Genomic DNA, 57,671 nt, shown 5'->3' on the forward strand with positions numbered 1-57,671 from the left:
TCGCCGCCCTTGAGGTATCGCGACGACAGGCACATGAAGGACTTGCCGCCCTCCGACATGCCGGCGCCGCGCACGAACTGCAGTTGCCCGCCTGTCCCCGAACGATGTTTGTAGCCGGAACTCTCCGACGCGACCTGGCCCAGAAGATCGATCTGCATGGCGTTGTTGATCGATACGACATTGCGGTTGCGCGAGATGTTTTCGGTGAGATTGGTCTCGTCGACCGGCAGGCTGAGGCACATCTCGTTGCCGTCGATGAAGTCGTAAGTTTTCCTTGTTCCCAGCGCAAATGTGTAGACGACCTTGCCACGGTATGTGTTCTTTCGCCACCCCGTGATCTTGCCCGCCTCGATCAGGGCGACGAGGCCGTCGACGAACATTTCGGTGTGAATGCCAAGGTCCTTTATCGGCGCGTCTGCCAGCGCCATGCAGACGGCGTTGGGCATGCCGCCGATGCCGATCTGCAGGCAGGCGCCGTGGGCGATGTGCGGCACAATGAACTGCGCGACGCGGCGGTCGATGTCGCTCACCGGCGCGCTGGGCAGTTCCGCCAGCGGCGAATTATCGCCCTCGATGACGGCGTCCAGTTCGGAAATGTGCAGGACGTTTTCAACGCCATAACAGTGCGGCAGGGCCGTGCTGGTCTCCACCACGATGCGCTTGGCGACGTCGCACGCCGCCCGGATGTAGGTGTTGCTGGCGCCAAAATTGAAGAACCCATGCCTGTCCATGGGGGTCGTCTTGATCACCGCCAGATCGACTTCGAGATAGCGCCGGTAAATGCCCGGACCCTCGCCGAAGTTGAATGGAATGTAGCTGGTGACGCCCTTGTCGTGCGCCCGGCGGTCGTAACCGGAAAAATGCCAGTTCTCGACGCTGAAGCAACGCTGGTCGGGATCAGTCTCGACAACCCGTCGCGGCTGCACCGAGAGCGCGGTGCGGATGCGGATTTCCTTCAGTTCGTCCCGACGCGCCGCCAGAGCCGCATCGAAAAGGTCCGGCTGGTTGATGGCAAAGCCGTAATCGACGGACCAGCCGCTCTCGACCAGCGCCGCCACCTCAGCCGCACTGCGAATTTTTTCACGCAACAACTGATTTGGTTTCATGACGTTCCCTCCGCCGGCAAGGCCTTCGGTCGGACGAGGTTCGGCGCTGTGGTTGAAAGTCGCAGTTTCAAGTCAATTCCAGAAAAGAACAATACCTGATTACGCGGTTGCGTCAGCTTGATTTCCGGCCTAGCAGTGCATCGGATATGAGGCGAGGCGTGAGTCCGGGCGCCGGGTGATGACAGGGTTCGCGCGGGTTTGCGGACTCCACCCCGGTCGTAAAAGCGCTACGAAAGGCATTTGAGAGTAGATCGGGAAGGCAATCAACGTATCGCGGTTACCGATCGCTTTTGACCACGCTTTAGCGATGACTGAACACGGGTTGGCGTTTGTCGAGAAAGGCAGTCATGCCTTCACGCGCGTCAACGCTGGCAAAGCGCGCATGCAACTGGCGGCGCTCGAACAGGACACCCTCGCAGAGCGAGGATTCGTAGGCGCGGTTGACTGATTCCTTGATCGCCATCAGCGCGGGCAGCGAGTAGCTGGCGATGCGCGCAGCCAGCGCCATGTTTTCGTCAAGCAGCGCTTCGGCTGCGACCACGCGCGAGACCAGTCCGCTGCGCTCCGCTTCAGCGGAGTCCATCGTGCGCGCGCTCAGGCACATGTCCATCGCCTTGGCCTTACCGATGGCGCGCGGCAGCCGCTGCGTACCGCCCGCGCCCGGCAACATGGCCAGCTTCACTTCGGGCAGCGCAAACCGGGCGCTATCGGCGGCGATGACGATGTCGCAGGCGAGCGCGAGTTCGCAACCGCCGCCCATGACAACGCCCGCGACGGCCGCGATCACGGGCTTGCGCACGCGACGGATGGTTTCCCAGTTACGGGTGATGAAATCGCTTCGGTACACGTCCATGTAGGACCAGCCCGCCATGGCGGCAATATCAGCGCCCGCCGCGAAGGCCTTCGCATTGCCGGTAATGATGATGGTACCAATACCGTCATCGGCATCGAAGCCCAGCAGCGCAACGCCTAATGCGTCCATCAGCGCGTCGTTAAGCGCATTCATCTGTTTTGGCCGGTTCAGCGTGATGACACCGACCCGATCCACCGTTTCAACGACGACCGGTTGTTCCTGCATGGTTCCTGCTCCCTGTTTGATTCAGTCAACAACGATCCTGATGCGCTCGTTCAGCGCGGATGGCCCCGCCTCGCGTTGGGACTTTCAGGCGGCGCTTCGACTTCAATCGCCCGTGTCGCGCAAAGCATCACGCAGCTTGAATTTCTGGATCTTTCCGGATGGCGTGGTGGGCAAACTGTCGCGCACAATCAGGCGTTCGGGCATGTATTGCACGGCGACCCTGTGCGACTTCAGGAAGTCGACGATGGCCGGCAAATCAATATGTGCACCGAGCTTCGCAACGACGACGGCGCAGGCGCGCTCCCCCAGGCGTTCGTCCGGGTAAGCCACGATGGCCGCTGCCGCAATGGCCGGGTGGCGGTACAACAAGGCCTCGATCTCGATCACCGGGATGTTCTCGCCGCCGCGGATGATCACGTCCTTGCTGCGGCCGCTGATGCGGATATAGCCACGCTCGTCGACGTATGCGAGATCGCCGGTATCGAACCAGCCGTCGGCGTCAACGCCATTCAGATGCGGGCGCTTCAGATAGCCGCCGAAGCTCGAACATGAGCGCACCAGCAGGCGGCCGGTCGAGGCAGCCTGCAACGGCGCGTTGTCGTCGTCGGCCACCCGCACCTCGACGCCCGCCAGCGGACAGCCGTCGGTCGCGAAGGAGCGTTCGTCGTCGTCATCGAGTCTCGTCAGCGTGACGGCGCCCATCTCGGTCATGCCCCAGGCCGAGACGATCTTCGCGTCAATCGCCTTGCGTGCCTGTTCGACCAGCGGCCCCGGAATCGGCGCACCGGCACACACAAAAGTCTGCAGCGTAGGCACGGTGGTGCGTGTTTCCGTCACCGTGGCGGCCAGGTCGGTCAGGAACACGGTCGACGCCATCGTGAAGGTCACGCCCTCGGTGCGGATCACCTCGAGCGCTTTCTTCGGTTGCCAGATGTCCTGGAGCACGGCTCTGGCGCGCAGCACGATGGGCATCATCAGGCCGTACATGAATCCAGTCTGGTGCGCCATCGGCGACGCCATCAGCACGACATCGTCCGATTTCAGACACATGGCCGCGGCATAGGGAATGATGTTGGACAGCAACGTGTTGGCCGTATGCATCACGCCCTTAGGCTCGCCAGTCGTGCCCGAAGTGTAGAGCAATTGCGTGACGTCATCGGGGCCGGAGCGATGGCGAGTCAGAATCTCCCGTGCATCGGGCTCGTGCTCCCATTGCGGCCCCGAAAGCAGCGTCTCGAAGCTGTTGGCGCCAGGTTTCCCGTCCGTTTCACCGCCGACCACCACGACATGCTGCAGATGCGGCAGGCTGCTCCGCAAGCCGGTCATCATCTGTTCGAAGTCGAAGCCGCGAAACACCTTCGGCACGATCATGACCTTGCTGCGGCTATGGTTGAGCATGAACGACAGTTCACGCTCGCGGAATATATGCATCAACGGATTCAGCACCGCGCCGATCCGCGAGCAGGCGAGACAGGCCAGGGTGAACTGCCACCAGTTCGGCAATTGTAGCGACACCACGTCATTGGGCTCGACGCCAAGACGTGCAAGACCCACCGCAATGCGGTCCGCCATCGTCGCCATTTCGCGGTAGGTGAAACGCGTCGTCGTGTCATCCTCCACCCGCATCGCGCTGAGCGCGATCTTGTCCGGACACTGCGCCACACATGCATCGAGCTCGTCGTTAATGGTGCGCTCAGGCCACCATCCACGGGCGATGCTCTCCGCGCGGCGCGGTGCAATCAGAACGGCGTCGAACTCCATGTTGTGTCTCCGTCTTTGTTGTGCGCGCAAAGGTTCATGCCGGTACCGCGTTACGTCCCGCATGCGTGCGCGCGATGATCGTCTTCATGATCTGCGCCGTGCCGTCGCCGATCTGGAAGCCCAGCACGTCACGCAGACGCTGCTCGAGCGGGCCGCGATCGTAGCCGCCGTGACCGAACGACAGCAGGCACTGGTGCACCACGTCGTAGGACAGTTTTGGCCCCCACCATTTGCACATCGCCGCCTCGGCGGTGTGCGGCAGGCCGCGATCCTTCAGCCAGAGCGTCTGCAGGCACAACAGACGCGCGGCCTCGACCTGTGTCTCATACTCGGCCAGCGGATGCGAGACGCCCTGAAACGCCGACAGCGGTTTGCCGAATGCCTCACGCTGGGCGACGTATTCCCAGGTCTCGTCCAGGCTGACCCTGGCGACCGCCAGCACCTGCAGGCCGATCAGTGCGCGCGAGAAATCGAAGCCCTGCATTACCTGCACGAAGCCTTTGCCTTCATCCCCTAGCAGGTGGTCGACCGGCACGCGCACGTTCTCGAAGAAGATCGATCCGCGGCCGATGGCCCGCTGGCCATGGCAGTCGAAGCGGTTGCGGGTAATGCCGGGCAGATCCATCGGCACCAGTACCGCCGAGACGCCGCGCGCACCGTCTTCGACGCTGCCAGTGCGGGCGAATACCACGGCCGCATCGGCCTGGTCGGCCGCGGAGATTGAGGTCTTCTCGCCGTTGAGCACGTAATGGTCGCCCACCCGCTCCATGCGCAGCCGCAGATTTGCGGCGTCGGATCCGCCTCGCGGCTCGGTCAGCGCGATCGCGAGCAGCGCGCTGCCCTGTGTCAGGCGCTCGAGCCAAGGCTTCGCAATCTCGGGCGCGGCGTGGTGCGCGAGAATCTGTCCGTTCAGCGAAGCCAGCAGATTGATGTAGGACAGGCTCAGGTCCGCACGGGCGATTTCTTCGTGGATGACGCCGGCGGCAAGGCAACCCATGCCCTGGCCGCCGTACTGCTCGGGCAGCTCCGGCGCGATAAACCCCATCTGACCCATCTCGAGCATGAGGTCCCGATCGAGTGCGCGGGTTTTGTCGCGCTCCTGGAAGCCAGGCGCAACACGCCCCTGCGCAAAGCGCCGGGCGTGTTCCCCAAGTGCAACAAGGTCTTCGTCAAGGTAGGGGTTCACGATGTCTCCTGGATGTGGCGAGCCGGGTACGCTACGACGGCGCACCACGGACCTCTAGGACTTACGCAAAAAGCCGCGCCTGAACGCGGAAACGGATTGTTACAAAACGACGTAAACCCGGAGCGGCGCGGAGTTTCGTAATGTTGAGGGCATGACGAAACATCTGAGCCGCCTGGGCTACTGCCAGTACCTGCTGACGAGCCCGACCAACTGCACGCTGACCAACTTTGCCGACCACGTCGACGATATGAGCCACGATGCCATCAACCGGTTTTTGCGCCGCGAGCACATGACGCCGCGCCTCGTGTGGGACAACGTGCGCGCGCAGATCGTCCCGCATGACGACGGCTGCATCGTGTTCGACGACTCCGTGACCGACAAGGATTTCTCGCACAAGATCGAGCTCGTGCGGCGCCAATACAGCGGCAACGCTCACGGCCTCATCAAGGGCATCGGCGTGGTGAACTGCGTCTACGTGAACCCGCACAGCGGAGAATACTGGGTCATCGATTACCGCATCTACGATCCGGACGGCGATGGCAGGTCCAAGCTCGATCACGTGCGCGACATGCTGACCAATGCGGTTCATCACAAGGGCTTGCCGTTTCGCCGCGTCCTGATGGATACGTGGTACGCCACGAAGGATCTGATGCTGTTCATCGAGTCGCTGGGCAAGACGTACTACTGCCCGTTGCGGAGCAACCGGCTGGTCGACGACTCCGGAGGCAAATCGCCCTACCGGCATGTTGATTCGCTGGAATGGGATGCTGAGACTCTCGCGCACGGCAAGACAATCAAAATCAGGGGCTTTCCGAAACATCACAAGGTGAAGCTGTTCCGGGTCGAGGTGTCCACACACCGCACGGACTGGGTCGTGACCAACGACCTCACTCAGGACTCCTCTCAGGCGACACAAGACGCGTGTGGCCTGCGCTGGAAGATCGAGCAGTTTCACCGCGAGGTCAAGCAACTTACGGGCCTTCAGCGTTGCCCGTGCCGCAAGGCGCGCATCCAGCGAAACCATATCGCCAGCGCCGTGCTGGTGTGGGTCCGCCTGGCCGACATCGCGCGACAGACGAAGCGTACGCTCTACCAGGTCAAACACGAAATGCTCGATGATTTCCTCCGCCGTGAACTCAAAAATCCGTCGGTCCCAATGCGTTTTGCGTAAGTCCTAACCTCTTCTTTGTGGCAGCAGTGTTACCTGGCGTACTTGCGGAACTCAGGCTTGCGCTTTTCCTGGAAAGCCTTGACGCCTTCGCGAGACTCCTCTGTGTCGTAGTACAGCTTCAGTGCATACATGCCCATCCCTGCAATACCGGCCTGGTGTGCGGTGTCCATGTTGAACGAGCGCTTGGCAATCGCGATGGCGGTCGGGCTCTTCTCCATGATCTCGTCGCACCACTTCTGCACCTCGGCGTCGAGCTGGTCGTGCGGCACGACCGCGTTGACTAGCCCCATTGCCAGCGCCTCGGAAGCCGGATAGCGACGGCACAGATACCAGATCTCGCGCGCCTTCTTCTCGCCGACCACGCGGGCCAGGAATGCCGTGCCATAACCCGGATCGACCGAGCCCACCTTTGGACCCGCCTGAGCAAATACGGCTTTCTCGGAGGCGATCGTGAAATCGCAGATCGTGCACAACACGTTGCCGCCGCCGACGGCGAATCCCTGCACGCGCGCGATCACCGGCTTCGGCACGTCGCGGATCGCGTTGTGCAACTCTTCCATCGGCAAGCCGATCGTGCCGCGTCCGTCGTACTGGCCCTCATGGGCCGACTGATCGCCACCGGTACAGAAGGCCCGGTCGCCGGCGCCCGCCAGCACGACGACGCCGACGTCCCGTGAATAGCCAGCCTTGTTGATTGCGTGGATCAGCTCATCGCAGGTCTGGCCGCGAAAGGCGTTCATCTTCTCAGCGCGGTTGATCGTGATCCAGGCCGCGCCGTTGCGTACTTCGTAAAGGATGTCTTCGTAGTTCATGGTTAGTTCCTTGGATGAATTGGGTCAGCCGGCCATCGTCAGGCCGCCGGACACGCTCAGCACTTGGCCCGTGATGAAACTCGCGTCGTCGCTGGCGAAGAACACGATGGCGCCCGGCAGATCGTCGGGCTGGCCGATGCGGCCCAACGGAATCGAGCGCTGGAACGCTTCCATCAGCTTCTCGGGGTTGCCGGCGCCCTCCTTGTACTCGGCGAACAGCGCCGTGTCCGTCGGGCCCGGGCACACGACATTGACCGTGATACCGTGACGGGCGTGCTCGCGTGCGATGGTTTTGGAAAACGACACCAGGCCGCCCTTGCAGGCTGCGTACACCGCCTCGCCGGACGAGCCGACCCGCGCCGCATCGGATGCGATGTTGACGATGCGGCCCGCCTTGCGCTGCGCCATGCCAGGTAGTACCGCGTGATGCATATGCAGCGCACCGGTCAGGTTGATCGCGATGAGGCGCTCCCACTGGGCTGGCTCGGTCTTCGTGAACGGCTTGAACACATCCCAGCCGGCGTTGTTCACCAGCACGTCGATGGGGCCGAGCTTCGCTTCGGTCGCCACCACCGCCGCATCCACGTCGGCGCGGTTCGTGATGTCGCAACGAATCGCTTCGGCGGTGCCGTCCGAAGCGCGAATTTCATCGCGCACTTTTTCGGCCGCTTCCAGCGAAAGATCCAGCACCGCCACGCGTGCGCCTTCTGCCGCGAACCGCCGGCAGGTCGCCCCGCCGATGCCACCACCGCCACCGGTCACGATCACCGTCTTGCCTTCGAGTCTTTGCACAGTCTTCTCCGCCAGTTGTGGGGGTACCATTGCGCTTTTCGAGAGTGTGGCTCGCGCAACGCTAATACGTCAACATATTGACGCATACTAGAGGTGCAGCATGTCGAAGACAAGAACAACCTTATTAGGAGAATCCCTTGGTTTCGCCCAAAAAAGATGAAAAAGTCAAGTTGGAACTGGCCAATCGGCTGTTCTTTCGTCTGTACCAATGCGCGAATCTGTTGCATAAAACAGGAACTCGAGCGGTCGAGGCGGAAGGACTGACGACGCAGCAATGGGCAGTTCTGGGCGCGCTCTCGCGGCCGGAAGCGGAACGTGGAATGAGTATTGGAGACCTAGCCCGCTACCTGATGGTGAGCCGGCAAAACCTGTCCGGACTCGTGAGCCGAATGGAGCGCGACGGACATCTGTCCACTGCTGCTGACGGCCGTGATCGCCGTTCACGACTTGTCACCATGACCGCGCCGGGTCGCAAGCTGTGGATTCATCAAGCTACACCGAAGATTCATGGATACTACGAAGAGGTGTTGGAAGACTTCTCCATCGACGACGTCACGCACACGCTGCACTACCTGCTCAAGCTTCTCGACAACATGAAGCGCCTCGACGACGCAACCCAGGGAACGACCCGGGACGACGAAAGGTAAGGCTTCGGAGACGTACATCGATCGAGACGGCATTGGAGGAGGCCAATGGTGTCCCACATTAGAAGGTGCTGCCGAACAGAATCACGACGCGGTCGTCGAATTTATTTCGCCGGAAAGGCCGACGACTTGACGGAGTTGACCTCTATCCGAATCGCCGATACCTGGTGGGGTATCAGCAACCTCTGGCAGCAGTCGCGCACCGCGCTGGAGTTGTGGATGCAGATTCGCTCGACGGCCTGGACCTTGGCCCAACTGTTGAGTCTGGCGGCGAGCGATGCCTTCCCGATGGAGGCGGTGGCACCCTGGCGCATGAAGCACCCGCTCACCGCCGGTCTGGTGGCGCAATGGCTGCGCATGGAATTTACCGGACTTGCCTTTCGCGACGGCTTCGACCGTAAGTCCCAGAAATTCGTCTTCCCGGAACCGCGCAACGACCCCCGCTTGAGGCTTTAGCCCTGCATCGGTCCGACGCTCTTCACGATTCATCACGGTTTGTCGTTGGTATCGCTTGATCACTGCCACGCATTGGGGCTGGTGAGGGAGCGATGCCAATGTCTAAAGTTGAGAACAAAGTTGTATAGTGGCAAAAATAAAGTTGTATAGCGCCACGAGCCGCGTCATTTCATGCCGTACCATGCGCCGCGCCCACTTCCGTACGACTCCAGGTGCCCTCTTTCGACCAGATCACGGAAGTGTTGCTTCAAGGTGTTGCGACTGCTACCGGTGAGCCTCATAGCCTCGGCCATTGTGATTCGTCCATGCTCGCGGGCGAACTCAACGATTTGTAAAGACAACTCGGGCAGAGACGCCAGCACGATTCTTTCGCGTTCGACTTTCTTCTCAAGTCGTCGCACCTGTTCGGCAAGCGAGCGAAGGAAGAACATCAGCCACGGCTGCCAGTTCGGCTCATCGCTGCGAATTGTCCCTTGTGTCTGGCGCAAGGCCAGATAGTAGCCTTCCTTGTTCGCCTCGATCACGCTTTCCAGCGAGCTATACGGCACATAGGCGTATCCGGCCTGAAGCAGCAGCAAGGTCGTCAGCACGCGACTAAGCCGCCCATTCCCATCCTGGAATGGATGGATTTCTAAAAACACGACCACAAAAATAGCAACGATCAGCAACGGGTGCAACTGCGCTTTTTCGCGCTCATCGCTAACCCACGACACGAGTTCGCTCATCAGGCGGGGCGTATTAAAGGGCGTAGCCGTTTCAAAAACGACGCCGATCTGCCTGCCGTTTTCGTCGAAAGCAGCAACGCTGTTGGAACTCGTCTTGTAGTTGCCCCGGTGCCATTCGTCCTTCTGGCTGTGCTGGAGAAGGACTTGATGAAGTTGCTTGATGTGATTCTCGTTGAACGGAATTTCGTGCCATGAACTGAACATCAAGTCCATGAGCTCGGCATATCCCGCCACTTCCTGTTCGTCTCTCGTTTCGAACTTCTGGATGGCCAAGTTCGACAGCAATCGTTCGACTTCGCGGTCAGATAGCTTGCTACCTTCGATGCGGGTTGATGAGCCGATGCTCTCGATGGTCGCTACCCGTCGCAGGGACGACAACCGGTCTGGCGCAAGCGTGCCCAAGGCACGCCAAGCGCCTTTGAATTCGTCGATCCGGGCGACCAGGCCCAAGACCTCCGGCGTGATTTGAAGGGTTTCGGTTCTGAACATGAACCAATGATACACCCATTTACACCCATTTATGGGAGGGCAAAACGGGTGTAAATGGGTGTGAGAATGGTGCTTAGCATCGTTCAGCTACCGGCGGCTACCCGACACGAACAAAGCCCTCGCAGGTCAGGGTGAGCGCCACGGCGGCGTGGACGCCGGCGATCACGGTCTCGGGGAAGTTCATGGAATGCGTGTTAGTCATGGGTTGGCGTTCTTGTCCAGCGGGCCAGTTGCTCGGCCGCGCTGCGGTAGCCGATGTCGATGATTTCTTCGGCGCGGTCGAACTCCATGAAGCGCACCGCGCCCAGTGGCGGCTGGATCAGGAAGTCGGGTTGGGTGTGCCGCAGGTCGGCTTCGGTGACGCGTGCCTGCATGATGTAGAGCGAGGCCAGCAGCACCTCGAAAATGCCGGGCAGCGGCTCCAGGGGGGGCTTGTGCAGCCAGGCCTCGAACTGCGCCAGCACCGGGCTGTTGATGGCCCGCAGGCTCTCCAGCAGGCGCGCCATGATGGGGGTATGGGCGTTGCCATTGCCGTTGCCATTGACGTGGCCGGCGGGGTGGGACAGCCGGCCCGTCACGATGTCGTGGTTGAGGTCGACCGCGATGACCAGGTCGGCCCCCATGGCGCGCGCCACGCTCACCGGCACCGGATTGACCAGCCCGCCATCGACCAGGATGCGGCCATTGCTGCGCACCGGCGTCACGATGCCGGGCACCGCGATGCTGGCACGCACCGCCTCGGTCAGGTCGCCCGTCGTGGCCACCACTTCTTCGCCTGTCATGAGGTCGGTGGCCACCGCGGCAAAGGGCAGCAACAAGCCCTCGATATGGGCGCTGGGCACATGGGCGCGCACGAATTCCGCGACCCGCTGACCGTCGATCAGCCCCGAGCGGGGGAACACCGGGTCGAGCAGGGCGACGATGCCCGGCCAGTCGAGATTGCGCAGTCTGGCGCTCAGGCCGTCAATCTTGCCCGAGGCAAAGACGGCGCCAATGACCGCCCCCATGCTGGTGCCCGCCACCAGGTCGACCTCGATGTTGGCCTCTTTCAGGGCGCGCAGCACGCCGACGTGCGCCAGGCCGCGCGCCGAGCCGCTGCCCAGCGCCAAGCCGATCCGGGGCCGCCTGGGCGGCGTGGCTTTGTTCGGATGGGGGTATTGCAAAGTGGCCGCAGTTTGTGTAAAAGCGCAACATCATAAAGCCAGTCGAGATCATGCCATACAAAGCCAGGCTGAAACAGGGTGAAGCGCGCAAGCGCAAGAAGCCCGGGTACCGGGTGACGAACGCTCGTGCGTACAACCAGAGTCTGAGAAAGCGCGGCATGATCAGCCTGTATGTTCCCGATGGCGATCTGAAGGCGCAGTTCATTAACGCGAAAGTCCGTACACCGGGCGTGTCGGGGCGCGAGCCGACCTACACCAGCGCGTACATCGAGCTGGTCTATACGTTCTACCGGCTGTTCGGCTGGGGCATGCGGCAGATCACCGGCTACATGGAGGATTACTGGGCGACCCGGGGGCTGGACATTCCGGTGCCCAGTTCCGGCCAGCTGTGCGACCGGTTCGCCGCGCTCAAGGTGAGTGTCACGCAGCGCTGCGAGCAACTGGCCAGACGGCTCGCGCGCGGCGAAGCAGTGAGCATGATCGTCGACAGCACGGGGCTGAGCTTCGGGCGTGCGAGTGAGTGGTACGAACAGAAGTACGGCAGGAAGGCGACGCAAACGCCGTGGCGCAAGATGCATCTGTCGATCGACGAGGCGATGAACATTCACGCGATCAGCATTACCACCACAGAAGTATCGGACAGCGAAGGAATGGACGCGCTCCTGCGCGCGGATCTGCCATTCGACAGGGTGATTGCGGACGGCGCGTACTACAGCATCGAGCGCACCGAAGCGCTCTCAAACGCGGGCGTGACGCCCGTCATTCCACCGCCGGCTCACGCCGTCGTGCATGGCAACGATCAGACCCGCTGGCATGACCAGATCGTCAAATACATCGATGAGAATGGTATCTATGCGTTCCACAAGAAATATGGCTACGGTACGCGCGCTGGTCGAGGCGCAGATCTCACGCATCAAGCGATGCATTGGGGCCACCCTCCTGACGCAGAAGATCGCGTCGCAGGAGAGCGAAGGCGTGATCATCGCCAACATCATTAACCTGTGGAATTCATTTGGGAGGCCCGTTTCCGTCAAAAATCCATAGTTGCGTCCGCAGCATGGGAACTCATACCCATCCGAACAAAGCCGCCACGCGCGGCCCCCCTTAGCCTGCAAACGCTGCCTGTCGATCGCGAATGACATCGCGGGCATTCGTGCTCGCCGGTATCGCGCAATCGATAGTTCATGCGGCAACACGCAAACCGTGCTCTATCGCATATGCATTCCACCGTTGATGGCGAAGTCCGCGCCGGTCACAAAGCTTGCGTCACCGGAACACAGGAATGCCACGAGCCCTGCGACTTCGTCCGGCTGGCCGAGGCGACCAACCGGAATCTGTGGAAGGACCTTCTTCTCCATCACATTCGCGGGTACGGATTCCGTCATTGGGGTCGCCAGGTAGCCGGGCGACACGGTATTGACCGTCACGCCATACTTCGCGACTTCCAGTGCGAGCGCCTTCGTAAAACCGTGGATGCCCGCCTTTGCTGCGGCATAGTTGGTCTGGCCGAACGCACCTCGCGCACCATTCACGGAGCCGATATTGATGACCCGTCCAAAACCCCGGTCAGTCATCCCGCGGATGAATGGTTTGGTCATGTTGAAAAGTGCGTCGAGATCTGTGCGCAGAACGGTATCCCAATCGGCCTTCGTCATTTTGAGGAAAGACGAATCGCGCGTAATGCCCGCATTGTTCACGAGGATATCAACCGCGCCGACCTCCGACAGGACGCGCTGCGCGCATCGCTCACAGGAGTCGAATTCGGCCACGTCGGCTTCGTACGCCCGGAAATTACGCCCGGCATCACGTTCATGCATGAGCCAAGTCGCCACATGATCGTTGCGTGCCGAGTGCGACATAACAACCGTCATACCCGCATCGTGAAGGCGGCGGCTGATGGCGGCGCCCAGGCTTCCCATGCCGCCGGTCACAAACGCGATGCGTTCATGCGGCATGCTGGTCTCCCCGGGTAGCACGTGCTCGCGTACCTGCCCCGGACGAGCCGTTCTGGACCGGTTGAGCCGCAGGATTAAACGCCGTGTAGTTGTCCACCACACCCGAGACCGCACGCCCGAAACTGCTCATCCAGTCGCGCACCGGCGCACCGAGCGGATTCGTCCCGGCGACCTTTTGCCACTGGTCGAACCAGGCGGATTGCCAACCCGGTTGCCAGCCCTTGAGTCCGTCCCGCACGCTCTCGCCCAAGTCCTTCTGGGTCTGTACCGCGATTCCCGCTCCCTGTTGCCAGATGTTCGTCCCTGCGGCAAGATAATCCCGTAGCACGTTCTGGAAGGTGACAGTGAGTTCGTTCCAGTCTTTGGCGGCGGCTACCGATTCACTGGCCTGACGCAGCGCGTCGAGATCGCGCTCGATCCTCAGTTTTTCGAGCGCCCAGGTATGCTGTCGCCACTCATGTGCAGACGCAAGACTGCGCAGCGCGATGCCGAGGTTCGCGCGATAGAGATCGAATGGGGTGTTGAATTCAGTCGCCATGGTAAGGGTCCTATTTTCGTCGCAAAGAGAAAGGGCAACACGTATGCGGAGCATTCCGTGTGGCGGAAACCACGCGTAAAAGCCGTATGGCGAAGACCGTTGTTTTTACTCTATGCGGTGTGGACTCCTGTCAATTGACCTGTATCAACCCAATCAACTGCGCGTGTTGAACACTCTTCCTCGCGCACGGGGCGAATGCCCTTCTGCACGGGAATGCAGGCTTGACCCACGTCAAATGTCACGCTCGCGGACCGCATGGAATCGGAAGTACCGGCAGGTATCCTCTGTCCTGTCTTTCCGGAGCTTGCGTGATGAACTACAGGAGCATCGTTGTCCATCTCGATACGGGCGAAGGCTCGCACCCGCGATTTGAATTCGCCTTGCAGCTTGCGAAAGAATCCGGCGCTCACCTCACTGGCGTCTTTGCCGTATCTGCATCTGGACCTGCGTCTTTCTATGTGCTGGATGGGTCGGCAGAGTATGACCACGCCCACTACCAGGTACGCCGTGAACGCCGCGCCGCGCTTGAACAACTGTTTCGCGCTGGGCTGGAGAATGCGGACGTGGCGGGCGACTGGATCGCCACCGAGGGATACGCCGGGCCGGCCGTGTTGCGCCATGCGCGCTGTGCCGACCTGATCGTCGCAGGTCAGGATGACCCTGACGATCCCGAGTCCCATGTCGCCGGCCATTTCCAGGCGAATCTCATCATGTCTTCCGGGCGCCCCGTGTTGCTACACCCTTACGCCGGCACCTTTTCGCCAGTCAGCGCGCAGGTCATGGTTGCATGGGACGGCAGCCGCGAAGCCACGCGTGCCATCAACGATGCGTTGCCATTGTTGCGGCGTGCAAAGAAAACCACCGTGGTCACAGTGAGGGCACCGGAGACCACACTGGCTGATCACCCCATTGCGGAACAGGACATTGCCGCGATGATCGCCCGACACGGCGTCCAGGTCGACATGGCCGAGTGCGTCCTGGCGGACAGCATGTCGATCGGTGATGCGCTGCTATCCCTCGCGTGCGATCTCAATGCCGGTCTGATCGTGATGGGGGCCTACGGCCATGCCCGCTGGCAGGAACTGATATTGGGCGGCGCGTGACCCGCGCAATTCTGAAATCGATGACCGTGCCTGTACTGATGTCGCGCTGAACGCGTTTTTTTTGAGGTTCGTCAGTAAAAAGTGTGGGTTGTCGGCGGCTCGGGCAAATTGCCAAGTGCATGATATAGCGCGATTTCCGTCGTTCGAAACGTCCGGAAGCCGTACGCTTTTCTCATGGTGACTTTGGCCTTGTTGTTCAAACCCTCGACGATTCCGCTGGAGAACTGCTTGCGCGCATGAAAGTAGTTGAGAATCAGTTCTCGATGGGCGCGCACGGTGCGTGCGAACTTCTTCATTGGTTCGATGCGTGAGCGCATGACCCGGGTGCACCACTGATCGAGGAACTTGCCTGCCCAGACAGGCGAGATGTAATCCCAGATCTGCTGGAACTCCTCCTTGAGAAGATAGGCGCGGACACTGCGCAGGTTGTAGTGCAGCAGATCGCGCAGGCGCAGTCGCTGATTGTCAGTAAGGTTCTCTGGCCGCTTGAGCAAACACCAGCGGGACTTCTTGAGGACTGGCTCATAGCCGTCGCGGGTCATGCGGCGAGCTTCCTCGGCGCGAACCTCGTCGATCGCCTTGTTCATTTTGGCAACGATGTGGAAGCGGTCGAGGATGTTCAGCGCGTTGGGGCAATGTAGTGCGATCATCTCGATGTAGGGCCGCCACATGTCCGAGCAGACGAACTCGACCTGCTCGCACAACCGTTTGCCGATCATGACGAAGAACTTTGCGAAGCTTTCCTTCGTGCGCTCCTGGCCAACCCAAAGCAGGCGCACGCAGCTGGCCTCGATCTGATAGACCAGCGTGAGATAATTGTGCCCTCGGCCATACTGGATTTCATCGACGCCCAAAGCGCGGATGGTGCCGAGTTCGCGATGGGCCAGCCCCCAGTCGACCACCCACTCCACCGCCTGGGCAACCTTCTCCCAACTGGTGCGAAAGCTTTGCGCTGTCTCTTTCCAGGAGAGCTTGCGTGCCCACTGCGCGAGAAACAGCATGTAGGCCTTGGTCAGCGTGTGCTTGCCGATGGCCCACGGCACCGTCTCGACCTTCACGCCGCACTCACGGCAGTCGACGCGGCGCATGGCGTACAGCAAAATCACCGCGAAGCCCCAGATCGGAATAAATTCGAAACTACGCGATGCGAGCGTGTCATAGCCGCTGCCAGGCCGGTTGCAACACGAACAGATCGGCTTCGAACCCTTGCGTGGCCGCACGTCGATCTCGATGGTTTTGGACTGCTCGCACAGTCGGGCACTTTCATAGACGAAGCCGGGAAAATGATGGCAGGCATTGAGCAGGCGGGTCAGCAACATGGTTAGCAAGCGCGCGGGAATCAGTAAAGACGCTATTGTTACCTCAGATCCGCACGCACTGGAGCGCTACGTCCCGGACTTGCAGAACTGGCCTGCCTCATGGCGCTTCGAGGACGAGGACATCCCATTCGGACAGGCGCTCGTGAAGGTCTTCACACCTTTCCTGCAACACCTGCTGACCCACGGCTATGCCCGCAAAACGTTGCACCGCCACCGCGATCACCTTTGGATGCTTGGTGGCCATCTCATCGAAGTCCGTCACGTCGATCCGGACTTAGCCGCCATGGATGCCCGCACACTGCTTCTCAATGAGATCCACGAGTTCGGTGGCCCGCTTTCGAGGCACCTCTCCGAGCACGAGCAGAACGCCTTTGACGCTACCTGCAAGAAACTCTATCGCTTCCTCTGTCCCTCATGAATCGCATCAAACCACCCACAGATTCCGCCGACGAGCCTGATTTTGATTGTCTTGCCGTGCGCGAGAGTCTCAGCATCCCATTCCAGCGAATCAACATGCCGGTAGGGCGATTTGCCTCCGGAGTCGTCGACCAGCCGGTTGCTCCGCAACGGGCAGTAGTACGCCTTGCCCAGCGACTCGATGAACAGCATCAGATCCTTCGTGGCGTACCACGTATCCATCAGGACGCGGCGAAACGGCAAGCCCTTGTGATGAACCGCATTGGTCAGCATGTCGCGCACGTGATCGAGCTTGGACCTGCCATCGCCGTCCGGATCGTAGATGCGGTAATCGATGACCCAGTATTCTCCGCTGTGCGGGTTCACGTAGACGCAGTTCACCACGCCGATGCCCTTGATGAGGCCGTGAGCGTTGCCGCTGTATTGGCGCCGCACGAGCTCGATCTTGTGCGAGAAATCCTTGTCGGTCACGGAGTCGTCGAACACGATGCAGCCGTCGTCATGCGGGACGATCTGCGCGCGCACGTTGTCCCACACGAGGCGCGGCGTCATGTGCTCGCGGCGCAAAAACCGGTTGATGGCATCGTGGCTCATATCGTCGACGTGGTCGGCAAAGTTGGTCAGCGTGCAGTTGGTCGGGCTCGTCAGCAGGTACTGGCAGTAGCCCAGGCGGCTCAGATGTTTCGTCATGCCCTCAACATTACGAAACTCCGCGCCGCTCCGGGTTTACGTCGTTTTGCAACAATTCGTGTCCGCGTTCACGCGCGGCTTTTTGCGTAAGTCCTATTTCATTCTCTAGTTTTTCCAGGTCATTGAATTTACCTGCGCGTCGCGCCAGGAGTGGATTTCTGTGCGGCGGAGCAAGATCGGTTCTGGGGGTCGCTCAAAAACGAACTTGTGCATCACCGCCGGCTCACGACACGCGCCGAGGCCCGGCAGGCCATCACCGAATACATCGAGATCTTCTACAACCGGCAACGCAAGCAGGCCCGTCTGCCCGTCTTGACTATCTGTCGCCTGCTGCCTTCGTGCAGCGATTTTATAAAACGCGACTCGCGGCTTAACCCATTGCTCTCCACTATTGACGACCGACCTCACTGCTTAACCCGTTGGCGTCCACGGATTCCGACCGACCTCAATTCTCACACCACCGGTTTCGGCAGATACCCCCATTCAGCAAGGCTCCCCGATTTGTTTAAGCCCGACTCTTGATGCCGTTCCAGCGAAATACATCGGGGTTGTCAATCCCGAATTGATCCAGCACGCGTCCGGCGATCTGCGTCACCATCTGCTGAAAACTGATCTCGCCAAGATAAAACGACGGCACCGGCGGAAAGACGACCGCGCCAGCCTCGGTGGCGGCGGTCATGTTGCGTAGCTGAATCAGATTCAAGGGCGCCTCGCGCGCCACCAGGACCAGCTTGCGCCGCTCTTTGAGAACTACGTCCGCCGCCCGCGCGATCAGGTTGCTGCTGGCGCCGTGCGCCACCGCCGAAAGGGTGTTCATCGAGCAAGGGACAATCACCATCCCCTCGGTGCGAAACGACCCCGACGCGATGGACGCGCTGATGTCCTTGTGCGCATAGACTCGGTGGGCCAGAGGCTCAAATGCCTCCCGTCCCAGATTCAACTCAATCTGCGCGTTAAGGATCGCGGCGGGCGAGAGAACCAGGTGAACCTCCCAGCCATCCGCTTGCTGCAGCAACTGCAGCAGCCGCAATGCGATCGCCGAACCCGATGCGCCAGTCACGCCGACGATAAGCCGCCTCGCGCTTGTACTCATGGAAGGCTCCTCCGCATCCGTGTCATCATGCGGCCACGCCGTCGGTGAGCGCTGCCGCGACCTTGCCACGCAGCTTGACAAAGCCGGCGTCAGCATAGGTTCCTAGCGCAGCTGCCCGCAGCGCGGGATCGGCTCGAACCACGCCGATGCCTTCCAGCGCCCAGGCCTGGATCAGCCGCTCGGCACAATCCCGCTGCTTCCTATTGTCGCCGTCGGGGGCGACGAGCAGGATCTCGGCCAGCAGGGCACGCCACGAAGTGCCTTGCTCGATCACGAGATCGCAGCCGCTTTCCCTAGCCAACTCGCGGCTGCGCGCGACAAAACGCAGCGCCTTGTCGCCTTCGATCGGCAGGGCAAACACCAGCCGCAGGTAACGCCCCTGGTGACGTTCGTGAAACGCGCGCCACGCGGCGCTCGCCTCGCCGCGCATCAGGGCCGCATGCGCGCCACCCGGGCCGCTAGAAACCTGACCGAGGTCTTCGAGACGCCCGCCGAGCTTCCCGGCCAAGCCGTGCAGCGTCGTCCACAAAAAATCCAAATTCTTGGGCAGTCCATACACGGCGCCATACAGGTTCCAGGGCGATGCCCCCGGCCCATATAGCGCTTCGTCGCTCGCCTTGTCGATCAGGACCATGTTATTGGGCACTACCATATTGATGCGCAAATCGCGCGCCGCCTCGGTCGCCGCGACGAAGGCCTTTTCATCATCCATGCGCAAGGCAAAAGGCCGATATGCCGGGGGCTGGGGTGAAATCCAGAAACCAACCTTGGTGGGCACGGCCCAGTCGCCTTGTTGATACAAGCCATCGGTGTAAGGCCCGAATCCATACTTGAACAGTTGCCAGGCACGCCCATCGTCCGTGCCAAACGCCCCCATCCCTGTACGCACTAGGGTGCCATCGCGCATCACCAATTCCAGGCCGCACTGCATCATCGCATGGTCGCCATAGGCCGTATAACCGAAGGCCCGATCCAGAATGCCGCCCATTATCGACGCATCGTCATCCCGCCCCGCGTCGACCCACATGGAGAAACCCTTGTCCTTGAGCCATCGGCGCAACTCGCCATAACTCACGCCTGGCTCGACCAGCACATACGCCGAATCCGTATCTACCTTGAGAATACGGTTCATGCGCGACAGATCGACCAGCACCGACCGCTCGGAACCGGCTGCGGGCGCCTGCAGGCCATTACCGCTGTGATTCGGCGTAACCCAGAGCGTCACGCCATCGGCCTTTGCCGCTTTCTGGATCGTCTGCACCTGCTCAACCGTTGCCGGGCGCACGGCGAACTTTGGCGTCACCATGCCAACCGCGCCGCGCAAGGCCATTGCAGCGGTACGGACAGGATCGAGCGCGATCCCAGATTTTTGCAGCAGCTCCGAAAAATTCTTCATCATTTCCCTCGTTATTGCTCGGCAACTTTAATCATAGCTAGCTCATCGACCGCTTATCTCGGCGTGTCGGACGGCAAAATCACCTGGCGCAACTGCGTCAGATCAACGCCCTTCAGTTGCGACCACGCAGCGCGCTTTCGGGGATCGATGGACGCGGGCGGTTCGCTGTCCCGCCAGGTGAAGGCACACTGGGTGCAGTGCCAGATCGACCATACCCTCTCGCCATTGTCGATCCCCTGATGCATCAGGGCCGCTGCCTGCGACTCACAGCGCGGGCAAGGGGGATTCTTTTCCTGGATCGCATTCATGTGACACCTCCTTGCTGCAATTCACGCAGGCGCTGCGCCAGCGCATCGATTTCCGCACTATGCGGACGTTCCACCAGATGCGGATCGGCACCGAGATTATCCGGGGCGACGAAACTGGTCGCGTCGATGATAAGATGGTGGCCCTTGCCAGGCACTTCGGCAGACGGATCGATCGGCACCATGGCCATATTGGGCAGCACGATAATATCTGTGGCGCGGGTCCGCGTCGAAAGCGCCCACATCACATCGTTCAGATTGAACGGGTCCACCGTTTCATCGACCAGGATGATGTTCTTGAGATACATCAGCCCGTGCGGTGTCCCCAGCGCGCGCATTGCCACCGACTTGGCGAAACCGCCATAACGGTTGCGCACCGAGATCACCGCCGTCATGCCGTGCTGATACATGGCATTAACCGCTTCGACCTCCGGGAAATCCTTCTTGAGTTGTGCGTAAACGGGCGCCGAGGTATTGAGGCCGATCAAGGTGTCGTGTTCGGTCCATCCCTTGCCGATATAAATGCTTTCGAAAATCGGGTCCGTACGGTGCGCGATGCGCGTAATGCGGAACAGCGGGACTTTGCGCACCCCGCTGTAGCTGCCCGGAAACTCGCCGAACGGCCCCTCGGTCTCGCGATGGTTGAGCAACAATTCCGCCTCGATCAGGATTTCGCTATCGGCCAGGATATCAGTGCCGTTGGCGGCTTTTGTAAGGCGTAGCGGCGCTCCCATCATCTGCGAAGCGTAGGCGTACTCGGATTCCTCGTAACCGACCGGCGTCGCGGCGAACAGCACCATCGCTGGATGGTTGCCCAGCATTACGGAAATATGCAACGGCTTGCCGTTCTGCTCGGCAGCCATGATGTGCCGCCCCATGTCGTGCGAGGGGATCGATAGCAGGGTAAAAGTGTCGCCCCCCATGGGCTGGATGCGGTAAATTCCAACATTCTGCTTGCCGAACTCGTCCGGATCAAGCGGGTCGCGGCTCACCACGCACGCCTTGCCAATGTAGAAACCCCCATCGCTGGCGTTGATACGATGCAACGGCAATAGTTCGTAGAGGTTGAAGTCTTTTTCCCGGACGTTCTCGAATATCGGCGCCTGATCCGTTGCCACCCATTCGAGCAGCGGTTGATCAGATCCCCAGCGCTTGATCAGATCGAAAAACAGTTCGCGCACGGTGGCAGTCTTGGGTTGCCCCATCAAGATCGCCAGATTGGCGAAGCTGCCGTGAACATTGACCGCGAGGCGCTTGCCCGGATAACCGCGAATCCGATCGAAAAGGATCGCAGGACCGCCGCCGGGATCGTTGCCAGCGGCCACGGCGATATGACGGATATCGGGCTCGGGCAGCACGGCATCCGGCCACTGCACGTACTGCGCATGCTCGGACAACAGATCGAGAAAGTCGCGCAGGCACCGCACCCGCTTCGCAACCTGGTGCGCCATGGCAGACAGCGCCACGCCTTTGTCAGTGACCATGGCTGGCTCCGGGCGTTTGAATCGTCACCCACTTCCATTCGGTACAGTGATCGATGTCCGTCACCGTGCCTTCACGCCCCATTCCCGATTCGCCGACGCCGCCAAAAGGCACATGCGGTTCGTCGTACAACGACGGGGCGTTGATATGTACCATGCCCGAGCGAATGCCGCTAGCCAGACGAATCGCCTCGGTCAGATTCTGGGTGTAAATGGCCGCCGAGAGACCGTAAACGGTGTCATTGGCAAGACTCAGCGCCGCTTGGGGCGACTGCACGGGATAAACGGATGTTACCGGGCCGAAGGTCTCCTCGTAGTAACACTCCATCTCCGGCTTGACGCCCGTGAGTATCGTCGGCAGACATCGGTTACCTGCCCATTTGTTGCCGGTCACGACCAGGGCACCTTGCGTCACGGCATTGTCGATGTGACGCTGGATGCGCTCACGCTGGCGCACCGAGATAATGGGTCCGGTCCAGGTGCCGGGATCGCGCAGGTCACCATGGCCGATGGCCTCGGCAGCCTCCGCGAAACGCCCAAGGAACTCGTCATGCACGGCGCTCTCGACCAGAATCCGGCTCGAGCCCATGCATACCTGCCCCTGGTAGAGGAACATCCCCATTACTGCGCCCTGTACGGCGGCGTCGAGATCCGCATCCTTGAGGACAACAAGGGGGCTTTTGCCACCCAGCTCGAGCAGGGAGCGCTTGAAGTGTCGGCCACACAGTTCGGAAAGATGGCGCCCCACCCGCGTGGAGCCGGTAAAGTTGAGGCCCCGATTCAAGGGATGCGCCACGAGGCAGTCACCGATCTCTTCGCCGAAACCGGTGATGACGTTGAAGCTGCCGGCAGGAAGGCCCGCGTCGCGGAACAGCTCCGCGACCCGCACGGCAAGCACCGGCGCATGTTCGGACGCTAGCAACACGACAGTGTTGCCAGTGGCCAACGGCCCGGTGCATTGCTTCATCGCCTTGATCAGGGGCACATTGAACGGGGTGATGCAGGCAAATACGCCCAGCGGCTCGCGCACAGCCAGTGACAACCGTCCCGGCGTATCCGAAGGCAGCGTCAGTCCGCTGATGCGCCGGGGAATGCCGGCGGCGGCGCGCAAATGGGCCAGCGCGTACTTGAGCTCGAACTGCGCCTTGATGAGCGGCGAACCGATCTCGTCAATCAACACCTCAATGAAGACCTCCGCGCGCTGCTCCAGCAATTCGGCGGCCTTGATCAGCCAGTTTTCGCGCTGCGCCGGTGCGGTTTCGCGATAACTTGCAAACGCCGCGTGCGCGGCCTGAACGGCCAACTCTACATCCTCTGGGGCGCCGCGGCTCGCTTCGGCGTAAGGCCGATCGTTTTCCGGGTTCAGATCCTGGAAAGTAGCGCCGCTCTTAGCGTCACGAAACTGGCCATCGATCCAGAGCTGCGTCTTGACAATTGCCATTTTTGTCTCCATCAATTTTTGTTTTTTGCCGGCAAGCCGACATGCGGTCCCGCCGCGAGATAACGCGACAGCGCATCAAGCTCCTGGTTACTGATCTCGGCGGGACGGAAGGCGGGCATCAAGCCGCGTCCATTGCGTACGAGATACCTGACGAAATCGACAGTGAGATTGTCGCGCTGGACCAGCGCCGCCTTATCCATGCCGTAATACTTGGCCAGTGCGAACGTGCCGGGATTTTCCACCCCAAGGGCGTGGCACACGGCGCAGTAATGCGTGTAAACCGCCTGCCCCTTCGCCATGATGTCGGCGTCGAAAGGCCCTGCGGCCTGAGCTGCGCGCAGGCCCATGCCGCCAAGCAGCAGCGCCGCGAGCATATTGTTCAGCAAAACCGATGACACGCGCTTCATGCCTTGACCTCCTTGCGCATAGTTTTCGGCCATATCCCCATCTTGCCGGGCGATAGAATGCCTTGCGGATCGAGGGCGTCCTTCAACTTTTCGTGCTGCCGCCAGAGCGATCGGTCGTTCCAGTTGTATGTAGCGGCAATCTGGTCCATGAAATCGATGTGCGTGCGATATTCACCATAACCGGCCTCTGACGCCGCCCGGACCAGTTCGCCAAAAAGTTTGTTTGCCCGCGCCTTCGAGTCCTCGTTATCACGCTCGAAGGTCAGGCAGAAGATATGATGCATGTCGCGCCAGCCAACGGCGAATTCGCCGCAGTAATCGAATCCGGCGGCATCGCAGCGGTCGCGAATCAGGGCATATTGCCGCATGGCATCGGGCCCGGTAACCGGCGAGATGGGGGAGAAATCAATGTGCGCGCCATTGGGAATCCAGTTCATCAGGTTGTATTCGGTCATGTTCGGCACGCCCATGCCAAGCTTTTTGCGGTACTCCCACGCCGCCTCGCCCTTGCGATCCGCATCCAGGTAAACCTTGGCGCCTGGTATTCCCATGAAAATGTCGCGAATAACTTCCCAGGTGTTGTCCATGATTTGTTCCGGACCGTAGAGGGCGCCATAGAAATTCCATTCCCCAATACGTAGATCCCGCTTCATTTTTTGGCGCGCGCTCGGCGGCAAGGGACCCCTACCTGTGTAATAGTCGCTGCGGCGCACCTGCACGGCTGCATCCCAAATCAGCCCAGCCGTCACCGCCACGGCGGGAATCAGCATATTGACCTTGAGCGGACGCAAGGCTTCCGTGACCGCTTCCAGATCCTCCTCGCGCTCGAACGTAAACATGTAGGGCCGATAGCCTTGAGGCTCGCGCATCAGCCAAACACCCATCTTGGTCACTACGCCATAATTGGACTGGGTAAACAAGCCATCCATACTGGGGCCGAAACCGTATTTGTACAGGTGGGCAGTTTGGCTGTTGGGCAAGGCCCCCATGCCCGTATTCACGACGCTGCCGTCAGCCAGAACCACCTCCATGCCGCACTGCATCATCAAGTGGTCGCCATAGGGCGTGTAGCCGACGCCGTGTTCAAGCGTGTTGGGCATTACGCCGCCCCAGGCGGGCGCTGCGCAATCGATCCACAGCCTGGAGCCGATTTTCTTCAGGTGTCGATAGAGATCGATATAACTGACGCCGGGCTCAACCACAGCGTAACCGTGTTTCTCATTGACTTCGAGAATACGCTTCATCCGCTTCATGTCGAGGACGACGAAGCCGGCCTTGCGTGGCGCCGGACCACCATACGCAAAATTCTTGCCGGTGCCGATGGTCCACAGCGGGGCTTTGTTCGGATGGGTATGAGTTCCCATGCTGCGGACGCAACTATGGATTTTTGACGGAAACGGGCCTCCCAAATGAATTCCACAGGTTAATGATGTTGGCGATGATCACGCCTTCGCTCTCCTGCGACGCGATCTTCTGCGTCAGGAGGGTGGCCCCAATGCATCGCTTGATGCGTGAGATCTGCGCCTCGACCAGCGCGCGTACGCCGTAGCCATATTTCTTGTGGAACGCATAGATACCATTCTCATCGATGTATTTGACGATCTGGTCATGCCAGCGGGTCTGATCGTTGCCATGCACGACGGCGTGAGCCGGCGGTGGAATGACGGGCGTCACGCCCGCGTTTGAGAGCGCTTCGGTGCGCTCGATGCTGTAGTACGCGCCGTCCGCAATCACCCTGTCGAATGGCAGATCCGCGCGCAGGAGCGCGTCCATTCCTTCGCTGTCCGATACTTCTGTGGTGGTAATGCTGATCGCGTGAATGTTCATCGCCTCGTCGATCGACAGATGCATCTTGCGCCACGGCGTTTGCGTCGCCTTCCTGCCGTACTTCTGTTCGTACCACTCACTCGCACGCCCGAAGCTCAGCCCCGTGCTGTCGACGATCATGCTCACTGCTTCGCCGCGCGCGAGCCGTCTGGCCAGTTGCTCGCAGCGCTGCGTGACACTCACCTTGAGCGCGGCGAACCGGTCGCACAGCTGGCCGGAACTGGGCACCGGAATGTCCAGCCCCCGGGTCGCCCAGTAATCCTCCATGTAGCCGGTGATCTGCCGCATGCCCCAGCCGAACAGCCGGTAGAACGTATAGACCAGCTCGATGTACGCGCTGGTGTAGGTCGGCTCGCGCCCCGACACGCCCGGTGTACGGACTTTCGCGTTAATGAACTGCGCCTTCAGATCGCCATCGGGAACATACAGGCTGATCATGCCGCGCTTTCTCAGACTCTGGTTGTACGCACGAGCGTTCGTCACCCGGTACCCGGGCTTCTTGCGCTTGCGCGCTTCACCCTGTTTCAGCCTGGCTTTGTATGGCATGATCTCGACTGGCTTTATGATGTTGCGCTTTTACACAAACTGCGGCCACTTTGCAATACCCCCCATCCGAACAAAGCCGCGCCGCTCCGGGTTTACGTCGTTTTGTAACAATTCGTGTCCGCGTTCACGCGCGGCTTTTTGCGTAAGTCCTAAAGGTACTCGAGAGTGCCGACTTCTCGCTTGTTTTTTCTCGGACTCGCTCCGGCCTCGGCGCTTTTCATCTGAACACCGATCCATTTCCTGGTGATGTGATCCGGCGTGGCCGGTTGCCTTCGTGCACCAGATTCATCGTCAGGCGGCAGTGATCAAACTCACGTTGCTCTATTCCTCAATCAATGCCTTGTTGATGCTCTCGTAGTTGACTTGCAGGGGCTCACATCGCTCAGCGCATCGCCCACGAAGGACTCAGTGCGGATCTTCCTGTCCCGCGTATCGCTCGTCTGTCAGTATGCCCCGAACTGGTTCGGGAGGGCCTTGCAATGGGGGGGGGGTGAGTGACCCCGCGCGTCTTTCATCTATCGCGGCGAGCATCGCCTTGATCGTCTCAATGAGTCTTTCGATTTGAAGGAGCCGTTTGTGCTGCCTATATTGCATATTCTATGCGATACTTCGTAGTGCAAAATAATGTAGAGAACAACAATGAAACTCTGGACGGCTTGGTGGGACGCGATCTGGCTGCTACGCCCAGCGTTTTCTCGCCTGCGCAGCTTCATGTGGTTCGCAACTGTCGTCGCTGGCTTGACTGTGCGCACCGAGTTGCTGGGCGTGACCAGCATCGTGCGGGCTCTCAAACTGCGGCCAGCCCTGTACAACAAGCTGCGTGACAGCCTGCATAGCGACGCCGTGCAGCTCGATCAGCTTTCAGCGCTGTGGACCCAGACGGTGCTGCGCCTGTTCCCTGACCCGCTACGCGTCAATGGCCGACTGGTTTTGGTCGGCGATGGCATCAAGGTGGCCAAGAGCGGCAGGAAGATGCCCGGCGTCAAGCTGCTGCATCAACAGTCCGACTCCAACACCAAGCCCGAATACATCATGGGGCACTCGATGCAGGCGGTCAGTATGCTTGTGCGGGCCGCCCAGAGCGTCTTCGCCGTACCGCTGGCCGTGCGTATTCACGAAGGTCTGGTGTGGTCCAACCGCGATCGGCGTACCTTGCTCGACAAGATGATCTCGCTGCTTGGCATCGTCTCGGTGCAGCAGCCGTTCTACTTCGTGGCCGATGCCTACTACGCTGCTGGCAAGATCGTCAAAGGCCTGCGCGATCGGGACAACCACCTGGTCACACGCGTGAAGTCCAATGCAGTCGCCTGTGCCCCGTACGTGCAGCAGGGACCGCGCAAACGGGGGCGTCCCAGGCGCTACGGTGAGAAGATCAAACTCAAATCGCTACTGGCTGATCCCCAGGCCTTGCAATCCGCCCCCAGTCCGGTCTATGGCGAGCACAATGTCACCATTCACTATCGGGTCTGCGATCTGCTGTGGCCGGCGTACGGTCAGCTGGTTCGCTTCGTGGCAGTGACTCACCCAAGCAGGGGTTCGTGTCTGCTGATGTGCACCGACCTCAGTCTGGATGCCGTCGAGATCATCCGCCTGTATGGATTGCGCTTCAAGATCGAGTACAGCTTCAAACAGGCGGTGCATCGGATCGGCACATTCGCGTACCACTTCTGGATGCAGGACATGAAGCCGCTCGCCCGCCGAAACGGCGATCAATACCTTCATCGCGAGTCACTCGAGTACCGCAACGCCGTCAAGCGCAAGATCCACGCGTACCACGTCTTTATGCACGCTGGCATCGTCTGTCAGGGACTGCTTCACTATCTGGCAGCGGTGTTCCCTTCACAGGTCTGGAGTTCCTTTGGATCCTGGCTGCGCACTATCCGCCCCGGCATCCCTCCATCGGAGTTGGTCGTCGCCAACGCACTACGTCAATGCCTGCCCGAATTTCTCGTGAATAGCGCCAAAACCCATTTCTTCGCAAAATTCATCGCAGAAAGGCAGGACCCCGACACATTCGAGATGTTCCGCCTGGGCACATAGCCGAAAAACCACGCCTGAATTCGGCACTCTCGAGTAAAGGTAAATGTTCGGGTAATTACTGCCACTAATGAAAACCTCAAACAGGCGGTAAAAAGCCGGCGTTTCCGTGAGGATCTTTTCTATCGGCTGAATGTGTTTCCAATTGTTATTCCACCTTTGCGTGAAAGAAAGGATGATATCCCGCTTTTGCTGGAATTTTTCATAAAGAGATTTTCAACGAGGCATGATCGGTGCCTCAAGGGCTTATCCGGCCGTTCGCTTCAGCTATTGCTGGATTACTCGTGGCCCGGGAACGTCCGCGAGATGGAGAATGTGCTCGAACGTGGTGTTATCCTCGCTGAGGAAGGCGGTACGCTCGATGTATGTCACTTGTTTAGTAGCGGTGAGACCGTGGAATGTAGGGGTGCTTTTGGTTTAAGCGACCTCGGATCGCTTGTCCTCGATTCCATATCGACGAGTGCTCCCGCCGAGGCGATCGGGAACAGCGGAAAAGCCCCGGAGGGGCTCGAGGATTGGGCAACGCTTGCCGTACAGATGAACAAAGCGACACTTTGCGAGATCGAAGATGCGCTCGTACGCGCAGCACTCAAAGCCGCGAACGGGAACATATCGGAAGGCGCACGTCTTCTTGGATTGACACGTGCGCAACTCGACTACCGTGTCAAGAAGAGGTCTGGTTTGAGCGGTTGAGCTTGCCCGCCGATCTTCGCTGAGGCTTTGTTCGGATGGGGGGTATTGCAAAGTGGCCGCAGTTTGTGTAAAAGCGCAACATCATAAAGCCAGTCGAGATCATGCCATACAAAGCCAGGCTGAAACAGGGTGAAGCGCGCAAGCGCAAGAAGCCCGGGTACCGGGTGACGAACGCTCGTGCGTACAACCAGAGTCTGAGAAAGCGCGGCATGATCAGCCTGTATGTTCCCGATGGCGATCTGAAGGCGCAGTTCATTAACGCGAAAGTCCGTACACCGGGCGTGTCGGGGCGCGAGCCGACCTACACCAGCGCGTACATCGAGCTGGTCTATACGTTCTACCGGCTGTTCGGCTGGGGCATGCGGCAGATCACCGGCTACATGGAGGATTACTGGGCGACCCGGGGGCTGGACATTCCGGTGCCCAGTTCCGGCCAGCTGTGCGACCGGTTCGCCGCGCTCAAGGTGAGTGTCACGCAGCGCTGCGAGCAACTGGCCAGACGGCTCGCGCGCGGCGAAGCAGTGAGCATGATCGTCGACAGCACGGGGCTGAGCTTCGGGCGTGCGAGTGAGTGGTACGAACAGAAGTACGGCAGGAAGGCGACGCAAACGCCGTGGCGCAAGATGCATCTGTCGATCGACGAGGCGATGAACATTCACGCGATCAGCATTACCACCACAGAAGTATCGGACAGCGAAGGAATGGACGCGCTCCTGCGCGCGGATCTGCCATTCGACAGGGTGATTGCGGACGGCGCGTACTACAGCATCGAGCGCACCGAAGCGCTCTCAAACGCGGGCGTGACGCCCGTCATTCCACCGCCGGCTCACGCCGTCGTGCATGGCAACGATCAGACCCGCTGGCATGACCAGATCGTCAAATACATCGATGAGAATGGTATCTATGCGTTCCACAAGAAATATGGCTACGGCGTACGCGCGCTGGTCGAGGCGCAGATCTCACGCATCAAGCGATGCATTGGGGCCACCCTCCTGACGCAGAAGATCGCGTCGCAGGAGAGCGAAGGCGTGATCATCGCCAACATCATTAACCTGTGGAATTCATTTGGGAGGCCCGTTTCCGTCAAAAATCCATAGTTGCGTCCGCAGCATGGGAACTCATACCCATCCGAACAAAGCCGCCACACGGCTCCCTTATTGTTGAGCGCTTTGCTCAACCTTGCGACGCCATCTTTAAGCGGTTTTACACCACCGGCAACACCGCCTTCGAGCGATCCTGCGTCGACAGCTTCATCGTCCGGGTCAGGGTCGATGCCTTCGCGATCACACGCGATGGCCAAATGCCTTTTTCGCTAATCTTGGGCTGTTCACGATGTCCGCAGCCCTTGAATCAGCGCGCCAATCCCGATGTGGAAACAACTGACTGGAGAGCCCGTCGCGGGAAAACCGCACACCGGGTTCGGAGGGAGGGGACGGCGACCGCCGTTTCCTACCCCTATACAATGGCGCTTATATCGTTGGGTAGATTAGCGGCATACGCATGCGACCCACGCGATCGCCAGAGGGGTCGAGCTGAGCGCCGTGCGAGATAACCTGCGTCACGCGTCGATTTCGACCACATCGATTTACTTGCATACCGACGATGTAAAGCGGGCACGGCAGTTTGGGCAGGCGTTTACCGACTGAGTTACTCGCTCGTCACGTCAGGCAACAAACCGATTGACGTTCACAATGTGGAATGACGGAATTTTCTGGGGTTCCGGCGTAGAACCCCTTCCACGTCGCGCGCGAAATCGGGGGGATCTCGATGGCGAGCGACAGCTGGCCACCGCGCATGCGCCGGTCAAGGTCGTCGTAATCGGTCAGCGGTGTCTGCTGCAGTATCTGGGGCACCATTTTGAGCCTAACAAGAGCGATGCGGATTTCAGGACCGAGGCGGGCTGACGATCGACGCGTCGTTTAGGCGACGCGTATCCGGACTTTCAGTCCGTAGTACAAACCCACCGGCTTTAGCCGGTGGTTGTTTAGAGGCACCAGTGCGACGTTGACTCGACACGACGGTGCGTGAGCAGGCAATCGCGCTCCGACCGAGAGCGGGCTGCCGGTCGGAACGTGTGCGAAGCGTGTGCGCTCAGAATTTGTGGCGCATGCCAATGCGTGCAACGAACTGCTTGCCATTCGACGAAATGGCGGCGGTATTGGTGATGGCCGCGACGGCCGGGCCGCCTGTAGAGTCGTCGCCGAGGGCGCGTTGGTAGAGCGCCATCACGTACACGTCAGTGCGCTTGGAAAGCGAGTAGTCGAGCGACGCGTCGTATTGCAGATACTTCGCGCGTTCGACTGATTTTCCGTTCTGCTCCGTGAGCGCATTGCGATCGACGTAATCAGACGCCAGGAGCAGTTGCAGCGCAGGCGTGAAACGATAAATGAAATTGACCTGCACGTCATTGAAGGTCGCCGTGCTACCGGTCGCGTATCCCGAGGCCGGACCCTTGGCGCCGGTCGGCATCGGATTGCTGCCCAAATCCATGAACTTGGCGTTCGTATACGTAACGCCGAGCGTCGCCGGCCCGAATCTATAGGAGCCGCCGAAATCGATCAATTGAAACGTGTTCGCGCTCATAAAGCCGGAGTAGAGCGGCGTCATCAAGGCTTCGGGCAGGCTTGATGCGGCAGTGCTAAACATGCCGGTGCCCGGGTTGCGCGCGTTAAGGTAGGCTGCGCCGAGGGCGACCGGTCCCTGGTTATACGAAGCGCCGAGCGACCAGATCTGGTTGTTGGTGAAGCTGCCAGGCGTACCGCCGAGACTGTACGTACCGCCGAATTTGAAGCCCGAAAAGTTGGGACTTGCATACTTGATGGTGTTGTTCGAGTGGTAATCGATGTTCGAGTTGTCGAGGTCGCCCGGGTGCGCGCCGTAGACGCCGCCGCCGAGTAGGCCGGCCGCGAGTGGGGACGCATAGTCGAAAATCGAGTCGTACTGGCGACCGAGCGTGACCGTGCCGTATTGAGTCGCGAGGCCGACCCAAGCCTGGCGGCCGAACATCAGGCCGTTCTGGCTGAGTGTGCCGCTGTTGAGGTTGAAACCGTTTTCTAGCAGGAATACTGCCTTCATGCCGCCGCCGAGGTCTTCGGCGCCGGTCAGGCCGAACCGGTTACCCTGCATCACGCCCGAGGCTAACTGGTAGACGTGGCCGCCCTTGTTGTTGGTGACCATGTCGAACCCTTCGTCAATGATGCCGTACAGGGTGACACTGCTTTGTGCATGTGCGGCACCGGCTAATGTTCCGAGCGCAACGAACGCGATAATTGACTTTTTCATGTGGTAGGTGATTGTTGTTTATGTGTCTTGAAACATCCGCGCGCGAACTCGAGCCATCTGCGCTTATGTACCTTCAGCAATTCAACGTGGCAGAGCCCCGCTTCGGGTTGGTTCAACGTCGCTACACTCTGCTCGACACTAAAGCGTCTGCGCCACGTTACACGGCTATTTTATTTTTCCTGATTAGCCATCTACCTCAGCCAAGTTCATCGGATTATCCTGTACAGGGTGAAATGAATACATCCAGGCGAGGAGCGCGTTATGGCAATCAATCAAGTCCAGTTTCAAAAGGGCCTTTCGATGGCCGAGTTCATGAATCTGTACGGTACGGTCGAACAGTGTCATGCGGCGCTGGTGGTCTCGCGCTGGCCGAACGGCTTTGTCTGTCCGAACTGCGCGAAGAGCGCGCATAGCACCTTCGTGCGCAACGGCCGGCAGCACTGGCAATGCCAAGCTTGCCGACATCAGACGACAGTCACCTCCGGCACCGTCTTTGAGGCGACGAAACTGCCGCTCACCCGCTGGTTCCTGGCCATGCATCTGTTGACCCAGGCCAAGAACAACGTCTCGGCCCTGGAACTCAAGCGCCATCTTGGAGTGCGCTACACAACGGCCTGGATGATGAAGCACAAGCTGATGCAGGTCATGGCATCGCGAGAAGCCTCCCGTGTCCTCGACGGTCGCGTTGAAATCGATGACGCCTACCTGGGCGGCGAACGTCCGGGCAAGCGCGGTCGCGGTTCCCCAAACAAGGTCCCCTTCGTCGTGGCGGTGCAGACCACCGACGATGGCAAACCTGTCCTCGCCTGCTTCGTCCGGATTCCCTTCACAAGGGACGCCATTGAAACCTGGGCCAGGCAGGCGCTGTCGTCTTCCGCTCAGGTCCTGTCCGACGGACTGGGATGTTTCCGGGGCGTGACCGCCAGTGGCGCCGCGCATACCGCTATCGTGATGAACAGCGGCACGGGAAGGGAAGCCGCGCAGCACCCTCAATTCCGCGCCGTGAATACGGTACTTGGCAACCTGAAGACGGCTATCAGCGGGACTTACCATGCTTTCGATTTCCAAAAATACGCCGACCGTTACCTGTCAGAACTCCAGTACCGATTCAACCGTCGCTTCGACCTCCGTAGCATTCTCAAACGCCTCGTGCGCGCTGCCGCTACGACACCGCCATGGCCGGAGCCGGCCCTTCGGGCGGCTGAGGTAGATGGCTAATCAGGTTATTTTTTGACAGTTCCTAATGTCAGCTGTCGCTGACGACGTAACAGATTCAACAATGCCACTACTCAGCACTCTCGTAAATCAGGGTAAATTCGAGGCCGCGTTTGATTCCACGCGCCAGGCCAGCCTTCCACCTACCGGAAATGGAATGGACGCCTCCATCCCGCGCGAGGTGGAAGCGATGAACAGACCCACATACTCGCGGACCGACCGAATCAATACGGTCGGAATGGAAGATCATTGACGTCTTCAGAGCCAACCGGAGGAGGTCCATCATGAACCTACAGCCGTAGGAGTTGACATCGCCAAAAGCGTGTTTCAGGTGCACTGGGTCGACCCGTACACAGGTGAAGTCGTCAACAAGGCAGTTAAGCGAGACAAATTTCTTGAATACTTCGCGAATCGTGCGCCCTGCATGATCGGTATCGAAGCGTGTGGCGGTGCGCAGCATTGGGCACGGCAACTGACAAAGATGGGTCATCTGGTGAAGCTGATGCCGCCGAAGTGAGGTTGCCCGCGAATTTCGGATCCCTTAACTGAGCGGAGATTATGCCACCCGTTGGTTCTGGGTGGCGTACCAGTCCTGCTCGAATTGCATCGGGCTGACGTAGCCCAACGTCGAGTGCAAGCGCGAATGATTGTAGAAGCTCAACCAGTCGATTACCTCGTCCATTGCTTCGCGACGCGTTGCAAAGCGCTGGCCAAGGATGCGCGCTCGCTTGAGCGATCCCCACAAGCTCTCGGTCGGCGCGTTGACCCAACAATTTCCTCGACGGCTCATCGAGCTGCGCACCGCGATGGCTAAGAAAGAGCGGCTGGCCGGAGTGATCGCCGCCGTCGGCCATCTGGCGACGATTGCGAGCACGATCGCTGTGCACGTAGACGTACAGCCGCTCATAAAAACCGCGCGGCAGGTGCAACACACCCTTGACACCGCCCTTCGTGTCGATGCCCGTACCCGGCCCGCAGGCGAGACGGATGTCGTCGCCGTGAAACTCGCCCGGCTTGCGCATCACGTGTTTCGCGCGCACGGTTAGTACCGTCTGGATGCGAGCGCCCGTCAACAGTGCGAACAGATGAACGAGCGTCATCTCGGTGTTGCCGAGAGCGGCTAACGATTCAAGCAGCACCGACTGCTCGGAAGAGGCGAGCGGGCGCAGGCGACCGCCGTCCTGAATGCGATCGTCCCACGGGTCTTCTACGCGCCGACCGCTGATCGACAGGTCGGTGGTCTTGACCTCAATCACTCGGCCGAAGCCCTTCTGGTCCCTGAACTCGATGAAACGGCCAGATTCGACCCACGGCGCGTTCGCGGGCCTGAAGCCTGCTTCGGCCACGAGCCAGCGATAGAAGCGCACCACGGCGCCCATACGACGCCTGGCAACACCCGCAGACAGTTCGCCTGCCTGCACGGCCAGCCTGATCGAGGCGCTGTAGCGGTAGGTCGGACGTTGCCGCTTGTTCACGGGGAACGTCAGCCAGTCGACGCCCTCGTCATCCAGATAACGACAGAACGCCACCAGGTCGTCTGCGATGCTGGCGAACGTCAGCATGTTGGCCGACGACTTCGACTCCATCATATCGATGAGCCAGAGGTTCGCCTCAGCCCACGGCGCACCGTTAGCAAGCCGGACAACAGGAAACAGCGGGAAGGCGCCTGCGATCCACTGCGGGCGGGCGTCGCGCCGCGTGCCGGTGTCGGGGTCTGCGAGCGGGACTGTGTGATAGATGGTGCCCCCCTCGGGGGTGGTGATACTGACCGGCGTCGCGCCGGGAGTGTCGCGGTCAACGACCTCGGTCAGCGGCAGTTGCCGGATGGTCGTTCGTCTTGCTGTCATCGTCCAGATCCTCTGCTGTGTTTGTGCGGGTGTCCGCTTTAACACAGCCTGCGAGTATCAGGAGATCGTTCTTCACTTGCGCATATTCCCTGGAAGCTGCCGGCCAACCTACGCTGATCCGCGTTCCCACCATACGTCGCGCGCTCCGCCACCTCAATTGAGGGGCGTCGCTGATGGACCGCATACGAACAACCAGATCGAGCGTCGATGTTGTGGAGCGTCGTCGAATTCGGTGCTGAAATGGGCGAAGTCGACCTGTGCCTGTTCGCCGGCGGCTGTCTCAAACCTTACTTCGAAGCCGCGTTCGGTGACGTAAGCCACGAACGGTCAACACCCCAATCGGCAAGTGCTTGATCATTGTGTTCGCCGGCGTACGGGGCTGGCATACTGATTTCTGCAGTAGTGCGGCTAAAGCGCGGTGCCGGTGCTGGTTGGGTCACGCCGCCGCGCTCGATAAATGTATTGCGCGCTACATTGTGTGGATGGTGGCGCGCCTCATCCAGACTGAGCACTGGCGCAAAGCAAGCATCAGTGCCTTCCATTACCGCACACCATTCGTCACGGGTCTTGGTACGGAATCTTGTGGCAAGCTTTTGTTTCAATGTTGGCCAAGCTGCGGCATCGAGCTGGCGACTGAATTCCGGGTCATCAATCTCAAGCTTTTCGATTAAGAGTGAATAGAACTGAGGCTCGATAGCACCGACTGAAATCCATTTACCGTCCGCGCACTGATAGGTATCGTAAAAATGGGCGCCGCCGTCTAGCAAATTGGTTTGCCGTTCGTTACTCCACAGCCCCATCGCCTTGAATTCATACACGATCGATGCCATCAACGCCGCACCATCAGTAATCGCGGCATCAACCACTTGTCCGCGCCCTGACTGTTGAGCTTCCAGCAGAGCACTCACAATCCCGAATGCTAGCATCATGGCGCCGCCACCTATATCCCCGATCATTGCGGGCGGTGCCACTGGCCCGCCGTCAGCACGCCCAATGGTATGCAATGCGCCGCTAATCGCGATGTAATTGATATCGTGACCGGCGGCCTGATTAAGCGGACCGTCCTGCCCCCAGCCGGTAATACGGCCGTACACTAGACGTGGATTGCGCACGTGGCAAACATCGGGGCCAATGCCTAAGCGCTCCATTACGCCAGGTCGAAAGCCCTCAATCAAGGCGTCGGCTGAATCGATCAATCCCAGGAATGTCGCCACACCCTCTGCGGACTTGAGATCGAGTGCCACCGAACGGCGGCCCCGGTTGAGAATACTGTTGCGGCCTGGTCTCATGAATCCAACTTCACGGTCCTCGCCAACCGCATCCAGGCGATCGATACGCAAGACTTCTGCACCCATGTCAGCTAGCATCATTGCACAAAATGGTCCGGGGCCGATGCCCGCGACTTCGACGATCTTTAATCCTTGTAATGGCCCGGCCATCGTATACTCCTATTATTCCGTGGAAACAGCCACTACCCTACGGATAGTGGATCACTGACTTTGCACTTTCGTGTTTTAAAATCCGTTACCGTCGCACTTCCGGGTTCGGTTCGTTCAGAAAGGCACCAACAAAATCGGCCGCCAAGGCCTGCAGTTGCTCGGGTGTCGGATTGCGTACCCAATGTACCGTCCAGTTGAGAGCGCCTACCGTCATTCTGCGAAATAGCGCAATGTCGGCCGCAATCAAGCCTTCATTCTTCACTTTTGCCAGCACCTGTAGCCAAGTATCTCGATAACTCTGACTAAGTGCCTCCAGCGGTGCGCGTTTTTCAGGTGATATCTGGCGCCATTCACGCAACCATACTTTATGCGCGTAGCCGTACTCCGAGTGCAAGCCTTCCAAATGACCCAGTACCAGAGCGTATAATTGTTCGCGTGCGCTGCGTGCTCCCTCCAGTTTTTTTGTCACTACTTCCAAACCTTGGAGCATGCCGCCCTCCATTACTGCAAACAGCACATCTTCCTTGGTGGCGAAATGATAAAAAAAACTGCCGGACGTCATGCCAACCGCATCCGCGATATCGCGCACACTGGCCCCCTGATAGCCTTTTTCCTCGAACAGCTTGCCGGCCGCGCGGATTAATTCCCAATAACGGGCTGGCGGCTGGCGCTCCGTTTGGCCGGTAGACGGGCCGCTTCCTTGTCGATTAGCAGTACCATTTTTCTTTGCCACTTAATTGCCTCATTTTTGATTTGAATGTTGTTGCGGTTATTTTGAATCGTAGAAAGATATTGTATATGTGCGATCATCGCAGCTCATATTGATTTTCCTACGACACAATAATAATTTCCTGGAAAATGCTGCTTGCTTATCCGACATTCGCCCTGCAAAAATATCATTTTATTTTTGCAGAGATTTACCTGAAATACAATGCGACGTCGCCGAGCGCGCCGAAAGACGCTTTAAACATTTGATTACGCTGTGCGCGATAACCGCGTGTTAAGCCGCCGGTTAAGACAATATTTCCTGCATTGAGTTGCGCTCCATCACGATTGAGTCTGTTGGCAAGCCAGGCAACGGCAATCAACGGACCACCCATTGCTATTACTGCCCCTCCCCTGGTCGAGCAGCTTGCCGTCAGCCCAAAATTCAACCTGAATGCGCCGAAAGTCGCCAACGCTGCTTATTGCGTGCGGCGCGCCGAGTACATAGCGCGCACTGGAACTGTTGTCGACAATATTGTCGACTGCTTTGAATACATACTCGCGATAGCGGGTATCGCAGATTTCCAGCGCCGGCATGCAGACGCCGCCTGCGAGCAGCACCGATTGCCGATCATGCCCACCACCGGCCAGCTGTCGATCGAGCCGAACCGCCATTTCTGGCTCGACTAACGGATGGATCAGTGAATCGAACGCGACTTCGCCACTGTCCTGGGCCACGCCGATGTCTTCGCTCAGCACACCATAATTTGGCTCATCAATGTTCATTTGTTGGCGCATTGCTGCACTGGTGTAGCCGAGCTTGTATCCGACGGTTGCGCGACCTCGCAGTTTCATTTTTTGTCGAGCGATCTCATATGCATCGGTTTCATTGAGATCCGGATAGCGGAAAGAAAGGGTGTCGATCGGCAGCAGCCCACACTCCGCCTGCCAAAGCGCGCGCGCGAGCTGGTCGATCGTGCTGGTAAGTAGCGACATGGGTCTTTGAAGGAAATTACTGTAAATCGCGGCTTCCGCGAAAAAGTCGCCGACGAGCCGATTAAACCGTGCAGCATGCTCGATCTGGGTCCAATGCCCGCACTGCCCGAAAACGTGCAACTGTGACTTCGCGATCAGCTCGAACAATCGGTAGGAATTCGCCAGTGGAATCACCTTGTCTTCGCGGCCATGAATGATCAGCGTTTGATGCGACAGTGCCCCGATGCCGGCTTCCGGGCTAGCCAATCCATCCACAGAACGCTGGCCCGGTGCGGGGAACATTTGCGAGAACGCTTCCTGAAAGCCGGGGCGAATGCTTGCTTCATAACGCATGCGCGCCAGCTCATCATTGACCAGCGTGCGGTCGTAAGCAAAGATATCGAGCATGCTGCGCATGGTTTCCAACGATGGCGTATAACCCCAAACCCGGTCTAGCCCTTCCGTGATTGAAAATAATATTCTGCGTTGTGCAGGATGATATCCGCTAGTGAACGGTCGCCGCAAAGCAGCTCTTTGGACAGGGGCGGGCGGTCATATGGCAGTGCCAGCTCTTCATTGATCAATGTGATGGGCCGATCAAAACCTCGTCGTCGACGCAGCCCGTTTGCCGCACTTACGCCAGCCAGGCCGGCGCCGACTATCACCACCCCGGCATTCATGTCGTCGATCATGACTGTTTTTTTCCCTGATCAATCAGACGTTGTAGTTTCATGCTGGCCCAATGTTTCTCGTTACGCGGCTCACATACCCAGGTAGGCTTGACGCACCTGTTCGTTGTGCATCAACTGGCGGCCCTTACCACTCAACACAATCCGGCCGGTTTCCATGACATACGCCCAATCTGCCAACGGCAATGCCTCATAGGCGTTTTGCTTCACCAGCAAGATGGTCACGCCTTGTTGGCGCAGCTTGGCAATAATCGCAAACACTTCCTCCACCATCAAAGGCGCCAAGCCCATGGACGGTTCGTCGAGCAGCAGCAAACGTGGATGGCTTATATGAGCGCGTGCAATCGCCAGCATCTGCTGCTGCCAACAAATCTGTTCCCCGTATTGGCGGTAAAACGTTTATTCTTGCCGGATTCATTGCGCGTCCGACTTTTGACGAAGACAGACCAACTGCCCAGCGTTATCTCCTTGGTCCAGCCGTACAAAAATACGGTCGTTTTCAATTACGATCGGGTACGTTGCGACCGGTTTGGTACACGGCAACGCCGTCGCTTCGCCGGTACGAATATCGAATGTGCCACTATGGAAAGGACACTCCACCTGGCCGTCCTCGATATCGCCTTCGGATAAAGAGGCAGCGCCGTGCGTACAGGTATCGTCAATGGCAAAGAACTCGTCGCCAAGACGAAATACTGCGATCGGCGGGCGACCCGCGACATCGACGCGGGTACCACACTCGGGCTTGACGTCGTCGGTATGCAGCAGAAATGTCAGCTCAGCTTGGTTCGCCACGCCCGCCTCCGCCAGTTTCATTTTCGTCAAGGAGCGCCTGGCCAAGGTTGTAGTAGCGGCCATGCAGTTCGGCGATCTGCCGCCCTTCCTGATCGATCACGCGCACCAGCGTCACACCGGTGGTCTTGCCCGCGTACGTTACCTCCGAATGCGCGTACAGTCGGTCGCCCTGTTTGGCCGGCCGCACGTAATCGATATGGCAATTCAGTCCCACCGCCACGTTGTTGCGTGCGCTGGCTGCATACGCAAAGGCGGTGTCAGCTAGCGTAAAAATATAGCCGCCGTGGCATATGTCATAGGCATTGAGCATTGCTTCGGCAACTGTCATCGACAGTACGATGCGACCAGGCCCGCTCGATTCGATTGCGATTCCCAGCCCATCCGACACCCGGTCATTCGATCGCATCTTGGCGATACAGCGCTCAGCAACTTCCACTGCGCCTTTGGATTGATCGCCTGCATATGCTGCTTGGCCTGCCTTATCCGTTGTGTTCGACTTCACTCGATCTCCGTATTCCATGGCACTAAGCCTTTTTCGTTACTTAACCACTTTCTAATTTCCGCTTTCTTGACCTTGGCATTAGCGGTCTTGGGCAACTCATCGACGAATACTACATGCTTGGGTGTCTCTGGCTTGCTTAACTTGCCTTCGCAAAAACCGATGATATCTTCCAAGCTGGTGCTCTTGTGCGTCGGCCTTTTGTTGATAACCGCGACCACGGCCTCGCCCCATTCCGGATGCGGAACGCCAACCACAGCCACTTCCAAAACCGCCGGGTGCTCGACTATTACCGCCTCGACAGTGGTTGGAAATACATTCACGGCACCGGTGATAATCATGAATTTTTGCCGATCCAGCAGATACACATAGCCACGTTCATCCATGCTCCCGATATCGTTGGTACGTAGCCAGCCATCCTTTAACGCTTCAGCCGTCTCCTTCGGCAGATTCATATACCCCTTCATCAGAGTAGTGCTACGCAGCCAGATTTCGCCCTTGGTGTTTGGTGGTAGTGGCCGGCCTTCATCATCACGGATCGAGCACTCGAAATGAATGCCGACGCGGCCGACCGACTTTAGCAAATCCGGTTCGGATTCCAGTGCCAGCTTGTGATCGCCTTCCGTCAAATAAGTGATCCAGCCACCGGTCGATTCTGTCAAGGCATAGGTCTGAATCATTTCGACCTTGAATGCTTCCCGAGCGTCTCGGATCAGCTTTGGGGTCGCCGGCGAGGAGCCATACATCAGCAGCCGTAGAGAGGAAAGATCGTATTTAGCGTTTTGTTGTTCGATAATAGCCCGTTGCACCATGGTCGGCACAAGCAACCCGACGGTTACGCGGAAGCGCTCGACATCTCTCAAAAAGGCATCAATTTTGAACGAGCCGTCGGGGATGATCGTAGTCATGGCGTTGCCAAGTCCATAGCAATTCATGATGATCACTACCCAAGCGGATGCAGCTGGCATATACCAAACGTCATCCGGAGCGAAGCCAAATGAAATCAAGGAATGGATCACGCAGTCAGCGCCGCCTTGCTGCGTTAGCATTACGCCTTTCGGTACACCTGTGGTGCCGGAGGTATAGCTGCAAAACAGCAAGTCGTCAGGTGCGAGTTCTGGCCACTCCGGTGTACCGCTTGCTTCGCTTAACAGCGTCTCATAATCAAGCGGAAAGTCATGCTCACCGTTATAGCCAATTATGGTAATGCCAATTGCCTTGATTTCACTCCGATGGTCGGCGACCATGGTTTTCAGGCGAGCATCGACCAATAGCACGCGTGTTTTGCTGTCTTTCAGAACGTGCAGTACTTCCGGCCAGGCGTATTGCGTATTGATACCGACCCGCACCGCCCCGATTGCCATGCATGCGTAGAAATGCTCGTAGACTTCGATTGATTCAAGCGACATGATCGAGACGGTTGTCCCCTTGCCATGACCCATTTTTTGTAAGGCCCTGGCAAATCGATCTGAGCGCTCGTCCATCTGTTTCCAGGTGGCGGTGCGGCTGCCGCAGTAGTACGCGACTTTCGTGGGATAATTGTTGGCGCAGCGTTTGATCATCTCGCGTAGATACAGCATGATTTTCTCGTCTCCTAATATTTGTAAATTTTCTGCGGCTTACTGACTGAAAGGGTGGAAGATCAGTCCTTTCGAATCAAATCGCGCACTCACTGCCATCCCTACTTCTGGCTCGTCATCGCCGACATGCGCCAAGCGCGCCAGTAGTTGCGGACCTTCTGCCAATTCCACCAGGGCGACCGTATATGGAATCGGAAAATCTTCAGCGTATTGACGATGAAATTCGACATACGAAATCACCTTCCCGGTACCTTTTGCGCGCTGCCATTGCACAGTGGAGCCTGTAACCTTCCGCCAGCTGCGTGCATGCAAGCCGAGCGCCTTGCCTGTTTTCGTGTCAACGGGAATGCGCAATTCGTTGTTGCCGACAAAAGCCAGGAACTCTTTGTCGTATTCGTCGTATAGGGTTTGCATGGAACAGCTTCCCTTTCAATGTAGCGCCGCGTGCGGGCTAAGCAGAACGCAGCTGTGATAGTCGAGGCAGCCACCCGAACCCGTAACCAATAGCAAATCATTGTTTACCACTTGACGTTCTCCACCAGCGCCTCGAACCTGAATCACGCCTTCGGAAAGAGGGGTTACGCCCTGCAAATAAAATCCGGATAAGTGGCCCCCGCCTGTGTTTACGGGCAATGTGCCTCCGGGCGCTGTGTGGCCATCAGCCACGTATGAGCCGGCCTCGCCGGGCTTGCAAAGGCCGTACTCTTCCAGTGCAAGAATGCCGACGTAGGAAAATGCATCGTAGAACTGACAGGCAGTCACATCTGCTGCGACAACGCCCGCACTTTTGTACGCCATCCTGGCTGCTTGTTGAGCTCCAGAGCCGAGTTCGTCATCGTCACCATGCAAGCCACTACGGCCACGGTGACCTTGGCCCATTCCGTGGATATAAACTGGTGCGTGCGGCCCATTGACAGCGCACCTTACACTTGTAACAATGATCGCGACTGCGCCATTCACTGGGTAGCAGCAATCCAGTATGCGAAATGGCGCGACTATCATTGGTGAAGCGAGGTAATCACCGATACTAAGAGGCTTCCTTAAAAATGCCTGCGGATTTAAAGCAGCCCATTTGCGACAGCTGACCGCATACGCACCCAACTGATGTTGGGTCGTGCCGTACCGTGCCATATGCTTGCGCGCAGCCAGCGCGTAGGCCGCCGACGCCCCTAAAAAGCCCTGCTGACGCTCCCAGCCTTCCACACCAGTTAATGGCATCGCAATAGCAAAGCTATCGCCACCACCACTTGCCTTAACAGGTGTATCGGAGAAAACACAGACCACGCTTTTGGCCATGCCCTGACGAATCGCCATTGCTGCATACTGGACCATCTGTACTGCGGAAGACCCTTCTGAGTCGATGGCCGCAAGCAAGCCAAGATTGCGCAATTGTAGGTCGTTCTGCAAGCGTAGCGGCACTTCGTCCGGGTCTGCGATTGGGCTGCGATTGATTAACAGACCATCGATGTCCGTCTTTTTCAATCCGGCGTCGGCGATTGCAGCCTCTACTGCCGCAGCAGCTAACTCCCGTGAGGTACCGATTGGCTTACGCGACAGTTCGCTGAAACCAAGGCCTGCAATTGCAGCAATAGGTTTATGTCTCATGGCGCTTGAGATAAAGTCAAATGTGGTGTTTGGGAAGTTCGGTCTGATCAGGCGGCAAGCGGTTGCTAGGCCGGTGGGCTGTCTGTCACCGGTAGTCCGTCTTTGAAAGGAACGCCTTCGAGCAGTGAGGCGACTTTTTCGGGCGCACGAATACGCCGCCACGATTTTTCCGCCGACTCAATCAGCTTGAATGCGAGCCCGAGAAAGGTCGGACGGGAAACGCAGTTGCGCGTGCGAGTTGTTCGATGCCGAACTGTGGCGAAGGTCGACTCAATGGGATTGGTCGTCCGCAAGTGCTGCCAGTGTTCCGCAGGAAAGTCATAGAACGCGAGCAACCCATCACTGTCTTTTGTGAGTTTCTCCGTCGCCTTCGGATACCTTGCCGAATAAGCATCAGTAAAGCGGTTGAAGGCCGCCAGCGCTTCCTCGCGTGTGGCGGCTTGCCAGATCTGCTGCAGGCCAGCTTTGGCTCGACCATGCTGCGATTTGGGCAAAGCGCTGAGTATATTTCCAGTCTTGTGAAACCAGCAGCGCTGGTGTCGAGCCTTTGGGAACACTTCGGCCAATGCTGCCCACAGCCCCATTGCCCCATCGCCGGCCGCGAGCGGCGGACCGCTTTGCAGGCCTCGCGCTTTCAGATCCAGAAAGAGCGCGCACCAGGCGTCCTTGGACTCGCGGAAGCCGTCGCCAATCGCCACACGTTCTTTCGTTCCGTCCGGTTTCACGCCGATGATGACCAGCAGGCACTGGCCATCCGAATCGTCACTGCGCAGCCCCGTGTTGATCCCATCGGCCCACTGAGCCTTCAGACGGCTGACCACGTTGGGCGAAAGGCCTTTGGCCTCTTCACCCAGCAGCACGCTCAGCGCCTCGCTCATGTTGCCGGTCGAGACGCCGCGTAGATACAGCCAGGGCAACGCCGCCGACACGCGGGGTGACTTACTAATGTAGGGCGGCACGATGTTCGAATTGAACTTCATGCCCGAGCCCGAGCGATCGCGGACCTTCGGCACCCGTACGGTGACCGGACGATTGCCGTCACGACCTCGCGCTCCGGCAGGTAGCCATTGCGAATCACGGCGCGCCTGCCGTCGAGTGTCTTCACGTTATCGTAGCGTTCGAGCAATGTCGTCAACTCCGCCTCAATCGCTTGCTGGATAATCTGCCGCGCGCCTTGCTGAATCAAATCGTCAAGGCCGCTGGGCCGCGCTTCCGATTTACCTGCGCCTGTTTCTTCTGTAACCTTCTTCATTGGTGGTGGATCCCGGTTTGGCTGGTTGTCACTCTAGACACCTTAAAATCCCTACCTCACGAACACCACTTTCGACCATAACTCCATGCGCTTGGCGGTCTCGGTTAGATAATGAATGCTAGACTAGGGATTGCTTCGTCACCATGTACAAGCATCACTTTTTTGAAAAACATCTTTAGTTCATTGTTTTTCCAACGCAGATGGTGTTCGATCCGCCCAGGCCAGATTTCGACAGTGCGCGTGGATGACATGCGCAGTTCATAGAGAACGAAGTTAGAAAACACTTGGTATTCGTTATCGCCTTTGCGCTCAACCTCGATGTTCGATACAACGCGTCGCATTCTGGACACGGGTAATTGAGAATGGCGTTCGCCTGTATTAAGTTGAGCAATACGCGTGCGCAGGCGTGAGCGATTATCGGCAGTAATCGACAGATGTTTGCTCATATCGAAATCACCCTCGCCGCGAGGTACCCAATAAATCATGTCGTCGTCGACCAATTGCTCCCATTCGGTGTAGCGCGACTCATCTGCGAACCGCGCGTCCCGATAGATGAATGCGCAAATGGCAACATACTCCTCAGCACTGATGGCTGCGACGTTTGGGGCGGGGGATTGGGTGTTTTCTAGCGGTGCTGCGGTGCTCATCTTTGTCTCCGAAATACTTTCTTGGTTATCTATCGCGGCGCATAGCTATCAATAGGCTACGAGTTTAATGGGAACAGGCAGGTTCTTCGCTTTTTTGTGATTTCATCGGCAATTCTTTTTGCATAACCTTCTTGTAATGCCTCCAAAAACCTCGATTGGTACATTCATCGGTGACATGACCGGTAATGACGCCGTCTGCACCGACCACGTCGCGATTCATGCCCCGTGAGACATCAAGCCAGTCAGCCTGATCGCGCATCGCAATCTGTTGGCGCTCCGAGATCACGCTGTCATCCGCCAGTAGAAAGGCTGAAGGGCCAAGGGCTGCTTCTGACTGGCGCAAGATTCGCTGGTTGACTTCGTCAGGCACACCTTCCAAAAGCATTGGCGTGTGCCACTGGATGCACTGGTGTGCATTGACCGGTTCGAAAATGACTATGTTCATTTCGCCGAGGAATAGATTCGGGAAAATTGCAGCATGGGGCGGACCATCTCTCAAAATCCGATCGCCTTTTTCCTCTCCATAGCTGTTCTTGAGCTGTTGCACATATTCTGGATAGCGGTCTCTCTTGACGCCGAGCCATTCGAAATATTCCTTGTACGATGGCGAGAAAAATAGTTCGGTATGGCCGTTGCCCCAATCCTTGGTTTCCGAAACCAGGCTTTCCTCGGTGGCGATTGCAGCAGCGTTATAGTGGGAGTCGATGACGCGGGCAAAAGATGAATGGACGTAATTCACGTGATAGCCGTCGGTATCATTTTCAGGAAGCATTTTCCAGTTCGCGTCGAACCGCTGCTTAACCCATCCAGCGGTCAGTTTGATCCGACCGACCGGTGACATATCACAAGCACGATCAATCAATACTTTGGCCTTGCCAAGGTGGTCGGCCAGCGGACCGACCGCTTCGTTAAACGTGGCAAATACGAATCCGCGATACTCTTCAGTACGTAACACTTTCAGGGCTATGCCTTCCTTTGATTTTGGAAAGCCACCTGGATACGACACATCGAGCAATTTGCCATCTAAGCCATATACCCAGCCGTGGTAGGCGCAAGTTAAGTATTTAGTTTTTCCGCTCTTGTTTATGCACATCAGATTGCCGCGATGAGCACAACGGTTAGAAAGCACGGCGATCGAATTATCCTTCTGGCGCACCATAATGACTTCTTCGCGACCGATAGTACGACGCTGATATTCGCCCGGCGCAGGAATTTCCGAGTCATGCCCGACAAATACCCATCCACCATAGAAAATTTGTTGCATTTCCTGTTCGTACAGATCTGTATTCGTGTAGAGGCTACCGTGAATACGCTCCTCCTGAATCAGGTAATCGAGATCGATCGTTGATTTGGCGGGAAAGATTTTCACTGTTTTTTGATGCGCCATGCCATGCACTCCTGTTGATGGGGAAAACTTGGCACGTATCGCTCTCGTAACATACCAAGTGATTGGTATGTATGGTATACAACTCCTTTTGGTTAGGTCAAGCAAAATGTCATGGCGCGCACCAGCGACATTCCGTACCACGTTCTTGAGAGTTAATGTCAAATGTGGTGTTTGCAAGGCGCGGCCTGATCAGGCGGCAAGCGGTTGCTGAGCCGGTGTGCTGTCGGTCACCGGTAGTCCGTCCTTGAAGGAAACGCCTCCGAGCAGCGAGGCGATTTTTTGTGGCGCACGAATGCGTCGCCATGATTGTTCCGCTGACTCGATGAGCTTGAATGCAAGACCAAGGAAGGTCGGGCGCGAGACGCAATTGCGAGTGCGGGTTGTTCGATGTCGAACGGTGGCAAAGGTCGACTCAATCGGATTGGTCGTTCGCAGATGCTGCCAGTGCTCCGCGGGAAAGTCATAGAAGGCAAGCAGTTCTTCGCTGTCTTTCGTGAGTTTTTCCGTCGCCTTTGGATACCTGGCCGAATAAGTGTCAGTAAAGCGATTGAAGGCTGCGAGCGCCTCGTCGCGCGTGGCGGCTTGCCAAATCTCCTGCAGGCCGGCTTTGGCCCGACCATGCTGTGATTTGGGCAAGGCGTTGAGAATGTTTCCAGTCTTGTGGAACTTACGCCGATATCGGCGTAAGTTTCATTGTATAGGGGTAGGAAACGGCGGTCGCCGTCCCCTCCCTCCGAACCCGGTGTGCGGTTTTCCCGCGACGGGCTCTCCAGTCAGTTGTTTCCACATCGGGATTGGCGCGCTGATTCAAGGGCTGCGGACATCGTGAACAGCCCAAGATTAGCGAAAAAGGCATTTGGCCATCGCGTGTGATCGCGAAGGCATCGACCCTGACCCGGACGATGAAGCTGTCGACGCAGGATCGCTCGAAGGCGGCGACGAACAAAGCCGTCGACGGACGAGAAGGTGTATCGGTGGGCCTGCTGGAAATAGCCGAACCAACCACGCAGGAGTGGATTGAGCGACGTAATGATGTCCTCGATCGAGTCACCCCTGTTACGCTTGGTCAGGGCCCGGATTTTATCCCGTAGCCCCATGAGGCTCTTCTTGCGCACCCAACGTTGACCCGCCTCGAACCGGTAACCCAGAAACTCGAACCCATGACCCTCCAGCCGGCAATCCCCAACGTGGGTTTTGTCAGGGTGCAGTGTCAAGCCGTTCGCATCCACCCAAGCCCGCATGCGAGTGAGCGCAGCTTCCGCTTCCTCACGTGTACGGCATAACACCACGGCGTCATCCGCGTAGCGCACCATGACCAGCCCTACCTGTCGCATTTCCACGTCAAGCTCGTGCAGGTACAGATTTGCCAACAAGGGGCTGACAACCGCCCCTTGAGGACTGCCGGAAGTCGGCGTCCAACGCGTCATGTCTTCCATGATGTCTTGCTTGAGAAAGTACTGGATGAGTTCCAGAACCCGGCCGTCCGAGATTCGCCCTGCCACTCTCGCAAGAAGAGGTGAGTGTGGAATCGAGTCAAAATAGCTTTGCAGGTCGGCATCGACCACCCAGCAGTAGCCCGCTTTCACATGCCGGTCCACTTCGCGCAGCGCATCCTTGCAACCCAAGCCCGGGCGAAAGCCGTAGCTTCTCGGCTCGAACTCATGCTCAAAGATCGGCTCGATTACCAGCTTCAGGGCCGCCTGAACGACGCGATCCTTTACAGCGGGTATACCGAGCGGACGACGTCCTTTACCTTTCGGTATGTAGACACGCCGCACCGGCTGCGGGCGATAGCTACCATCCTGCAATGCTTGCGCCAGTTCGGCAAGGTAGCGGTCCCGCGCTTGCGCGAATCGCTTCACGCTCATGCGGTCCACTCCCGCCGCCCCGGCGTTCTTCTCGACCTGAGTCCACCCCAGCGCGAGCGTGTCCAGGCGAAACACCTTGTCAATCAAACTGTGCCACTTACCTCCTTTAACTCCATTTCGTAGAGCAGCCAACATAGCGTCCGTCCAGATTGAAGCTGACGCGAATTTCCGCTGCACGCAGCTTCCCAGCGCGTCTGCATCTCGTCTAGTCGTTTCCGACACTGGCGATGCTTCGATCTTCATCTTTGCTTCCTTCCGGTCTTTTGCTATCAACTTTCCTGCCCCGCTTCCCTAGTGCGCCTTTTGCTCTGACGCAGGTCTCCACGGCTCGACTCTTCCGTGTGCAGTACTATCGGGACTCTGACTCCTGCCAGCGTTCACCTCGCCGGCAGGTCTCCCCACTTGCTTCGTGCCACCTTCCCATCGTTCCGTCCTCAAACACGTGGTACGCCACCGCACCGCTTTGTCCGCCACGACAGCGTGCTGTGTTACTTCCAGGCTTCGCCACTTTAGTGCAGGCTCGCCGCCATACCCCGCCGAAACAGGTTCGTTAACCTACGGACCGACAGTTCGCTTCCGGTTACTCCCCACCCCGCCTCACGACGACGCAGTTACCTTCAGCTACGGAGCTGTGGCCAACTCCGGCAGGGACTTTCACCCTGCAAATGGCACGCCATCATGGGCGTACATAGGGGTAGGAAACGGCGGTCGCCGTCCCCTCCCTCCGAACCCGGTGTGCGGTTTTCCCGCGACGGGCTCTCCAGTCAGTTGTTTCCACATCGGGATTGGCGCGCTGATTCAAGGGCTGCGGACATCGTGAACAGCCCAAGATTAGCGAAAAAGGCATTTGGCCATCGCGTGTGATCGCGAAGGCATCGACCCTGACCCGGACGATGAAGCTGTCGACGCAGGATCGCTCGAAGGCGGCGACGAACAAAGCCGTCGACGGACGAGAAGGTGTATCGGTGGGCCTGCTGGAAATAGCCGAACCAACCACGCAGGAGTGGATTGAGCGACGTAATGATGTCCTCGATCGAGTCACCCCTGTTACGCTTGGTCAGGGCCCGGATTTTATCCCGTAGCCCCATGAGGCTCTTCTTGCGCACCCAACGTTGACCCGCCTCGAACCGGTAACCCAGAAACTCGAACCCATGACCCTCCAGCCGGCAATCCCCAACGTGGGTTTTGTCAGGGTGCAGTGTCAAGCCGTTCGCATCCACCCAAGCCCGCATGCGAGTGAGCGCAGCTTCCGCTTCCTCACGTGTACGGCATAACACCACGGCGTCATCCGCGTAGCGCACCATGACCAGCCCTACCTGTCGCATTTCCACGTCAAGCTCGTGCAGGTACAGATTTGCCAACAAGGGGCTGACAACCGCCCCTTGAGGACTGCCGGAAGTCGGCGTCCAACGCGTCATGTCTTCCATGATGTCTTGCTTGAGAAAGTACTGGATGAGTTCCAGAACCCGGCCGTCCGAGATTCGCCCTGCCACTCTCGCAAGAAGAGGTGAGTGTGGAATCGAGTCAAAATAGCTTTGCAGGTCGGCATCGACCACCCAGCAGTAGCCCGCTTTCACATGCCGGTCCACTTCGCGCAGCGCATCCTTGCAACCCAAGCCCGGGCGAAAGCCGTAGCTTCTCGGCTCGAACTCATGCTCAAAGATCGGCTCGATTACCAGCTTCAGGGCCGCCTGAACGACGCGATCCTTTACAGCGGGTATACCGAGCGGACGACGTCCTTTACCTTTCGGTATGTAGACACGCCGCACCGGCTGCGGGCGATAGCTACCATCCTGCAATGCTTGCGCCAGTTCGGCAAGGTAGCGGTCCCGCGCTTGCGCGAATCGCTTCACGCTCATGCGGTCCACTCCCGCCGCCCCGGCGTTCTTCTCGACCTGAGTCCACCCCAGCGCGAGCGTGTCCAGGCGAAACACCTTGTCAATCAAACTGTGCCACTTACCTCCTTTAACTCCATTTCGTAGAGCAGCCAACATAGCGTCCGTCCAGATTGAAGCTGACGCGAATTTCCGCTGCACGCAGCTTCCCAGCGCGTCTGCATCTCGTCTAGTCGTTTCCGACACTGGCGATGCTTCGATCTTCATCTTTGCTTCCTTCCGGTCTTTTGCTATCAACTTTCCTGCCCCGCTTCCCTAGTGCGCCTTTTGCTCTGACGCAGGTCTCCACGGCTCGACTCTTCCGTGTGCAGTACTATCGGGACTCTGACTCCTGCCAGCGTTCACCTCGCCGGCAGGTCTCCCCACTTGCTTCGTGCCACCTTCCCATCGTTCCGTCCTCAAACACGTGGTACGCCACCGCACCGCTTTGTCCGCCACGACAGCGTGCTGTGTTACTTCCAGGCTTCGCCACTTTAGTGCAGGCTCGCCGCCATACCCCGCCGAAACAGGTTCGTTAACCTACGGACCGACAGTTCGCTTCCGGTTACTCCCCACCCCGCCTCACGACGACGCAGTTACCTTCAGCTACGGAGCTGTGGCCAACTCCGGCAGGGACTTTCACCCTGCAAATGGCACGCCATCATGGGCGTACACTAAACCGCTGACGCGGTAGTGGGAGGTAGGCACAGGTCCGTGGCTGACGTTTCATGAAGAGGGTTGTCTGGCGCTGAACCCCGGCGAGGTGGTGAGTGGTATCGCCGGGAGCAGTATGTGAACGCCCGGTTGGGCATTCCATCCACTGCTTCCAGGAGGCTCGCCATGACGCCACTGCGCCAACGCATGCTGCATGACATGCAGATCCGCAACCTTGCAGAGAATACCCAGAAGTCCTATCTGATTCAGGTAGCCAGTTTCGCCCGCCACTTTCGCCGTTCGCCCGAACTGCTGGGTCCCGAGGAGATTCGGGCCTGGCTCATCTACCTCCGCGAAGAACGCAAGCTGGCACCCGCCAGTCTCGGCGCAACGATCGGCGCACTCCGGTTTCTCTACCGTGTGACGCTCAAGCGACCCTGGAGCGACGAGGACTTTCCGTTACCGAAGAAGCCGTTCCGACTGCCAGTCGTCCTCAGCCTGGAGGAGATCACCACCTTCTTCGAGTCGGTCGCCAGTCTCAAGCACCGCACCATCCTGATGACCGCGTACGCCGCCGGACTGCGTGTCTCCGAAGTCGTGCATCTGAAGGTCACTGATATCGACAGCAAGCGCATGGTGATCCGTGTGAACCAGGGGAAGAACCGTAAGGATCGCTATGTAATGCTCTCGCCCAGGCTGCTCGAGATCCTGAGACTGTACTGGCAGGACGCCCATCCGAAGGAATGGCTCTTTCCAGGCAGCATTGCGGGGCGGCCCATCACCCGCCATGCCGTGGGCGACGCATGCGAGCTTGCACGCAAGCGCAGCGGCATCACCAAACCCGTGACACCCCATTCTTTGCGACACGCGTTCGCCACGCATCTGCTGGAAGCCGGTACTGACGTGCGCCGGATCCAGCTGCTGATGGGCCACAGGTCCCTATCGACAACGTCCCGGTACTTGAGGGTCGCCACCAGCACCGTGTGCGCCACCACCAGTCCCTTCGACCTGCTGCCGCACCCTGCACCCATTCCATTCCCGCCACCTGCGCCCCAGTACTTCTGAGCGCAGTCATGCGACCGGCGCTCGAAGTGGCGGACATTTTCCGCCAGTGTGGGCCCAGTTTCCGGCTATCCCATGCCGGGGGGCTCAGTCGTGTGCAGCGACGCGTGATGAGTGCCATCGAGCTGTGTCGTACCGCAGCGCTTGGTGCCCATCTCGAGCAGTGCGATGCATGCGGCTATCAGCGCATCAGTTACGACTCGTGTCGTAACCGGCACTGTCCGAAGTGCCAGTCACTCGCCCGCGCGCAATGGCTCGAACGCCGGCATGCGGAACTCCTCCCCTCGACCGAGTATTTCCATGTCGTCTTCACGCTTCCCGAATCCATCGCCGCTCTCGCGTTCCAGAACAAGAGGACGCTCTACGATCTGCTGTTTCGCGCCAGCGCCGAAACGTTGCGCACGATCGCCGCCGATCCGAAGCACCTGGGCGCCGAGATCGGCTTCCTCACGATCCTGCATACGTGGGGACAGAATCTGCAGCATCACCCTCATGTGCATTGCGTTGTGCCGGGCGGCGGCATCTCCCCGGACGGCGAGCGCTGGATCGCCTGCCGTCCGGGCTTCTTCCTGCCCGTGCGGGTCCTGTCACGGCTCTTTCGCCGCCTGTTTCTCGAACAGCTGCGTCGCGCTTACGACGCCGGCGGGCTGCGCCTGCACGGTCAGTTCGAGTCCCTGAGCGATCCCGTCGAATTCGCAGCCTGGCTTGCACCCGCGGCACGGGCGGAGTGGGTGGTCTACGCCAAGCCACCCTTTGGCGGTGCCGAACACGTGCTCGATTACCTGGGCCGCTACACCCACCGCGTCGCCATCTCCAACAACCGGCTGCTCGCCTTCGACGGGCACACCGTGCAGTTCCGCTGGAAGGACTATCGGCACGAGTCCAGACAAAGAACCATGACGCTTACCGCCGACGAGTTCATCCGTCGCTTCCTGCTGCATGTGCTACCTGAGGGCTTCAAGCGCATTCGCAGCTACGGGTGGCTCGCCAACTGCCACCGTGCCGACAAGCTCGCCACCTGCAGGCGGCTGCTCGGCGTCGAGGCTCCCGCCGTTGCCGCAGTCGAGCCCGGGGAAGACTACCGTGACCGCTACCAGCGACTCACCGGCAAGTCACTGCGCGACTGCCCCGTATGTGGCAAGGGACACATGCTCCGCATCGAAGACATGCCCGGCAGCCTTCCACGAGCCCCGCCAGGTCCCACCCATGCGCGCTAGTTGCCATCGCACCTGTTTCCGTACACGTTCGCCTTTCCTGACGAGGCCAACGCGGCTGCACTCGTGCCTTCGATCTGCTGGCGCACCAGCGTACTCCAAAATGGCGGGTGATTTGCCGGTTCACGCGCACATTCGCGCTTCCTTTACACGTGATGTTTCCCACTCTCGCCGGAAGTCCGTGTGTGATCGCCCCTGCAAGACTTCACAAATTACCGCGGCGGTCATTCAATGCCCATAGCGGCCACCGCCTGTGGAGCGGTTTAGCACAAACATTTTTTTGATTACCGGTCGCGGATCAGGTCCGACGACATGGCGATGCGCTGGTTGCCGCGACCGCCAACCAAAAAAATCTCTGCCTTACGCGGTGCACCGCGTAAGAGGTTGCTCGTTAAGACGGTCGATTGCGGAATGCTTCAGCATGGAGCTGTGCATTGGTCACCGGGCGATTGAGGACGGCGATTTCCGCGACGGAGTTCGTGCGCTGCTGGCACACAAGGATAATCGCCCGCGATGGGCACCGGCGGCGCTACACGAAGTACGCCCGGAGCGGGTCAAGCACTTTCTGACATCGCCATGGCGAATCGATGAGCATCCACTGGCCGATCTCGGCGTTGACTTTGTTACGAACTAGGTGCGTCCATGCGGGGCGGTGTGTCTTCACACCGCCCGTTCCTGCGGCTTGCTTCGTAACGTTACCGCGCGCTCCACGCAGCAAGACACTGTTAGACGCAGCTTCGATGCCCACAACGGTCGGGTTCGCATTCAATTTCTCACTCTGCATCGGAAGGCGCCAACACCGCCAGGACCATTGCAGTAACACCGACGCGGCGCCGATCCTTCGTCAGTGGCAACTTATCAGGTTGCACGGAAATGTCCCGTCGCGCGTCGCGTTTCGCGACAGGCGCCGGCCAGTTTTTCGGTACTTGAGCTTTATGGAGGTTTGCGATGTGATGTCTGTAGTGCTCCGCTCCCGCCCGTCGTTCTTCTAAGGATACGAGCGGTTGTGGTCGCGCGGGAGCGATCGCCATCCTGTACTGCTTCCGGTCAGGAGCCGCGCCAAGCACGACCCACTCCCGTTCCGGATAGTCGATCGCTGGAAACTGCATCCATAGAGGTCCCGATCGCGCGCCTCCGCCGCTGGCCGCCACAAGGTATCAGGAAAAACTGTCGAGGCAAGCCAGCGCAAAAACTCGCAGGATTGTCCAGCGCTCGACCGACGAGGTCCATCCGGGCAAGCCAACTGGCGCGAAGAGCGAAAGCCAGACAAGGACACGAAGCAACCCATGCTCGCATCGGCCGAAAAGATGCGCCGGTACGCCGACACCTTCCCATTTTGTCCGCCATCGCAGTACCGCTTGAGCAACCGGACAGAACGGTGTCTTTGTACATGCATCGAGCCGCCATGTGAGATAGCGGCCAGCGGTACAGACACACCTGCGATGCCTTTGCACGACATGGCGTATGAGATATCGTCGAATCGACTTATAACACGCGATGGCGTCAGGCAGCACGTCATCGGAAGTGCGTACCGCCAGCGAGCGGGGCGAATCTCCGACGCACTTACGGCGATGGTCAACATCTGTTTCTAACGAATCGCGAGCAAAAGCCATCGGATGGACCAGGACGTTCGAAACCCCTTCAGTCTTCTCCTGCACGACACGCGCGCAGAAGCTGCTGAGCCCATCCGCTCCGCTGACCCTTGCAGGCGCCGAGGCCAACCAGGCCTCGCAATCGTCCGACTGGCCTATGTTAGCCAGCAGTCGCCGAAGATTTGATGAACGGCGGCCGAACCAGTCCCGCGCAAGGCCCTGCGCGACCTTGAACCGGTACGCAGGCGATATCCGGGTCGCGGGATCTCCTGCCGCGCCGGGCGATCGCACCCGGTTTTGACCGCACGTCGGACAACATAGGGGCAGCCGGAAATTGCACGCCTGCAGCCGGTAGATCATTAAGGCCTCGCCACAATGGGTGCAACGGTCACGGAGTGGACTGCCGTGGACCGGGCATGTCTTGCACCCGTCGACTGAAAGACGGCGAGATGAATGCCGCGCGCCGCACATTGCACGCACCACATCAATTGTCGCGGTCCGGCACTCCGCGCAACGTCGCCGACCGGCAAAAACGCAGCCGCGACGTCGCAAAGTGGAATGCACATCAGATCGGACATCCGGAGGAGATCGAACTGACGCATGTCGCGCAGGTCGATGCCGTGTTTCACTGGCCAGCGATCCGGCTTTCGTAAGAAGAGTTCCGCCAATGCTGTACACGACAACGCGTTCAATTGCTGGAACCTGGCGAACAGCATAAACGCAGACTGACCGGGCAGATTCCAGTCGTCGCGCCAGCACCAGTCACCGGCTTGCCAGGTGTTGGCACCGGGTAGCAGAATTTCGAAGCGACTTTTCATGGTCCAGCAGCTACGTCGTCAACGAATATGATGCGCAAATCTTCCAGTGCCGCAACGTAGTTGCATTCGTCTACCGCTTGCGCCCACGATGCCGGGCTGAGCGCAAAATCCGATGCATCGTGGTTTATGCTGTCGACGAGCGCGATCTCGACAGTGCGCGCCACATACTCCATCGGCACCTGCATCGTGAAATCAAACCGCGCGCGCCGGTGCGCAGCGTCGAAGGCTTCCCACAACGCGAGGTGCTGCTTCTCAAGGCGGAAGCCGGTGTCGAATGCGCGTTGCAGAAAATAGCGCGTGTAAGGCCAGTCACTGCCGTCTGGAAAAGTGGACGTGTCGTAAGCGGCGAGCGACATCTTCAGATCGTCGGCAGCACGAAAGCCGTCGAAGCGCAGTTCATCGACCATGAAACGGGACACAATCTGCGAGGTGTCCACGCTCTGACGGAACGAACTCTTGCGGTTCAGGATGCCAGGTTGACCGACCAGGAATGTGAACATCCGCACGCCCCGACGTTCTAGTTCGTCCTGAACGTCACGCAGCCATTCGTAGTGTTCGAGCTCGAGTCGCTGCGCCTCGTCGACAAATACGATCAGTTTTTGTTGCCGGCGGAGCGTTCGACCAGTTCGGCCGGCTTATGGTAGAGGCGTAGTCGGCGCTGCAACGCCGTACCGCTATCCGGGCGCCCATGTCGTGCCGCCTCGAGCAGCATGCCGAAAAACAGTGCTTCCGAGCGCGAGGGATTGCGCGGCATGCCAATCGTCAGGACTGCCACGCGAGGCAACTCCAGATGCAGCAGCCGGACACAGTACCGGATAGCGTAGGTCTTGCCCCAGCGGGTGTGTCCATAGATCACGGCGCCAGCGACGCCGCGCCGGATGCACTGCCGCACGCGTGAGTACATCGCGGCGATTGCCGGGGTGGGCACCATGTACGCCTGGTTCACGAGCGGATGCGCCGATGGATCAACGGGGCGTTTCAGCGAATCAGGCATCGTTCACCCGAACGTAAAAATCTGCGTGAGCCACGGCGCGTCCGGCGCCTTTCGGGCAGGTGTTTCTGCCGCTGGCACTTCGCGTTTCACGACTGGCGCCGCGTGAGCGACGTCGGGCGGCGGTACCTGATGCGACTTCGCCCGGTCTGTCAGCATGCGCGCCAGGTCATTGGCGTCACGTGTATGGCTTCGCGCCTGTTCTTTCTTGTAGGCAAACCACGCGCCGACGGGATCGCCGCCTTCGCGCACCGACAGCTTTCGCTGATGGATCAGTGAGAAGATTTCCTGTCGCACGCGCAGCGAATGTGGCGTAAAGCACTAGGGACGGGCGGCAGTCAACACCCCCAGTTCTGACCCGTCCATATGGAACGCGTGCAGATGGCGGATGTCCTTGACGTTGAAATACATGCGAAGCTGCTTGCCGATCAGCCCTGCGATGCCCGACAGCACCCGGCTGTCGTAACGCACGTGTTCGAAATTGATATGCGGGCGCTCGCCGCGGTTCACGTTGCCGCGAATGGTGACAACGCGGGCCTCCTGAAGCAGGCACAGCGTGCTGCGCCGGGCTACAGGTAGCGTACGCAGCAGGCCGTCCTGCTTTTCGAGCAGGAAATGCATTGCCTCGAGCGGCGTACGCCCGCCCAGTCCCCCATGAGGCTCGCCATTGTAGTTGGCGAGAACAACGTAGATCACATCTTCGAGCTCGTCGAGCGTCATCATCAGCGAAGCGTTCTCGCCGACATCATTGAGCACACGTTCGACTGCGCGCGGATCGCTGCCCGTGGTCGCCGGCAATCTGTGCGCGAAATGCGACGCGAGCTGATCGAAGAAGCGCTCAATCAGCGCGCGTTCGTTCTTCTGGTCCAGTGGCCCGTTGTCAGCTGTGCAGCCGATGACATGGGTCAGGCGCTCAAGTGTCGCCTTCGCGAAATGTGCCTTCGCTGCGTCAAAGCGGAATGTGCCCCAGCACGCCCACGCGGTACCCGGAATCGCCTCGGACGGGAAGCCTCCGCCGGGTCTGACCGCCAGCGCCGGAATCTTCGAAGCGCG

The 57,671-nt window shown here is 58.9% G+C and carries 46 protein-coding genes and 12 pseudogenes (2 of these 58 cut by a window edge); 16 read left to right on the plus strand and 42 right to left on the minus strand.

The genetic code is table 11. From position 1 onward, the window contains the following. From CJU94_RS39030 to aliB, 4 genes are all read right to left on the minus strand, one after another. A protein-coding gene (locus CJU94_RS39030; protein WP_095423851.1) for an acetyl-CoA hydrolase/transferase family protein crosses the window boundary here: on the minus strand, nt 1-1,106 show its 5' portion. The gene continues 223 nt to the left of window position 1, outside the view; 1,106 of the gene's 1,329 nt are visible here — the first part of the coding sequence; it begins with the start codon at nt 1,104-1,106; the stop codon falls past the left edge of the window. A 301-nt stretch (nt 1,107-1,407) separates the two neighbouring features. Continuing rightward, complete coding sequence (locus tag CJU94_RS39035) at nt 1,408-2,184, minus strand: enoyl-CoA hydratase (protein ID WP_095423852.1); 777 nt, start codon at nt 2,182-2,184, stop codon at nt 1,408-1,410. Between the two features lie 102 nt (nt 2,185-2,286). After that, the gene (gene aliA / locus CJU94_RS39040; protein ID WP_095423853.1) at nt 2,287-3,945 is read right to left on the minus strand and encodes a cyclohexanecarboxylate-CoA ligase; all 1,659 of its coding nucleotides are present in this window, start codon (nt 3,943-3,945) and stop codon (nt 2,287-2,289) included. A 34-nt stretch (nt 3,946-3,979) separates the two neighbouring features. Next, nucleotides 3,980-5,131 (minus strand): cyclohexanecarboxyl-CoA dehydrogenase, encoded by a 1,152-nt coding sequence (gene aliB, locus CJU94_RS39045; RefSeq protein WP_095423854.1) that lies wholly within the window; start codon nt 5,129-5,131, stop codon nt 3,980-3,982. Nucleotides 5,132-5,282: 151 nt separating this feature from the next. Between aliB and CJU94_RS39050 the strand changes: the two genes are divergently transcribed. Continuing rightward, the gene (locus CJU94_RS39050) at nt 5,283-6,302 is read left to right on the plus strand and encodes an IS701 family transposase (protein ID WP_095423834.1); all 1,020 of its coding nucleotides are present in this window, start codon (nt 5,283-5,285) and stop codon (nt 6,300-6,302) included. Between the two features lie 29 nt (nt 6,303-6,331). Here CJU94_RS39050 and badI read toward each other — a convergent pair whose 3' ends face one another. Both badI and badH read right to left on the minus strand, forming a co-directional pair. Next, the gene (gene badI / locus CJU94_RS39055) at nt 6,332-7,114 is read right to left on the minus strand and encodes a 2-ketocyclohexanecarboxyl-CoA hydrolase (protein ID WP_095423855.1); all 783 of its coding nucleotides are present in this window, start codon (nt 7,112-7,114) and stop codon (nt 6,332-6,334) included. Between the two features lie 24 nt (nt 7,115-7,138). Continuing rightward, on the minus strand, nt 7,139-7,906 hold the full coding sequence (badH, locus tag CJU94_RS39060) for a 2-hydroxycyclohexanecarboxyl-CoA dehydrogenase (RefSeq protein WP_095423856.1): 768 nt from the start codon (nt 7,904-7,906) through the stop codon (nt 7,139-7,141). 137 nt (nt 7,907-8,043) lie between these two features. Between badH and CJU94_RS39065 the strand changes: the two genes are divergently transcribed. Next, nucleotides 8,044-8,553, plus strand: coding sequence for a MarR family winged helix-turn-helix transcriptional regulator (locus CJU94_RS39065; RefSeq protein ID WP_095423857.1), 510 nt, complete (start codon nt 8,044-8,046; stop codon nt 8,551-8,553). Between the two features lie 162 nt (nt 8,554-8,715). Then, nucleotides 8,716-9,006: pseudogene (locus CJU94_RS39070) on the plus strand (IS701 family transposase); the annotation flags it as partial. Nucleotides 9,007-9,170: 164 nt separating this feature from the next. On the opposite strand, the gene CJU94_RS39075 reads toward CJU94_RS39070, so the two are convergent. Further along, the gene (locus tag CJU94_RS39075) at nt 9,171-10,220 is read right to left on the minus strand and encodes a Fic family protein (protein ID WP_095423858.1); all 1,050 of its coding nucleotides are present in this window, start codon (nt 10,218-10,220) and stop codon (nt 9,171-9,173) included. A 194-nt stretch (nt 10,221-10,414) separates the two neighbouring features. Further along, complete coding sequence (locus CJU94_RS39080) at nt 10,415-11,329, minus strand: patatin-like phospholipase family protein (protein ID WP_244221226.1); 915 nt, start codon at nt 11,327-11,329, stop codon at nt 10,415-10,417. Nucleotides 11,330-11,433: 104 nt separating this feature from the next. Here CJU94_RS39080 and CJU94_RS39085 point away from each other — a divergent pair, with 104 nt between their 5' ends. Next, on the plus strand, nt 11,434-12,381 hold the full coding sequence (locus CJU94_RS39085; protein WP_244221227.1) for a transposase: 948 nt from the start codon (nt 11,434-11,436) through the stop codon (nt 12,379-12,381). A gap of 210 nt (nt 12,382-12,591) precedes the next feature. Here CJU94_RS39085 and CJU94_RS39090 read toward each other — a convergent pair whose 3' ends face one another. Both CJU94_RS39090 and CJU94_RS39095 read right to left on the minus strand, forming a co-directional pair. Next, nucleotides 12,592-13,338: a beta-ketoacyl-ACP reductase gene (locus CJU94_RS39090; RefSeq protein WP_095423860.1), complete on the minus strand. Its 747-nt coding sequence runs from the start codon at nt 13,336-13,338 to the stop codon at nt 12,592-12,594. Next, on the minus strand, nt 13,328-13,876 hold the full coding sequence (locus CJU94_RS39095) for a hypothetical protein (RefSeq protein WP_095423861.1): 549 nt from the start codon (nt 13,874-13,876) through the stop codon (nt 13,328-13,330). The genes CJU94_RS39090 and CJU94_RS39095 overlap by 11 nt, the downstream gene beginning before the upstream one ends. 311 nt (nt 13,877-14,187) lie before the next feature. On the opposite strand from CJU94_RS39095, the pseudogene CJU94_RS39100 reads away from it, so the two are divergent. Then, a pseudogene (locus CJU94_RS39100) lies at nt 14,188-15,029 on the plus strand (universal stress protein). A 21-nt stretch (nt 15,030-15,050) separates the two neighbouring features. On the opposite strand, the gene CJU94_RS39105 reads toward CJU94_RS39100, so the two are convergent. Beyond that, nucleotides 15,051-16,298, minus strand: coding sequence for an ISL3 family transposase (locus CJU94_RS39105; protein ID WP_095417046.1), 1,248 nt, complete (start codon nt 16,296-16,298; stop codon nt 15,051-15,053). Between CJU94_RS39105 and CJU94_RS39110 the strand changes: the two genes are divergently transcribed. Next, entirely contained in the window at nt 16,297-16,716 is a 420-nt protein-coding gene (locus CJU94_RS39110; protein ID WP_095417045.1) for a hypothetical protein, read from the plus strand. The genes CJU94_RS39105 and CJU94_RS39110 overlap by 2 nt on opposite strands. Nucleotides 16,717-16,751: 35 nt before the next feature. On the opposite strand, the pseudogene CJU94_RS39115 reads toward CJU94_RS39110, so the two are convergent. After that, nucleotides 16,752-17,405 (minus strand): annotated as a pseudogene (locus CJU94_RS39115) (IS701 family transposase); the annotation flags it as partial. 165 nt (nt 17,406-17,570) lie between these two features. Here CJU94_RS39115 and CJU94_RS39120 point away from each other — a divergent pair. Further along, nucleotides 17,571-17,779 (plus strand): annotated as a pseudogene (locus CJU94_RS39120) (IS3 family transposase); the annotation flags it as partial. A gap of 131 nt (nt 17,780-17,910) precedes the next feature. Here CJU94_RS39120 and CJU94_RS39125 read toward each other — a convergent pair. The 8 genes from CJU94_RS39125 to CJU94_RS39160 are packed head-to-tail and all read right to left on the minus strand — an operon-like array spanning nt 17,911 to nt 25,901. Further along, nucleotides 17,911-18,498, minus strand: coding sequence for a UbiX family flavin prenyltransferase (locus tag CJU94_RS39125; protein ID WP_095423862.1), 588 nt, complete (start codon nt 18,496-18,498; stop codon nt 17,911-17,913). A gap of 25 nt (nt 18,499-18,523) precedes the next feature. Next, nucleotides 18,524-19,897, minus strand: a complete 1,374-nt coding sequence (locus tag CJU94_RS39130) for an FAD-binding oxidoreductase (RefSeq protein ID WP_095423863.1) — start codon at nt 19,895-19,897, stop codon at nt 18,524-18,526. 50 nt (nt 19,898-19,947) lie between these two features. Further along, nucleotides 19,948-20,202 (minus strand): non-oxidative hydroxyarylic acid decarboxylases subunit D, encoded by a 255-nt coding sequence (locus CJU94_RS39135; RefSeq protein ID WP_208645449.1) that lies wholly within the window; start codon nt 20,200-20,202, stop codon nt 19,948-19,950. After that, on the minus strand, nt 20,199-21,683 hold the full coding sequence (locus CJU94_RS39140; RefSeq protein WP_095423864.1) for a non-oxidative hydroxyarylic acid decarboxylases subunit C: 1,485 nt from the start codon (nt 21,681-21,683) through the stop codon (nt 20,199-20,201). The genes CJU94_RS39135 and CJU94_RS39140 overlap by 4 nt, the downstream gene beginning before the upstream one ends. After that, nucleotides 21,673-23,121 (minus strand): aldehyde dehydrogenase family protein, encoded by a 1,449-nt coding sequence (locus CJU94_RS39145; RefSeq protein WP_095423865.1) that lies wholly within the window; start codon nt 23,119-23,121, stop codon nt 21,673-21,675. The genes CJU94_RS39140 and CJU94_RS39145 overlap by 11 nt, the downstream gene beginning before the upstream one ends. Nucleotides 23,122-23,132: 11 nt before the next feature. After that, on the minus strand, nt 23,133-23,528 hold the full coding sequence (locus CJU94_RS39150) for a c-type cytochrome (protein WP_157763911.1): 396 nt from the start codon (nt 23,526-23,528) through the stop codon (nt 23,133-23,135). Further along, nucleotides 23,525-24,892, minus strand: a complete 1,368-nt coding sequence (locus tag CJU94_RS39155; protein WP_095423867.1) for an FAD-binding oxidoreductase — start codon at nt 24,890-24,892, stop codon at nt 23,525-23,527. Before CJU94_RS39155 ends, CJU94_RS39150 begins: the two co-directional genes overlap by 4 nt. A 13-nt stretch (nt 24,893-24,905) precedes the next feature. Beyond that, nucleotides 24,906-25,901 (minus strand): IS5 family transposase, encoded by a 996-nt coding sequence (locus CJU94_RS39160; protein WP_095423817.1) that lies wholly within the window; start codon nt 25,899-25,901, stop codon nt 24,906-24,908. A 639-nt stretch (nt 25,902-26,540) separates the two neighbouring features. Here CJU94_RS39160 and CJU94_RS39165 point away from each other — a divergent pair. The 4 genes and pseudogenes from CJU94_RS39165 to CJU94_RS42455 form a co-directional block, all read left to right on the plus strand. After that, entirely contained in the window at nt 26,541-27,941 is a 1,401-nt protein-coding gene (locus CJU94_RS39165; RefSeq protein ID WP_095417514.1) for a transposase, read from the plus strand. Between the two features lie 33 nt (nt 27,942-27,974). Next, nucleotides 27,975-28,631 (plus strand): annotated as a pseudogene (locus CJU94_RS42675) (AAA-type ATPase lid domain-containing protein); the annotation flags it as partial. 101 nt (nt 28,632-28,732) lie between these two features. Next, entirely contained in the window at nt 28,733-29,728 is a 996-nt protein-coding gene (locus CJU94_RS39175; RefSeq protein WP_095423817.1) for an IS5 family transposase, read from the plus strand. 393 nt (nt 29,729-30,121) lie between these two features. Beyond that, a pseudogene (locus CJU94_RS42455) lies at nt 30,122-30,277 on the plus strand (tyrosine-type recombinase/integrase); the annotation flags it as partial. A 445-nt stretch (nt 30,278-30,722) separates the two neighbouring features. On the opposite strand, the gene CJU94_RS39185 reads toward CJU94_RS42455, so the two are convergent. Further along, nucleotides 30,723-31,913 (minus strand): porin, encoded by a 1,191-nt coding sequence (locus tag CJU94_RS39185; protein ID WP_095423868.1) that lies wholly within the window; start codon nt 31,911-31,913, stop codon nt 30,723-30,725. A 261-nt stretch (nt 31,914-32,174) separates the two neighbouring features. On the opposite strand from CJU94_RS39185, the gene CJU94_RS39190 reads away from it, so the two are divergent. Together CJU94_RS39190 and CJU94_RS39195 are read left to right on the plus strand one after the other, a co-directional pair. Continuing rightward, nucleotides 32,175-33,131: an IS1595 family transposase gene (locus CJU94_RS39190; protein ID WP_095417030.1), complete on the plus strand. Its 957-nt coding sequence runs from the start codon at nt 32,175-32,177 to the stop codon at nt 33,129-33,131. 307 nt (nt 33,132-33,438) lie between these two features. Continuing rightward, a pseudogene (locus tag CJU94_RS39195) lies at nt 33,439-33,636 on the plus strand (IS110 family transposase); the annotation flags it as partial. A gap of 48 nt (nt 33,637-33,684) precedes the next feature. On the opposite strand, the pseudogene CJU94_RS39200 reads toward CJU94_RS39195, so the two are convergent. The 17 genes and pseudogenes from CJU94_RS39200 to ltrA (CJU94_RS39285) form a co-directional block, all read right to left on the minus strand. Further along, nucleotides 33,685-33,930 (minus strand): annotated as a pseudogene (locus tag CJU94_RS39200) (integrase core domain-containing protein); the annotation flags it as partial. Nucleotides 33,931-35,262: 1,332 nt separating this feature from the next. Continuing rightward, on the minus strand, nt 35,263-36,414 hold the full coding sequence (locus CJU94_RS39210) for a CaiB/BaiF CoA transferase family protein (protein ID WP_095423869.1): 1,152 nt from the start codon (nt 36,412-36,414) through the stop codon (nt 35,263-35,265). A gap of 85 nt (nt 36,415-36,499) precedes the next feature. Then, nucleotides 36,500-37,147, minus strand: coding sequence for a TetR/AcrR family transcriptional regulator (locus CJU94_RS39215; protein ID WP_095423870.1), 648 nt, complete (start codon nt 37,145-37,147; stop codon nt 36,500-36,502). 1,001 nt (nt 37,148-38,148) lie between these two features. Next, nucleotides 38,149-38,568, minus strand: a pseudogene (locus CJU94_RS39220) (alpha/beta fold hydrolase); the annotation flags it as partial. Continuing rightward, the gene (locus CJU94_RS39225) at nt 38,547-38,786 is read right to left on the minus strand and encodes an FAD-dependent oxidoreductase (protein WP_341868391.1); all 240 of its coding nucleotides are present in this window, start codon (nt 38,784-38,786) and stop codon (nt 38,547-38,549) included. The pseudogene CJU94_RS39220 and the gene CJU94_RS39225, both read right to left, overlap by 22 nt. Before the next feature lie 69 nt (nt 38,787-38,855). Beyond that, on the minus strand, nt 38,856-39,137 hold the full coding sequence (locus CJU94_RS39230; protein WP_095423871.1) for an ATP-binding cassette domain-containing protein: 282 nt from the start codon (nt 39,135-39,137) through the stop codon (nt 38,856-38,858). Nucleotides 39,138-39,197: 60 nt separating this feature from the next. Further along, nucleotides 39,198-39,575, minus strand: coding sequence for a non-heme iron oxygenase ferredoxin subunit (locus CJU94_RS39235; RefSeq protein ID WP_244221212.1), 378 nt, complete (start codon nt 39,573-39,575; stop codon nt 39,198-39,200). After that, nucleotides 39,559-40,077: a hydroxyphenylacetyl-CoA thioesterase PaaI gene (gene paaI, locus CJU94_RS39240; protein ID WP_157763913.1), complete on the minus strand. Its 519-nt coding sequence runs from the start codon at nt 40,075-40,077 to the stop codon at nt 39,559-39,561. Before paaI ends, CJU94_RS39235 begins: the two co-directional genes overlap by 17 nt. After that, a complete protein-coding gene (locus CJU94_RS39245; RefSeq protein WP_095423874.1) occupies nt 40,074-41,654 on the minus strand; it encodes a class I adenylate-forming enzyme family protein in 1,581 nt (526 codons plus the stop codon). Before CJU94_RS39245 ends, paaI begins: the two co-directional genes overlap by 4 nt. A 39-nt stretch (nt 41,655-41,693) precedes the next feature. Beyond that, nucleotides 41,694-42,068 (minus strand): Zn-ribbon domain-containing OB-fold protein, encoded by a 375-nt coding sequence (locus CJU94_RS39250; RefSeq protein ID WP_095423875.1) that lies wholly within the window; start codon nt 42,066-42,068, stop codon nt 41,694-41,696. 15 nt (nt 42,069-42,083) lie between these two features. Next, complete coding sequence (locus CJU94_RS39255) at nt 42,084-43,259, minus strand: thiolase family protein (protein ID WP_095423876.1); 1,176 nt, start codon at nt 43,257-43,259, stop codon at nt 42,084-42,086. A 65-nt stretch (nt 43,260-43,324) separates the two neighbouring features. Further along, nucleotides 43,325-44,511: pseudogene (locus CJU94_RS39260) on the minus strand (IS256 family transposase). 104 nt (nt 44,512-44,615) lie between these two features. Further along, nucleotides 44,616-45,158 (minus strand): aromatic-ring-hydroxylating dioxygenase subunit beta, encoded by a 543-nt coding sequence (locus tag CJU94_RS39265; protein ID WP_095423877.1) that lies wholly within the window; start codon nt 45,156-45,158, stop codon nt 44,616-44,618. 64 nt (nt 45,159-45,222) lie between these two features. Then, nucleotides 45,223-46,545, minus strand: coding sequence for an aromatic ring-hydroxylating oxygenase subunit alpha (locus CJU94_RS39270; RefSeq protein WP_095423878.1), 1,323 nt, complete (start codon nt 46,543-46,545; stop codon nt 45,223-45,225). A 189-nt stretch (nt 46,546-46,734) separates the two neighbouring features. After that, a pseudogene (locus tag CJU94_RS39275) lies at nt 46,735-47,211 on the minus strand (transposase); the annotation flags it as partial. 107 nt (nt 47,212-47,318) lie between these two features. Beyond that, nucleotides 47,319-48,656, minus strand: coding sequence for a group II intron reverse transcriptase/maturase (gene ltrA / locus CJU94_RS39280; protein WP_095423828.1), 1,338 nt, complete (start codon nt 48,654-48,656; stop codon nt 47,319-47,321). A gap of 521 nt (nt 48,657-49,177) precedes the next feature. Continuing rightward, nucleotides 49,178-50,515, minus strand: coding sequence for a group II intron reverse transcriptase/maturase (gene ltrA, locus CJU94_RS39285; RefSeq protein ID WP_095423828.1), 1,338 nt, complete (start codon nt 50,513-50,515; stop codon nt 49,178-49,180). A gap of 612 nt (nt 50,516-51,127) precedes the next feature. Between ltrA (CJU94_RS39285) and CJU94_RS39290 the strand changes: the two genes are divergently transcribed. The 3 genes and pseudogenes from CJU94_RS39290 to CJU94_RS42135 form a co-directional block, all read left to right on the plus strand. Continuing rightward, the gene (locus CJU94_RS39290; RefSeq protein WP_095423827.1) at nt 51,128-52,006 is read left to right on the plus strand and encodes a tyrosine-type recombinase/integrase; all 879 of its coding nucleotides are present in this window, start codon (nt 51,128-51,130) and stop codon (nt 52,004-52,006) included. Between the two features lie 8 nt (nt 52,007-52,014). Continuing rightward, nucleotides 52,015-53,220: an IS91 family transposase gene (locus CJU94_RS39295; RefSeq protein WP_095423831.1), complete on the plus strand. Its 1,206-nt coding sequence runs from the start codon at nt 52,015-52,017 to the stop codon at nt 53,218-53,220. 397 nt (nt 53,221-53,617) lie between these two features. After that, nucleotides 53,618-53,851, plus strand: a pseudogene (locus tag CJU94_RS42135) (enoyl-CoA hydratase/isomerase family protein); the annotation flags it as partial. A gap of 1,317 nt (nt 53,852-55,168) precedes the next feature. On the opposite strand, the gene CJU94_RS41215 reads toward CJU94_RS42135, so the two are convergent. From CJU94_RS41215 to CJU94_RS39315, 4 genes are all read right to left on the minus strand, one after another. After that, a complete protein-coding gene (locus tag CJU94_RS41215) occupies nt 55,169-55,627 on the minus strand; it encodes a hypothetical protein (RefSeq protein ID WP_157763914.1) in 459 nt (152 codons plus the stop codon). Further along, a complete protein-coding gene (locus tag CJU94_RS42140) occupies nt 55,624-56,127 on the minus strand; it encodes a hypothetical protein (RefSeq protein WP_244221213.1) in 504 nt (167 codons plus the stop codon). Before CJU94_RS42140 ends, CJU94_RS41215 begins: the two co-directional genes overlap by 4 nt. Nucleotides 56,128-56,219: 92 nt before the next feature. Continuing rightward, nucleotides 56,220-56,621: a TniB family NTP-binding protein gene (locus CJU94_RS42145; RefSeq protein WP_244221214.1), complete on the minus strand. Its 402-nt coding sequence runs from the start codon at nt 56,619-56,621 to the stop codon at nt 56,220-56,222. Between the two features lie 318 nt (nt 56,622-56,939). Further along, a protein-coding gene (locus CJU94_RS39315; protein WP_244221215.1) for an integrase core domain-containing protein crosses the window boundary here: on the minus strand, nt 56,940-57,671 show its 3' portion. Its footprint extends 177 nt past the window's final position; 732 of the gene's 909 nt are visible here — the last part of the coding sequence; the start codon falls outside the window, past its right edge; it ends in the stop codon at nt 56,940-56,942.

It is taken from the genome of Paraburkholderia aromaticivorans (assembly GCF_002278075.1).
Classification (GTDB): domain Bacteria; phylum Pseudomonadota; class Gammaproteobacteria; order Burkholderiales; family Burkholderiaceae; genus Paraburkholderia; species Paraburkholderia aromaticivorans.

Coding starts and splice junctions, on each gene's coding strand:
- CJU94_RS39265 (WP_095423877.1), bottom strand. CDS start 45,158: ATGAGCACCGCAGCACCGCTAGAAAACACCCAATCCCCCGCCCCAAAC.
- CJU94_RS39165 (WP_095417514.1), top strand. CDS start 26,541: ATGAAACTCTGGACGGCTTGGTGGGACGCGATCTGGCTGCTACGCCCA.
- CJU94_RS39175 (WP_095423817.1), top strand. CDS start 28,733: ATGCCATACAAAGCCAGGCTGAAACAGGGTGAAGCGCGCAAGCGCAAG.
- ltrA (WP_095423828.1), bottom strand. CDS start 50,515: ATGAAGATCGAAGCATCGCCAGTGTCGGAAACGACTAGACGAGATGCA.
- CJU94_RS42145 (WP_244221214.1), bottom strand. CDS start 56,621: ATGCCTGATTCGCTGAAACGCCCCGTTGATCCATCGGCGCATCCGCTC.
- CJU94_RS39210 (WP_095423869.1), bottom strand. CDS start 36,414: ATGGCCGGGCCATTACAAGGATTAAAGATCGTCGAAGTCGCGGGCATC.
- aliA (WP_095423853.1), bottom strand. CDS start 3,945: ATGGAGTTCGACGCCGTTCTGATTGCACCGCGCCGCGCGGAGAGCATC.
- CJU94_RS39140 (WP_095423864.1), bottom strand. CDS start 21,683: ATGGTCACTGACAAAGGCGTGGCGCTGTCTGCCATGGCGCACCAGGTT.
- CJU94_RS39160 (WP_095423817.1), bottom strand. CDS start 25,901: ATGCCATACAAAGCCAGGCTGAAACAGGGTGAAGCGCGCAAGCGCAAG.
- CJU94_RS39225 (WP_341868391.1), bottom strand. CDS start 38,786: ATGATCGACGACATGAATGCCGGGGTGGTGATAGTCGGCGCCGGCCTG.
- CJU94_RS39245 (WP_095423874.1), bottom strand. CDS start 41,654: ATGCTGTATCTACGCGAGATGATCAAACGCTGCGCCAACAATTATCCC.
- CJU94_RS39190 (WP_095417030.1), top strand. CDS start 32,175: ATGGCAATCAATCAAGTCCAGTTTCAAAAGGGCCTTTCGATGGCCGAG.
- CJU94_RS39230 (WP_095423871.1), bottom strand. CDS start 39,137: ATGCTGGCGATTGCACGCGCTCATATAAGCCATCCACGTTTGCTGCTG.
- CJU94_RS39150 (WP_157763911.1), bottom strand. CDS start 23,528: ATGAAGCGCGTGTCATCGGTTTTGCTGAACAATATGCTCGCGGCGCTG.
- CJU94_RS39035 (WP_095423852.1), bottom strand. CDS start 2,184: ATGCAGGAACAACCGGTCGTCGTTGAAACGGTGGATCGGGTCGGTGTC.
- CJU94_RS39085 (WP_244221227.1), top strand. CDS start 11,434: ATGCCATACAAAGCCAGGCTGAAACAGGGTGAAGCGCGCAAGCGCAAG.
- CJU94_RS39295 (WP_095423831.1), top strand. CDS start 52,015: ATGCGACCGGCGCTCGAAGTGGCGGACATTTTCCGCCAGTGTGGGCCC.
- ltrA (WP_095423828.1), bottom strand. CDS start 48,656: ATGAAGATCGAAGCATCGCCAGTGTCGGAAACGACTAGACGAGATGCA.
- CJU94_RS39075 (WP_095423858.1), bottom strand. CDS start 10,220: ATGTTCAGAACCGAAACCCTTCAAATCACGCCGGAGGTCTTGGGCCTG.
- CJU94_RS41215 (WP_157763914.1), bottom strand. CDS start 55,627: ATGAAAAGTCGCTTCGAAATTCTGCTACCCGGTGCCAACACCTGGCAA.
- CJU94_RS39090 (WP_095423860.1), bottom strand. CDS start 13,338: ATGCCGCATGAACGCATCGCGTTTGTGACCGGCGGCATGGGAAGCCTG.
- CJU94_RS39270 (WP_095423878.1), bottom strand. CDS start 46,545: ATGGCGCATCAAAAAACAGTGAAAATCTTTCCCGCCAAATCAACGATC.
- CJU94_RS39095 (WP_095423861.1), bottom strand. CDS start 13,876: ATGGCGACTGAATTCAACACCCCATTCGATCTCTATCGCGCGAACCTC.
- CJU94_RS39250 (WP_095423875.1), bottom strand. CDS start 42,068: ATGCAAACCCTATACGACGAATACGACAAAGAGTTCCTGGCTTTTGTC.
- CJU94_RS39135 (WP_208645449.1), bottom strand. CDS start 20,202: ATGAATGCGATCCAGGAAAAGAATCCCCCTTGCCCGCGCTGTGAGTCG.
- CJU94_RS39125 (WP_095423862.1), bottom strand. CDS start 18,498: ATGAGTACAAGCGCGAGGCGGCTTATCGTCGGCGTGACTGGCGCATCG.
- CJU94_RS39155 (WP_095423867.1), bottom strand. CDS start 24,892: ATGGGAACTCATACCCATCCGAACAAAGCCCCGCTGTGGACCATCGGC.
- CJU94_RS39050 (WP_095423834.1), top strand. CDS start 5,283: ATGACGAAACATCTGAGCCGCCTGGGCTACTGCCAGTACCTGCTGACG.
- badI (WP_095423855.1), bottom strand. CDS start 7,114: ATGAACTACGAAGACATCCTTTACGAAGTACGCAACGGCGCGGCCTGG.
- CJU94_RS39145 (WP_095423865.1), bottom strand. CDS start 23,121: ATGGCAATTGTCAAGACGCAGCTCTGGATCGATGGCCAGTTTCGTGAC.
- CJU94_RS39185 (WP_095423868.1), bottom strand. CDS start 31,913: ATGAAAAAGTCAATTATCGCGTTCGTTGCGCTCGGAACATTAGCCGGT.
- CJU94_RS39105 (WP_095417046.1), bottom strand. CDS start 16,298: ATGTTGCTGACCCGCCTGCTCAATGCCTGCCATCATTTTCCCGGCTTC.
- CJU94_RS39130 (WP_095423863.1), bottom strand. CDS start 19,897: ATGATGAAGAATTTTTCGGAGCTGCTGCAAAAATCTGGGATCGCGCTC.
- CJU94_RS39255 (WP_095423876.1), bottom strand. CDS start 43,259: ATGAGACATAAACCTATTGCTGCAATTGCAGGCCTTGGTTTCAGCGAA.
- CJU94_RS39290 (WP_095423827.1), top strand. CDS start 51,128: ATGACGCCACTGCGCCAACGCATGCTGCATGACATGCAGATCCGCAAC.
- CJU94_RS39110 (WP_095417045.1), top strand. CDS start 16,297: ATGGTTAGCAAGCGCGCGGGAATCAGTAAAGACGCTATTGTTACCTCA.
- CJU94_RS42140 (WP_244221213.1), bottom strand. CDS start 56,127: ATGTTCACATTCCTGGTCGGTCAACCTGGCATCCTGAACCGCAAGAGT.